Raw genomic sequence first — 56,448 nt, forward strand, 5'->3', positions numbered from 1 at the left:
GATCTTTAGATTTCTTTTCTAACTCTTCCATGATTTCTGTAACAGAATGTTTTCTGTCCGACCATGATTTCAAGTTAATCAAACACGTTCCAGCATTAGAACCACGGCCTTCCGTCATGATTTCGTAACCCGCCAAAGAAGAAACCGATTCAACACCTTCAACCTTTTCACAGATTTTCTGCAGTTTCTGCGCTACCTGATTGGTTCTTTCTAAAGTTGCACCCGGTGGTGTTTGAATGATTCCGTAAATAGTTCCCTGATCCTCACTCGGAATAAATCCAGAAGGTAAAACTTGATTTTCTATAAAAATGAAAGCACAGAACGCAATTAAAATTCCGAAAGTTAGAACTCTTCGGCTCACAATTGTTTTTAGAACGACAACATAACGGCCTGTAAGTCTTTCAAACCATCTGTTAAAAGCATCAAGAGACTTCGTCAAGATATTTCCTTTTTTCTCTTTTCCGTGATTGTTTTTCAAAAGAATCGCACAAAGAACAGGAGTAAGGGTTAAAGCCACGATTGCTGAAATAATAATCGAGCTTGACATGGTAACCGAAAATTGTCTATAAAAAGTTCCAACCGGACCCGACATAAACGAAACGGGGATAAAAACCGAAACCATAACGGCTGTAATGGCGATAATCGCACCTCCAATTTCACCCAAAACTAATTTTACAGCATGGTAAGGCGTAATATGCGGAAATTCTTCAAACTTGGCATGGACGGCCTCGACAACGACAATCGCGTTATCAACTACAATTCCTATCGCTAATACCAATGAAAATAGGGTTACCAAGTTGATTGACATTCCAAACATCTGGATCACAAAGAAAGCTCCAACCAAAGAAACTGGAACGGCAATAATTGGAATTAAAGTGGAGCGCCAATCTCCTAAAAATATAAATACAACTAAGGCAACCAAAATAAAGGCATCTCTCAAAGTATGAACCACCTGATCGATAGAAGCATCTAAGAATTGCGAAACGTCATAACTGATTTTATAATCCATTCCTGGAGGAAAACTTGCTTTCATTTCTTCCAGTTTCGCTTTAACGTCATTGATTACGTCGCTTGCATTACTTCCGTAGTTTTGTTTTAATACAATTGCGGCAGAAGGATGACCATCTAGATTGGAGTAAATATCAAAGAATTCACTTCCTAATTCTACTTTTGCAATGTCTTTTAAGCGAATGCTTTCACCTTCAGAATTCGCACGGACAATTACATTTTCGTATTGTTTTGGCTCGTCGTATCTTCCTTTATAAGTCAATACATATTCTAAAGATTGTGCTGCAATACCAGAACTTTGTCCTAATCGTCCCGGACGGCCAATAATACTTTGTTCTTGTAAAGCTTCCATCACTTCTTCAACAGAAATTTTGTAAGCTCGCATTCGGTCAGGATTCAACCAAACACGCATGGCATATTTACGGCTTCCTAAAATTTGAGTTCTCGCAACACCTTTAACACGGCTGATTTCCGGAATCATTTTTACATCAGCGTAGTTGTAAAGGAATTTTTCATCCATGCTTTTGCTTTTCGAATAAAGATTCACATACATCAGCATGCTGGGCTGAATAGGGGTAATAACAACTCCTTCACGCTGAACCAGTTCAGGTAATAATGGCATTACCTGATCGACCCTTGTTTTGACTCTGATTACAGCTTCATTAGGATCGGTTCCTGGTTCAAAAATGATTCTAAGTGTTGCTTCTCCAGCACTTGTGGCATCTGTCGCCATATAACGCACACCTTGTGTACCGTTAAGCGAATTCTCTAAGGTGATTAAAGTAGATTTTACCAATACATCGGCACTTGCTCCCGGATAAGCAATAAAGATATTTACAGTTGTGGGCGCAATTTGAGGGAATTGCGAAATAGGTAGCTGTTTGATCGACAGCGTGCCTATAAATACAATTATAATCGAAATTATAATTGCAAAAACGGGTCTATGTATAAATTTATTAAACATTTCTTTTTCTTTTAGATTCGGTTATTCCGCATACAGTTCTAAGTTGGACATAACCGATTCGGGTTTTAAAACTTCGTAGTCTATTTTTTGATTTTCTTTTACAAGACGAAGTCCCTCTAAAAGTATTTTATCATGAATCGACAAACCTTCTTTTATTACAAATAGGTGAGGCATTTCGGCAGCAATAACAACCTCTCTCGATTTTACTGCATTGTTTTTATCAATTACATATACATATTTTTTGTCTAAAACCTCAAAAGTTGCTTTCTGAGGTATCAGCATAGCATTTTTCAGTTCTATCGGCATCTGGATGCTTCCGGTTTCCCCGTGTCGTAACAATCTTTTTGGATTTGGAAAAACAGCTCTAAAAGGAATATTTCCTGTTTCATTATCAAAATCGGCTTCAATGGTTTCTACAACTCCGGGATATTGGAATTTTTTATTGTTGGCCATCAATAAATAAACTTTCATTTTACCATTTTTTCCTGCTTTTTCCTGATAATCTAAATATTCAGATTCCGGTACATTATAATATACCCACATTGAACTGTTGTCTGCCAATTCTGTAAGCAGTTCTCCTTCATCAACTAAACTTCCCTGACGGACATGAAATTTATCGATGATTCCGTCAAAAGGCGCTCTGATTTCTGTAAACTGAAGATGAACTTTGCTTAAGGCCATTTCAGCATTTGCTTTTTCCAGTTTGGCTTTTGCCATTGCCAGTTCATTTGGAGAAACCACTTTTTCGTCAGCTAATTTTTTAGCATTTTGGTATTCTATTGAGCTGAAACTTACTTCTGCTTTAGATTTTTTTAATTCGGCTTCATAAAGCGCAGGCATAATTTTAAACAACAGCTGGCCTTTTTTAACCATTTGTCCTTCATCTACATAAATTTTTTCAAGGTAACCGCGCTCTTGCGCTCTTATTTCGATATGTTGAATAGAGTGTATCTGCGATACATAATCTTTTGTAATGGTAGTATCTTTTTCAATTGGATTCGTAACCAGAAATTTGGTTTTTTGCTCTTTTTCTCCTTCTTTTTTAGAGTTGCAGCCTGCAAAAACTAATGCACATAAAGACATGAGCATGAAAATTCTTTTCATAATAATTTCAGAATTAAAACGTAATGATTTTGATTTTTTTAACAGCCTTAAATAAGGCTGAAGTATTCCGCATCCGTTTGCCGGCTTAGAGAAATCATCTGCCGGCAAAGGATAAAACGGTAAATTGGAAATAGTTTGTGACTACTTAGGATAAAAAATCAAATTCTGAAAACTTGAAATCGAAGGTATACTTTATTAGAAAGTAAGGCGAAAATTTTAAAGTTATTAGCCTTTTTGTTAAAGGCAGGACACACTGCAAATTTATTGCGGCGCAGGAAATGTAAAAAGCAGCTGCTTTTTACAAGCTGTTTTTGAATGGTGGAAAAATTTTCTTCATTTTCTTCATTATCTAAAAGACAGCATTTTCTTTTGAAGGTTTCAACAGAATGTCTTTTAGCCAGATAAGCTCCCATATCGGACTTTATTTCCCGAAGTGCTGCAGGGTGCGGTTTTTTCTCTGAGAATTGGCTGCTGCTTGTATATACACTGCCATATCCCATTAACAGGACAACAAGTGACAGGGTAAAACTAGCAAACCATTTTTTCATAGGAAATACAAATTTAGATAAAGAATTTTATAAAAACAATCACTGTAATTTACTAATTTATGGCAAATGGTAATTTGGGATTTTTTAGGCAATTTATTAAAAAAAATCATTTATTTTTAGCCCTCATATTATGAATTGGCAAATAAATAGAGATTATGCCTTGTCTTTTTTTATCAAAAGCCGGCCGTTTTAAAGAAAATGAAAAGCTGGGCACCAATTGCTAATATGAAGTATGGTTCCAATCCAGGTCTTATCAATGCCTTTTGCATATCAGCTCTTAAAAGCAGGCTTTTTTATATAAGGGCTGATGATGAAAAGACCGGATAAAATGAACGGGATACCCAGCCGGTGCCCGTTGACAGCAGAGGGGCTAATTAGTGTGCCTTTGCAAAATAATCTTACTTACGTGATTGGTCCTAACTGGCATTATTCATAATACCGGGTGCTGGTTCATTTTTATGCATGGATCTTCTTTGGCATTTTAAGCCCTAATGCCTATTTTTGTCCAATGGCAAAACTTATAAATCTCAAAATTTTCGCGCATTTTTTCCAATCTTCCGCAGCAGGAGGGATTCTGCTTTTAATTTGTGTGCTGGTTTCTCTTATAATGGCCAATACTGGGCTCGGAGTACATTTTAATGATTTGCTGGGGTATCCTTTGGGATTTGAAGCAGCGGGCCTGCAGCTGCGGTATCCGATCCTGCTGTGGATCAACGATGGTTTGATGGCTGTTTTTTTTCTGCTGGTAGGCCTTGAAATCAAGAGGGAAGTGATAGAAGGTGAGCTTTCATCTCTTCGCCATGCGGCCCTGCCGGTGCTGGCAGCTGTTGGAGGGGTCATGGTTCCCGCATTGATTTACTTTCTTTTTAACGGACAAAGTCCTGATACTGCCAAAGGATGGGGAATCCCTATGGCAACCGATATTGCTTTTGCTCTTGGAATACTTTCCCTTTTAGGAGATAAGGTTCCATCAGGGCTTAAGATATTTCTTGCCGCACTGGCCATTGTGGATGATCTGATTGCTATTTTGGTTATCGCGGTTTTTTATTCCTCGGAACTTCATTTTCTGTATCTGGGTTATGCAGGGGGTATATTTGTACTGCTTATGATTTTTAACCGTTTGGGGGTAAAGAATTTGTTTTTTTATCTCCTGCCCGGTGCGGTGATGTGGTATTTTATACACCATTCAGGCGTTCATGCCACGATAGCCGGAGTGCTTACGGCCTTAACGCTTCCCACTAACGAAGAAGAAACGGATTCCCCTTTGGAAAAGCTGGAACATGCTTTGGCTCGTCCGGTAAATTTTATCATCATGCCTGTTTTTGCACTGGCCAATACTAACATTGCTTTTGAATCCGAAATGCTGCAGGGACTAACGGGGAATCTCGGACTTGGAATTATTCTGGGGCTTTTCCTGGGCAAACCCATCGGCATCTTTGTAATGTCTTGGTTCTCGGTAAAAATCAGGGCAGCTGATCTGCCTGCTCAGACGACATGGACTCATGTGCTGGGACTGGGGCTTTTAGGCGGAATCGGCTTTACGATGTCCATCTTTATAGCGCTGTTATCTTTTCAGGAGCAGGCCTATCAGAATGAGGCGAAATTTGCGATACTTACTGCTTCTATACTGGCTGGGGTATCAGGTTTTGTATTGCTGAGCTGGTATAATAAAAAGAAACAGCAGCAGTAGTTTTTTGTTGATTCTTCTTAAGGGCTTACTGTCTTTTAAACAATGCGGCATCTTTCACTAAAAGACGTTCATTGAGCCATTTGGTCAGTTTTTCACTGTCTTCTGCTGTTAGGTTTTTTGAGGCATCGTAAATTACAGCGGTGATCGTTGAGGTGCTGTCTTTATAATTCACTAAAGTGTTTTTGGCAATGGAAAGCGAATGGACATCAGGAAATAAGGTTCTTATTTCTTTTAAAAGCTGTTTGTTGTCAAATTTGTTTTTTGCCAGCTCTTTTTCCAGCTGGATTATTTTAACATCCTTTACATTCATTTCATTCTCGCTGCTCTTGATCTGATTTAAGATATCGCCTTTTATGTCGTTAAAGCGGTCGGTGCTGTCCTGTCTGATGCGAAGGCTGGTGCCGGCAAGGTACTTATTGCTGTTGAGTCTGCTTTTAAGGCTCTGAATCTCCTTATCGGAAAATCGTTTCGATAAGAAAGCAAGTTCGAGTTTTTTCTGCTTCGCGTTAAAATCCGTCTTTTTATAAACCACCGTATAACCCTTGCTGCTGAACTCACTGTCAACAAAAAGCTCTGCATTTTTTTTAAACTGCTGTTCCCTGTATAGGGAGTAGGCGAGATAACTGCTGGGAACGAGCATGGCAGTAATGAGAAAAGCAATAATATACTTCACCCTTTGCTGGTGTTTTTCATCCACCTGTTTAACAGCAGCATAATTCAGGTATTTAATAATTAGAAAAGTAGCGATACCGATAAAAACGCAGTTGATGCAATACAGGTAGAAAGCTCCTAGAAAAAAGCTCCACTGGGCAGTTGCAATCCCATATCCTGCGGTGCATAAAGGCGGCATCAATGCCGTTGCAATAGCTACTCCGGGAATAGGATTTCCTTTCTCTGACCGCGTAACGGCAATGACCCCGACAACACCTCCAAAAAAAGCGATAAGAATATCGTAAATGTTCGGGGAGGTTCTCGCCAGAAGCTCCGACTGCACATCCTTGAAAGGACTCAGATAAAAATAAAGCGTGGAGACCACCAGACTCACAACCGTTGCATTGAGCAGGTTTTTGAGTGATTTTTTAAGCAGTGAAAAGTCATAAATGCCCAGGGCAAAACCAGCCCCTACAATAGGCCCCATCAGAGGGGAGATGAGCATCGCTCCGATGATAACAGCTGTTGAGTTTACATTAAGCCCCACCGAGGCCACAATTATGGCGCAGGCCAGTATCCAAAGATTGGCTCCTTTAAAGGAAATGTTTTTTTTAACGGTCTGCAGTGTTTTTTCTCTGTCGTCTTCTCCTTCTCTAAGATTCAGAATATCAGTAATTTTTCTCATGAGCTGTCTAAGTTAGTGTGAGCGCTGTGATATTGCATTGCTGTATTTAAATATAGGATTTATTTTAATAACAGGGATGGAGTTCAAACAGATTAATTAGTGCAGCGGCTTATTATCCATTAATTTTATCCTTGTGGTATTCTTTGAGCCATTTTTCCATTTTTTGCAAAAGCTGTATTTCTTCTGGATCACCTGCTGGATCTAAAAGGCCGATGATTGTTCTGTCGTAATTGAATTTCTTATCTTCAAAAATACAGCTGAATTTGGGAACTTCGTTGTGAGATACAAGCCATTTTCCGTGCTCTGTTTTTTTAATTTGAAATTTTTTCATAGGAGTTTAAATTTGTCTGGGTGCCTTAATTATAGTGCTGTTATGATAGACAGGCACCGAACTATTGTAAACGGCTGACAGCAGTCAGTATTGTTCACGCAGATTAATTCTTTTCAAAGCGGCAGGATCTTGGAGCTTTCGGTATTGATATAAAATTAATCCACAGCCTTATAGCCGATACAGAATAATGTTTCGCCTTGGTTTACCGGCAGTCTTCCTGCTTTGTAGAGAATTGTGCCGCTTTGGGGCGCTGTGATTATTTTCACATTACGTCCGAAAACATCTGTGATATAGCCAATTTCCTCTTCTTTTATCACTCTGCTTCCAGCTTTAAAACTGCTGTAAAATAATCCCTGGCCGGGTCCTGAAACATAGGCCTGCCTGTTGTATTTGTTTTTTGCAGGAGCAGCCGGTATCACTTTTTTGCTTTCATACATTTGCAGCTCTTTGAGCATGCGGTAAACTGCATTTTTAGTAAAGGAAACATCTGACTTCTCGCAGCTGCCAAGCTTTCCAATTTCAATGCTCAGCGCCGGGATGCCCAGCCTTACGGCCTGCTTAAAGGCATACATCGCCGGCTGGCCTTCGGCAATTACATAGGGATAACTCACAATGGTGGAAAAACCGCTGTTTTCACTAAGACGGGAAACCAGCCGGGTCTGCTCTTTGAATTCCTTGTTATCATAATAACAGATAAAGGGTATGAGATCTTCATTGACATCCCCGCCATGCAGATCCAGAAACACGTCCGTGGCGTCAAAAACCTGAGTGGTTATAAAATCAGCAATTACCTCGGTGATACTTCCTGTTCTGCTGCCTGGAAAAACACGGTTTAAGTTCAGGTTGTCCGAGGGGTTTACAAAAGGAGTTCTTTGGTAGAAGGACTGCAGGTTCATGATGGGAATAATGATTAAATTTCCTTTAAGCTTTTGAGGATTTATTTCCCTGCGAAGCTGCAGCAGAGAGGCTATGGCGGGATATTCCATTCCGTGAATACCTGCCGTTATGGTAAAAGTGGGACCGCTCTGGCTTCCTTTGATTAGAGTTGCGGGAAGATCTGCCGTAATGGAATCCAAGGTGCTTAAATGAAATATGGTGTCTTTAACACCAGGCTGGAGCTGGGATAAGATCTTTTTTAAAGAATTTTTTTGAGACTGTGCTGTTTGAACTATTAGTAAGGAAAATAAAAAAAGGAGTAAATTTTTCATGCGTATTTTAAAGCGGCTGAAGCGCTTAATATATTATTGTTTAGTTGATTTAAATTAAAAATAATAGCTCGGGATTCAATTTGCTGCAGGGAGAAAAACAAAAGCTGAACGAACGGCTCTTTACCTTTTTTTAAAATTTGATGCAGTCTGCATTTTTTTTATTAGCTGGAACAAAAATGTTCCATTGTAATAATCCCTAAAAGTTATTATTCAAATGTCATGGATTTAAGCCTGTTTCGGTAGGATTCCAAAATATCTGATTTAGCCATAAAACCATAATACCTGCCGTTTTTTTCTACAGGAAGAAATATTTTACTGCTTTTCTCAAATTTATTCATGACGGTTTCCATGCTGTCAAAGAGATAGATAGTTTGAACCGGCTTTAACATTATATCTTTTACCATTGTATTTTTAACTTGAGAAGTATCAAAAATGATTTCTCTGATGTCATCAAAATAAACCAGTCCCTCGAGCTCATTCTCCGGGCTCACTACTCCAAAAACGACCTGATCGCAGTGTGCCAGCAGATCGGAAATCTTTTCCATATCCTGATCTGCTGTAAGGGTCAAATAATCTTTTTTTACAAGATCCTCAATATTGAGCGTGCATAAAATATTGCTGTCTTTATTGCTGGTGAAGGCATTTCCTTTTCGGGCAAGGTTTTTTACATCGAGAGAATGTTTTTCAAAACGTTTTGAAACAGCAAAGCTTACTGAAGCCACTATCATAAGGGGTATCATCAGATCGTAGCCTCCGGTTATTTCTGCAATAAGAAAGATCGCTGTCAGCGGGGCATGAAACAGCCCGCTGAGAATTCCTGCCATCCCTACAAGGGTAAAGTTGCTAATCGGAAGATCCGTTAAACCAGCCAGATTTAACAGCTTTGAAAAGAAGTATCCAGCATAGGATCCCAGAAATAAGGAAGGGGCAAAGTTCCCGCCGTTCCCGCCGCTTCCAAGGGTTATCCCGGAAGCAAAAGCTTTTAGGAACATTGAAAATCCAACGAAAGCCAGCAGTATCCAGCTGCTGGTGCTGTATTGCTCAAAGAGTGTGTTTTTTAAAAGTGCTCCCGGGTTCTTATCGGCCAGGATTTTGATGCTTTCATAACCTTCACCAAATAAGGTAGGGAAAACAAAAATCAGAATTCCCAATACCGCTCCTCCAATTAAAGCTTTTTTATAGGGGCCAAATTTTAAGTGCGCAAAAAAATGTTCTGTTTTTAAAAATTTCCTGGCGTAGAAAACCGCTGTAAGACCAGTAAAAAGTCCCAGCAGCACGTAAAATGGAATATTATGATAGTCGAATGTCTGCTTTTCTCTAAAAACCAGCAGTATATTTTCATTTAAGACCACCGCTGAAACAAGCGCGCCTGTTGCCGCGGCAATCATAATAGGGGTAAAAGCCGCGATTGTAACATCTACCAGCAGCACCTCGACAGCAAAAAGCACACCGGCTATAGGAGCGTTAAAAGCGGCCGCTATACCGGCTGCAACCCCGCATCCAATGAGCAGCGTCCGTTCCTGGTAGCTTAATTTGAACTGCTGGGCAAAATTGGAACCAAAGGCGGCACCGGTAATTACAATTGGACTCTCCAGCCCGGCCGAACCCCCAAGCCCCACAGTAAGGGAACTGGTCATGATCTGGGCGTACATTTGTTTTTTAGGGATAATGCTGGCTTTTCGCGCGACGATGTACAAGATCTGAGAAGTCCCTTTTTCGAGGCTGCCTCCTAAAATCCTGTTTACCACAAGTACAGTCAGCAGTATCCCAATCAAAGGAAGTATGCTGTTTATAAAACTTAATTTTACTATTGCGTTGATATAAGCTGCAAAGGAAAAGACCCAATGGGCAAAGGCCTTTAAAAATATTACAGCAAAGGCAGCAGTAAATCCAATTAGTACGCTGGCGAGAAAAATGAACTGTTTGCGGGTTAATTTTTTCTGTCCTTCAATCAGGATGTATTTTACTTTTAAGAGCTGTGTTACGACTATTTTCATTGATTAGTAATCAGGTGCGGGCAGCCAGCGGGCAGTATTAAAATATTCAGCCTGGGTCTTGCCTTGTTAGTTATCTCTATCGTTTTTGTCTGCAGTGCAGAGCTGGATTTATTATTTTACTTAGCCGCAGCGGTTCTCTGCAGGCTGAAATTTTTATTTTAGCAGTAAACAGGCAGAAGATTTCTTCTTGTTCTGGTCTTTCCGCTGCGAATGCCGGCTTGTAATTGCTGTAATCCTTTTTTATTGGTGCTTATCAGTGAAGAAATTTCTGCAGTATAAATTGAACAGCACCTGCGAATATAGTTTTTAAAAAGCATCGCCGGGAACAAGTGCCCAGACAGTACTGAGCCTTATTTATGGATCCAGAGCTGACAGCAGTGTCTTTGACTCCCTTCACTAAACTATGCTTATTACTGTATTGTGTTTTGCTGTCACTGCTGTTAAGCGGCAAATAAGGAACTGCCGAACAGTTCTGCCTCAATAATGAAAGCCCGCTTTAGAAAAGCTGGTAGAGATGCAGATAATTATGACGCTGAATTTGGTAAATAACTTCAATACCGTAAATTAAGCTGTTTTTAAAGATTGTAAAAAGTGCTGATTTAGTGCTGTAAGGAATATTTAAAGCATCGCTTTCCGAAGCAGTTGCACGGTATTTTACTTTACTTTTAAATTTAAAATGAACATCCAGCTCTTTATATTTTATTACAAATGCAGAAGTGATTAAAGTATTGTCAAAAGAGATAAAGCCAGTTTTTAAGTGCCCGCCGCAAGATGGCTCAGGTGATCTGTCTGATGCGCTTCTGGCTGTGAAGGCAAGCAGCGATATTAGAAAAACGTATAGTAACTTTAAATGCTTCATTAGGGAACCTGCAGGGATTGTATTTCTCCGGAAAGAAAGTGTAACAATATAAGTGATGCAAATATACTGATTTTGAAAAAGAAGAATTATTAAATGACCTAAAAGCTTTATTTTTTTTTGTACGGGTCCTTTGTGCTGAATTTTAATTTTTTCATGGTTAATTTTCCTGTGCCGGATCAGCAGGTTTTTGGCCTTTACGAATTGTTTTTTGAATTTTTTGCTAAGTTGTATACTAGAAATACAAAGCTGCCTCTTCAAAGGGGTTAATGTGAAAAATCAAACGTTAATGTAATGCTGATTTTAAAGGCGGGGTTTACGGCGCGAGATATTTTGACTGCCCTTACTGCTGTTTAGAATTTTAGCAGATACGGCAAGCTCTGTATAAACAAGCAGGCAGATAATTGCTGTTTCAAGTGAAAAGTACATCAGATCAAAAGCTGTAAGCTTGCTGTAATGAATAAATAAAAAGGCAGTGGTCAGCGCGCAGTACAGTAAATTGGCAGAACTTATTATTCTGATGTAAAGCGTCCATTTTGTTTTTAAAAATAAAAAGCATACAGCGGAGTAAAAGCATAAACAAGCCGCTATTGAGAAGAGTAGAGTTAATGTTGTCTTGGGCATCCCAAAATAGGGGCTTAGATTTGAAAGCACTCCACAAAGCAGCACAGCAGTAAGCAGAGCTCCCACAGAGTCAATTAAGAATAGTCTTCTGGGATTTTTTGCCAGATGACGGGTTACTTTTTCAAAAATTTTATTCATCCTCTACTGCTGTTCTCTGATTTAAAGGTAATGGTTTTTTATCAGAGATTCTTATCTGTTCTTTTTACGCCGGGACAATTTATCCAGATGCTGTGATGTTATTCAAAGATAAAGCCCAATTGGATTGGGCTTTGTGTTTTTACATAATTAATTCTATTTGTATCTGATCAAGCTATTTGTCTGCATTGTGGAAGAAAACAGGAATGTTCTTTCAATTTGGTTGTAGGCAGCATCGTCAATTGTGTATGATGCTTTTTTTTTGGGAGCTCTTCCCGCTATCCGCTGCAATCTTTTGTACCGAACCCCGGCACAAAAGGATTTCCACTTCTATCTGGGCTGGGGCTGCTGAGGAGCCCTGTTTTGATAAACCCGCCAGATACAATTAAGTACAAGGCGGGCTGTCCATAAACATAATCTTCCATTTTATGTCTACTTAAAAACGTGTCAGTGTATGCTGTAATATCTGCAAATTGAAATATACAATTTACCAGAACACTATAGAGATAAGAATCTCCCTGTTTATTTATTTGTTTACAAGGGGCTAAAGATAAGAATCGGACTGTTTTAAAGGAAGGGTCACTGTAAATTCAGCGCCGTTGTCTTTCTCCCCCAAGGCAGTAATAGAGCCATTGTGCCTTTGGGCTATTTTTCTGCACAGGGCAAGTCCGAGCCCGTTTCCTTCGTATTTGTCTTTAGAGTGAAGCCTTTCAAAGGCATCAAATATTTTCTCTGCAAAAACAGGATCCAGTCCAATGCCGTTGTCCTTTATTTTTATTTCCAGCATCCCGATGCCTTCTTGATTGTTTATAATAGTAGAAGTGATTATCACTCTGGGCGGTTCCTCTGCTTTTGAGAACTTAAGGGCATTGTGCACCAGGTTATAAAAAAGCTGGTGGATCAGTATCGGCGCCCCTTCTATATGGGGAAGCTCACTTATGACCAGAATAGCTCCTTTTTCATTTATGATCAGTTCCAGATCGGTTTTGATATTTTCAATGACCAGGTCAAGGTTTATTTTTTCAACAGGCTGCGATCTTTTATCCAGGGTCGAGTAGGCAAGGATGCCTTCAATGATATTCTGCATCCTTTGTGCGGACTGGTCTACCTTTTGCAGGAATTTTTTAGCGTTCTCACTAAAATCGGCTTTGTACTCATTTTTTAAAATACTATTGAACGTTTTAATTTTTCGAATAGGCTCTTTCAGGTCATGGCTCACAACACCTGCGAAATGCATAAGGTCATCATTGGACCTGCGCAGCTCCTGTGTTCTCTCGGCGACCTGTTTTTTGAGTTCCTCTTCAAAGGCTTTCTGCTCGTGGATATCCTGTATGATCCCGATAAGGGTGCCGGGGGTGAGCACCTCCAGGTAGTTTTTTCCAATTATCTTGTCCCCTTTGCCCCAGGCCTGCATAATAGCGGGGTTGGCGAGTTGTATCTTTAATTCGTCCCCTGTATAAACAGCGGTGGGCAGCGGGGTATTATCCACAATGTCCTTCAAAAGCAATATATTGTCATACATCGTTGGGTGGTTTAGATTCTAACGAAAGTAGATTTAATTAATTTTAGTGTGTTACGTAAATATAAAAGAATGTTTCATAATTCCAATAGAATATTTTAACTGACTGCCAGATAATCAAAGTGTAGTGCAGTGATTTATTTAAATAATTAGTACTGGCTGGAAAATAAAGCTGTTTTGGGAGCTTCTCCCGCTATGCGTTTCACCCGAGCGCAAGCGAACTGGCGAAGCAGTCTTTTGGGCTGAAACCCGGCACAAAAGGATTTCCGCTGCACACGAGCGAAGCGAACTGGCGAAGCAGTCGGGGCTGGGGCTGCTGCTGAGACAGCAGAAGCTTCAGGCAAATCTGTATCAACTGCAAATCACGATTACTAAACACTGATAAAAGCAGCTCAAATACAGCGGCTGTCAAAGTCTATAACAAGCGCTCGTTCTCAAGGATTAAAATCCGGCAGTGTAAATATATTAACAATATTGCAGAACAGGATCATCGTTTTATCAAGTGGCGCATACAGAACGGATTAGGTTTTAAAAGTTTTGAATCTGCAGAGAGAACTCTAAGCGGAATTGAAGTTGTGAATATGCTTCAAAAGAATCAGATGATTGAACCGGGGATATCTATGTTTAAATCATTCTGTAAATTGGCGGGCTGATTTTTAAATCACTTAAATTCTTATATTTTATTCTGACAGATGGGGCAGAACCTAAATTTTCCTATTTAAAAAAAACTGGTAAATTAAAAAAGCATGCACCCATATGGGCGCATGCTTTTAGATTATAATCTTTTGGTTCTAAATTAAATTTTAGTCTGATAAACAGATTTTCCGTCTAATGAAACTTCAATTAGACCAGTCTTTTCGGTAAATGTTGTTCTTAAGACACTTCCTTTAAAAAGAGAAACATCACCGTAAACTTTTCCCGTTTCATCGGTAACATATTCGAACAATAATTTTTTGTTGTCCGGTTCGATTCCCAGCTTATAACTTGAAAACTTTGTTCCTTTTAAAGCGAATGACTGCTGGGAATCGATTATTTTATCATCCGCATAGAAATTTGTAACTGCCTTGTTCAGCGTAATGTCCGGATAATATTTATTTACTTTTTCAAGCAGGGAGTACTGAGCGGTGTTAGCATCTTCGAGTTTAGATGTAATGGTCTGCGCAGATGAGGCTGCTGTAAAAATAAGAGCTAAAAGTAATGTGATTCTTTTCATAATTTAAATTTTAATTGTTAGAGTTTTAAAATAATCTCTAAAACTTCATAATATCCATTTTTTTTGCATGATATATGATATTATTTCCATCAAGGTACTAAATATTTAGCCCTGTCCGAAATAAAAAGCAAATTTTTAATAAAATTACTATAAGAAAATGTATGCTTGCATCAGCTGCAGATTCGAACCTAACTGTTGGATCCGCTAGCATAACTCATTTTCTACTTTTACAATATTGGTGTGCCACGATTGTGCCACGAAACTTCAATTGGTAAAATGTTTTTAGAAAACAGCCTTAACATTTTGTGGCAAAAAAGGTATCCATTCCAAATGCAATGTGCCACGATTCTGCCACAAAACTTAATTTAAGGTTTTACACCTAAATAAAAGTGCAATTAAGTCGGGAAAAGGACTCGAACCAATGTTCTTCGAAAATGATCTTGGAGTGCTGCTGTAAAACTTAGTTAATTGGTTATTTTTCTTTTTCTGTTATTTCTTTTAGATTTTTTATTTAGATTTTGGTCGATGATAGGGGTGATGGATGGAAAGCAAGAATAAAATAGTATCAAATTTTTCAATATTGTCGCTTGATTGCAGGTTTTTAAGACATTTGAACAATAAACTATAAGTGTAAATAATTTATACTAAAAGTGTAATTTATTATCTTTGTAAGGATGAATAAAAATCTCTATATAATTGCAGGCTGTAATGGTGCTGGCAAGACTACTGCTTCATTTACAATACTTCCGGAAATACTAAATTGTAAGGAGTTTGTAAATGCGGACGAAATTGCTAAAGGACTTTCGCCTTTCCAGCCTGAAAAGGCTGCCTTTGAATCGGGAAGAATAATGCTCCACAGAATCAATGAATTATTGGCAAATGATGAAGTTTTCGCCTTTGAAACGACTTTGGCCACAAAAAGCTATAAAGCGAAAGTGATTGCGGCTCAGGAAAAAGGATATAAAGTGGTTCTTTTATTTTTTTGGCTCGATAGTGTTGACCTGGCAATTGAAAGGGTCAAGACCAGGGTTCTGGAAGGAGGACACCATATTGAAACCGATGTTATTAAACGCAGATATAAAAACGGAATAACTAATTTGTTTGCTATATATTTGCCTATAGTTAATGAGGCATTGATTTTTGACAATACAGCTGTAAAAGCTGAATTGATAGCACAAAAAACTTTGGGCAATGATATTGAAGTTATAAATGAAATGAAGTTCGATAAACTCACAAAGAACAAGTCATGAGAGAATACAAATCAACAACGACACCGACTCAGAAGAAGATTATAGAGGCAATGGATAAAGTTTCTGAAAAATTAATTGAGTTTAAAAAGAAAAATAACAGCGATCTGGTTGTTATGCAGGATGGCAAGATTGTAAGGATAAAAGCCAGTTCTTTATAAAAAGTATAGCTCTAAGCATCGAGAGCTCTCAGAAATGAGGGCTGTTTTATCTTTCTGTCTTTAGTAACTTAGTGTTTTTTCTTTTTCGTATCTAAAGTTTCGAACCTAAATTTGTCAGGCTTTGATACAGCTGATTTTTCATTTTTCCAAATTCCGATGTGCCGCGATTCTGCCGCAAAACTTAAAGCGGTGAAATATCTTTAAAAAACACCTAAACTTTTTGCGGCAAAAAAAATAGCTGCCCGTGAGATAAAGAACCCAGGTTTTTCATAAAAACAGCTCTGCTGTCTTTTGCCGGGAATTTCAGCAAACTCTTAAAGGGTGAAATAAATGATGCTCTTCTGATTCTGTTTCTCTTTGCAAGATAATTGATATAGCCGTAATCATTTAGGTCTCCGGTACATCTATGACAGGTGACAGGGCCGCTTATTTCAGCAGTCTTCATAATTTCATGCCTGCAGGCTTTAATAGGATTGATATAACCTGCAAACTGCCGGGGAATCTGATTTAGGAGTGATTATGGCTGATTGTGTATACTATTATTTTTTAGGAGCTTTTTCCCGCTGTACGCTGCAGTCTTTTGTGCCGAACACCGGCACAAAAGGATTTCCACTGCCATCGGGGCTGGGGCTGCTGATCAGCCCTAGTTTATTTGGAGAACTGCATATTTGAGCCTAATTGTTGTCCTTGTAATCAATACTCAATTTTTGTTTTTAAAATACCATAAGCCGCAATTCTCTCACAAAGCTGTTATTGCTTCCAGTCAAAAAAACAAATAAGGTGTTCACAAATATACTCAAAGATAGACTTTTACGCCTTGGTTTTGCTGGATTTCTAGCTTTCAAAAACAGCATGTGCCACGATGTTGCCATAAAACTTATCTAGATGAAAAAATCTTCAAAATTCGCCTTAATTATTTTCGGCAGAATTAGTATCAATTTTCTCATGATGTTAGGGAAAACAACAAAATTGAATCCAGTTTCCATTCAGCAATAGACGCATGTCTTTTTTTTTAACCTAGGCCTAAAGAAACTATTTTAGAAAGCCATTTCTAATTTTCAAATTTACAGCTGTTGTTCATAACAAACAACAGCTGTAAAGATAGAGAGAATTGAACTGATAATTTATTACCAGAACTTCACGTAAAGCGCAACAATAATCAATAACGTAATTACCATTAATACTGTTGTCTGTGGCTGTACTTTGAACATTCCAGGTTCTGTCTCGAATGCTTTAGGGTTTACTTTTGGTCCAGCAAAACTGATCAGAATCATTGCAATCATTGTAAATAAGAATGATAATCCCATACAGATGTGGAAAGGAATTTCGAAAGCTCCTTTTCCGTTAGGGTAAGCTGTGTATAAAAGTGTATCGTTTCCAAATAAAGCAGGAGCGTATTCGTTGAATAACACAGATAATAAGAATCCTAAAATAACACCAACGATTGCTGCTGTTCCCGTTGTTCTTTTCCAGAACATACCTAAGAAGAACATAGCAAAAACTCCAGGGCTGATGAATCCTGTGTATTTTTGGATGTATGTAAATCCTCCGACACCGCCGATTCCTAATACATCATTCCATGTAAATAAAACCGCTAAAAGCATTGCAGCAAAAACAGCAAGACGCCCGATATTTACCTGTTGTTTTTCACCAGCTTCTTTTTGAATGTATTTTTTATGAACGTCTAATGTATAGATTGTAGAGATACTGTTTACTTTACCAGCTAAAGACGCTACAATTGCAGCAGTCAAAGCAGCAACAGAAAGTCCTTTTAATCCAGTTGGAAGGAATGTTAAAACAGCAGAATAAGCTCCATCTTTTCCTCCAGCCAATTGAGGTAAATGTCCGTTTGTATATAAAACGTAAGCAGCAATACCAGGAAGCATTACGATAAGCGGCATTAATAATTTTAACATACCAGCAAATAAAATACCTGTACGAGCCGTTTGCAAATCTGCTCCAAGTGCTCTCTGCGTAATGTATTGGTTACATCCCCAGTAGTTTAAGTTGATGATCCAGATACCAGCAGCGTAAGATAACAATCCAGGGAAAGTCAAATATTTATCAATTTCAAGCTGGGAAGAAGTTGCAGTTGGTTTTGGAATAATCATTTTAAAATGCTCAGGAGCTTCTTTCATTAAAACTTTGAAACCTGCAATTGCATTTTCACCAACACCAAAGTATTGTCCAACAGTTGTAAGAGCGATATAAGAAGTTACTAAACCGCCAATGATTAATACAGCAACCTGAATAACGTCTGTATAAGCTACAACTTTCATACCTCCAAGAGAAATAAACAGAGCAAAAACAGCCAATCCAACCATAATTACATGAAGATATTCTCCGCCAGCAAGACCATTAATAGCAACTGCTCCTAAATATAAAATAGAAGTTAAGTTTACAAAAACATATAAAAACAGCCAGAAAACGGCCATAATAAGCGCAGTAGACTCGTTATAACGTGTTTTTAAGAATTGCGGCATTGTGTAAATTTTGTTTTTAAGATAAACAGGAATAAACCATAATGCTACGATAATCAAAGCAACAGTAGCAAGCCATTCGTAAGCAGCAACAGCGATTCCTAAGAAGAAACCTTCACCACTCATTCCGATGAATTGTTCTGCAGAGATATTAGAAGCAATAAGAGAAGCTCCAATTGCCCACCAAGTTAAATTTCCTTCAGCCAAAAAGTAAGCTTTAGCATCATGTTCGTCTTGTTTACGTTTGCGGTAAACGCTGTAACCGTAGAACGAGACTACGATAAAATAAATAATAAAAACTGCATAGTCTGCGAAAGCGAGGTTTTGGTTCATTGCATTTAATAAAAGTGGTTAATAGCGAGTTTTTTAATTTCTAAATCTATTTTTCTAATGTTATAGTTTTACCTGTAAAGTTGATTCTTCCGCGTTGAATATCATTAGAACCATCTGGCTGTTTTCCTCCAACAAAAATGGTAAACCAGCCTGGTTCTACAACACGTTCCTTTTTCTTGTTGATCATAGAAAGCTGTCTTGGAGTAATAGTAAATGTTACTGTTTTTGTTTCTCCTTTTTTAAGATGAATGCGCTCAAAACCTTCTAATTTGCAAATTGGACGAGGAGTAGAAGCTTTTTCATCTTTTATGTATAGTTCAGCAACTTCATCTCCATCACGCTCTCCTGTATTGGTTAGGTCAACAGAAATTTTAAAATCTGCGTCAGAGTTGAAATCTTTTGGAAGCTGTAAATTAGAGTATTTAAATTTGGTATAACTTAATCCATATCCAAAAGGGTACAAAGGCGTTTTACGGAAATAGCGGTAGGTTCTGCCTTCCATATCATAATTTTCAAATTTAGGAAGCTGATCTACTGATTTATAGTAGGTAACAGGAAGCCTTCCTGCCGGATTATAATCTCCAAAAAGAACATCTGCAATCGCATTTCCGCCTTGCTGGCCAGGATATCCTGCTGTTAGAATTGCTGGTACGTTATCATTTGCCCAATTGATAGAAAGAGCACTTCCATTAATTAAAACCAATATTAAAGGCTTTCCGGTAGCTTTAACGGCTTTCATAAGCTCTTCTTGATTGGCCGGCAGATCAAGACTTGTTCGGTCACCGCCATTAAAACCTTCTGCTTCCACTTTCATTTCTTCACCTTCCAAGCGTTCATTTAGTCCTAAAACAAGAACTACAGCATCGGCGCGATTGGCAGTTTGCACCGCTTCTTGAACTAGGTTTTCCTGAGGTTCTGCCCAAAATAATTGTGCAATCGAGTCTCCATAGAAATTCTGGTATTTAACTTCTATTTTGTATTTTTTTCCTGCTTCTAAATCTATTTTCTGAGGGCGAAAACGCGGATGATGTTTGTTTTTGCCTCCACTAGGTTTCCCGCCATTAATTTCAACAGTCATAAAAGGTTTTGACCATTCTGAAATGTTATAAGTTCCCGATTTAGGAACCGTAAGATAACCAGTCCATTTTACACTGTAATTCCCCATTTTCAAACGGGGATCTGGGGTATTGATGTCCCATTCGAAATCAATATTATCATCAATACGAGTAAAAAGAGGTTTTCCGTTCCATTCTTTATTGTCAAAATATTCACCAATTAAACCTTGCGTGCCGTTTTCATTCTGAAAATATATTGATGGTATAATATTCATTTCAGGAACTCCTTTTGCCAAATCTGTTCCTTTGGCATATAAGACTTTTGAATTGGGTTCCAATTTGTTTTGAATACCTTTTAAAACCGTAATCGGATTGCTGGGAACTCCGCTATAATTTCCCCATAAAGATTGTATATCATCTGCATTTGGCCCGATTACAGCAACCGTTTTGATGTTTTTAGAAAGTGGCAGCGTATTATTTTGGTTTTTTAAAAGAACGATACTTTTTTGAGAAGCTATTCTAGCAAGATAATCGTTTGCCGCATTATTGTTTGTAGAAAACGGAATTTGCGCATACGGAACAATCTCATCTGGATCAAACATTCCTAATTTAAACCTTGCAGTAAATAAACGTTTTACAGCAACATCAATATCGGCTTCTGAAATTATTTTGCGATCAACAGCTTCTTTTAGAGACTCAAAACTACTTCCGCATTCCAAATCCAAACCATTTTTAACTGCTAATGCAGAAGCGCTTGCCGCATCATTCGTGATTTTATGGTATTTCCAAATATCCGTTACAGCACCACAATCGGATACGATGTAGCCATTAAATCCCCAAACATTTCGAAGAATATTAAAAAGAAACGGACTCGCACTTGCTGACTCGCCTCTAAAACGGTTGTATGCGCCCATTACAGAATAAACATGTCCCTCTTTTACCAAGGTTCTAAAAGCAGGAAGATAAGTTTCGTATAGATCGATATCGCTTATATTGGCATCAAAAAAATGGCGAGAAGGCTCTGGTCCAGAATGCACGGCATAATGTTTGGCTGTTGCAATAACTTTCAAATATTTGTCATTTGCGCCTTGAAGTCCGTTTACATAATTAAGACCCAATTGGCTTGTTAAAAAAGGATCTTCTCCATAGGTTTCATGTCCGCGTCCCCAGCGTGGATCACGAAAGATGTTTACGTTTGGCGACCAAAAGGTCAATCCTTGGTACATCCCGTGTTGATGTCTTCTTAAATATTCGTGATGTTTGGCGCGAGCTTCATCAGAAATGGCAGTGGCAACATCCAGTATCAATTGGCGATCCCAAGAAGAAGCAATTGAAATAGACTGCGGAAAAACGGTTGCATATCCCGCACGTGCAACACCATGTAATGATTCGTTCCACCAATTGTATTCTGGAATTCCCAAGCGGTCAATTGCCGGAGCAGAATCCATTAATTGATTTATCTTTTCGTCCAATGACATTCTCGATACCAAGTCATTGACACGCTGTTCGGTTGGCAGATTGGGATTTTTGTACGGAAAATTTTCTTGCGCAAAGGTGGTTAAAGCAAAAAAATGTAACGCAATAACTATGGATTTTCTTTTCATAGGTTTTGGATAGTGTGTTAGATTTATTATTTTTTGATTATTGCTTTAATAAAAAAGCAATATGAATTTATAAAGATTTAAATAGGACAGACTTCTAAACTTCTGACTCGCAAAATTAGATTTTTATACTTCTAAAGACAGGATAAAATGCTATTTAGAGTATGCTATAAAGCTTAATGCTGTAGTTTTATGATTTTTATTTAAATGCAAAAGGTAGACAAATTGCTATTTTTATGGTGGTATTCTGCTGAAATAACGACTTCTTTTAGGTCAGGAAAGGAATTTTGATATTTTTGTGATTAGCTTAATTTTATAAAGTTTGAAATGAAAAGAAATCTAATCGTATTTTTTCTTTACTGGATAGGGATTTTGTGCCATGCGCAACCTTCCGGTACGCTAACTCATTTTGCAAACGATTTAAAGTTAAGACAATCCCGCATTCTGGATATTCAGCAGGATAAAAAAGGATTTATCTGGCTTTCTACTTTTAACGGATTGATCCGTTACGATGGAAGCAATTTTCAAAAATTTAGGGTAAAACAAAATGGATCTCTAAATTTAATTTCTAACCGTGTTTTTAAATTTAAGTTTGATAAAAGCGACCGAATCTGGATTCAATCAGAGAAAAATGATATTTATTATTTTGATACTCGACAGCTAAGTTTTCATTATCCAATTGAAGCGGGGGCTTTAAAGGCATCCAATATCGCTTTTGTCGATTTTAAAGTGATGCCATCTGGAAGAGTTTGGCTTTTTCCCGAAGAGAAAAATTATCTAATAGCTTTTCAAACCAATAAAAAAGTTAGAAAAATAACTTTTGATCCTACAAAACGCTGCGGGAAAATCCGTGATATTTTTGAAGACAAACAGGGATCGACTTGGTTTTTTACTGAAGCAGGTACTTGCAGACTGGATAAATCTGGTGGAGAACCTCAATATTTCTTTTTTAATGGAAAGTCTTGCGTGTATAATACCTTTTTAGAAACTAAAGAAGATATATTTTTTGGAGGAAGTAACGGAGAATTGGCACGTTACAACAAAAAGGCAAGTACCTTTTTTGACTTCCTGCTTGATATTAAAGAAGATATCATTTATACCGAACTCGTTGCCAATACTAAAATGCTTATAGTAACCGCAGGTCAGGTATTTTATTTTTGTGATCTAAAATCAGGCAAACAAGAATCGTATAGCGGTAAGACTTTAGCTGGATTTCCGAATAAAAAAATCAATTTTTTAGGATCAACGCGTTCTAGACAATTTTGGTTTGAAGCTCGGGGTGAAGGCGTGTTTCAGTTTGATCTTCTTACCAAAAAGATAAAGAAAATGTCGGTTGATAATAGTGATTCTGCAACTGCGGGAGGAGAAAGAAAAAGTTTTCTGATTACTTCGCAAAATGGAACAGTATGGATTCAATCAAGTAATGCGCCATTTTCTTATTGGGACGAAAAAAAAAACAAATTGTCTTCTATAATAAGCTGCATTAATGAATCGAAAGAGTCGATTTCAGATTTGATGCACACGGCAATGTTTGACAGATTGGGAAATCTTTGGTTTTGTTCTTTCAAGCAAGGTTTAGATTTAGTTACTTTTAGCAATAGTTACTTCTCTACTTTAAATCTAGATTCTGCAAACGATCATCATAAGCATAATGTGCGAAGTTTGATGAAAGACAATAATGGTAATCTTTGGGTAGCTAGCCGCAAAGAGAAAATTGCTTTATTTGATGTCCAGAAAAAGAAGATCGGATTTTTGGCTTCTGATGGAACATTGTCGGCATCTGGCCCTGGCTGGGGAGCAGATATTTACAGTATGCTCCAGGATAATAAAGGCAGAATTTGGGTAGGAACAAGAGGAAATGGATTATTTTGCTTAGTTCCAACCGATCAGCCTTTTCGATATAAAGTCACGCATTATAAGAATGATGAAAAGAGCATTTACGGTATCAACTCCGACGATATTTTTAAAATTTATCAAGCAACAAACGGACAAATTTATATTGCAACTTGGGGTGGTGGAGTAAATATTGTTCGTGAAGGAAACAGGGGAATTCAATTTGTCAATTTTAAAAATGAATTAAAAAATTATCCGATAAAAACGGCAGATAAAGTCCGTTCGATTGCAGAAAATAAAGACCGCAAAATATTTTTTATTTCGTCCTATAAATTATTTTCTTTTTCAGAAGAAACTAAAGTGGCAAACAAAATAAAATTTAATGAGTATTCACAGGTGTCGGGAAATGATATTCTGGATATTTTAATAACGCACGATAATCAGATGGCGCTGGCAACCAATGGCATGGGGTTGATTTTGGCCGATTTAGACAAGAAGGGCCAGCTGAACGTGAAATCAATCTGGAACGAAATGGTTTCTTTTCCAGTCGAGGGAGTTGTTTCCATTGCAGAGGATAAGGCAGGAAAAATTTGGCTGATGAGCGATAATCAGATTGTGCGTTTTGATACAAAGAATAATAGCGCGGAGACTTTTCCAGAATTAAAATCAATTATTGGAACAGAGATTTTTTCTGAGGCAACAAAATGCGAACTGACCAATGACGAAATTGCCGTAGGATATTCTAATGGCGTCATTTATTTCAAACCCGGAAACATCAAGCCTTTTCATTTTAAACCATATTTAGCAATTTCTGGATTTTTGGTTAATAATAAAGAATTGAACGAAATAAATCCGGAAACTCCCAAAAATCCTGATTTGTTGCACGAAGTCACACTAGAACACAATCAGAATTTCTTTAGAGTTCAAATTTCGGCTTTGGATTATTTAAAAAGCGAAAATATCGTGTATCGATATAAACTAGAAGGAATTGATAAACAGTGGAATTACATTAAAGGAGGACAATCTATCAATTATACCAATTTAGGACGCGGAAACTATACCCTTCTAATTTCTTCAACAAACGGACATAATTTATGGATGAATAATGAAAGAAGCATTAAAATTACGATCAGTCCTTCGATCTGGCTAACTAATTTTGCTTATTTCTGCTACTTAGTATTGGCTTGCGGCTTGTTTTTCGTTGTCAATAGAGCCATTCTTACCATTCTAAAGCTGCGTGGCGATGTAAAATTGGAGAAACAGATGAGCGAATTAAAGCTGAAATTCTTTACCGATATTTCGCATGAAATTCGTACGCCGCTCACCATGATTTCAGCTCCTTTGGAAGTGATGCTTGCCGATGATAATCTAAAAGAGGCTGCAAAAGGCCAGCTTCGAATAATTGAAAAAAGCAGCAATAAATTATTGAATTTGGTCAATCAGATTTTAGATTTGAGACGAGTTCAAGATAAAAAACTCGCAATTCGCGAAATCAATCTGGGTGAGTTTGTCTCTCAAATGTGTGAAGATTTTGAAGAAATGAGTAATCAGAGCAATATAAATCTGAAAGTTAGCATCAATTCATCAAATCCTAAAGTTTGGGCAGATCCAGACAGTTTGGATAAAATTTTGATCAATCTGCTTTCTAATGCTTTTAAATACTGCAATAAGGGTGACTCCATCGAGGTAAAAGTGGAAGAGTCCGAGAAACATGTGTTTTTAACAGTAAATGATAATGGGCCAGGAATTAGTCCGACGCTTCAAAAAAGATTATTTGTACGTTTTTCAAATTACAATGAAAACCTGTCGAATCCGAGTACCGGTCTTGGGCTGTCAATTATAAAAGATATTGCAGTTAAACACGGAGCAGAAGTTTTGGTGGACAGCACGCAAGGGAAAGGAAGCAGTTTTCAAATTGTGTTTTTAAAAGGATATCAGCACTTTAAAAACGATGTTGATATTTTATTGGAAGAAACAGAAGAGCATTTTTCTGACGATATGATTTTGGAGAATGAACCAGAACACGAAATAACAATAGAAGAACCAAGAAGGGAAAGCCCAATCGGACTTGTGGTAGAAGATGATCCTGAATTGCGCGCTTTTATGGTCTTTATTTTAGAAAGTGATTACACAATTTATACCGCAGAAAATGGCGATGAAGGTTATACAAAAGCAGAAGAAATTTTGCCAGATTTCGTCATCAGCGATATTATGATGCCAGAGAGAAATGGAATCGAAATGCTAAAATCGATTCGAGATAATCTGTCAACCAGTCATATTCCGGTTATTTTGCTTAGCGCAAAATCATCGATAGAAAGTAAATTGGAAGGATTAGAATACGGAGCTGACGATTACGTTACAAAACCTTTTAATGTCAGTTTGTTAAAAGCAAGAGTAAAAAATGTTTTGGAACAACGAGCCCGTTTGCAGCAATTGTTTTCCAGCGGAAGCACAATTGACATTTGCAAAGAAGAACCGCTGCAAATTTCAAACAAAGACCAGAAATTTATGTTTCAGGTTATTGGATTTGTAAAAGAAAATATGTCTAATTCTGATTTTACGGTTGACGAACTAGGAAAACTAATGGGTATGTCTCGCGCTAGTTTTTTCAACAAACTTAAAAGTACTACCGGGGCTTCTCCTGTTGTTTTTATTCGTGATATGCGATTAAGCGAAGCAGCGCGACTTTTAAAACAGGATGATTTATTAATAAAAGAAATCTGTTTTGAAGTAGGATTTAATGATCTGAAATACTTCGGAAAATGTTTCAGATCAAAATACGATCATACGCCGGCTGAATATAGAAGACAATTTCGCTAATAGCAATTAAAATATAAACAGCATTGTTATTGAATACAAGGTTTCGGCCTTAAGCTATGTTTTATTCTCAAAGTTTAAAAGCATAATCTTATCAAACAGCACCAAAGGTTTAAATCTTGGGTGATGCAGCGCATTTGTCCCAATGTTTAATAATCATGGGCTATATTTCTCTCCAGCGAATTTCTCCGCAATCCTTTAAGCATAGTCCTACGTTTGAACCCTGGAGGACGAAAGTAATATAATCAAAGATTGATTATGATATCCGTTTTAATTTATTATATTTTTTTTGCTTTAAATAAAAAAAGTAAGAAAAATTTAACGAATTAATGACTATAGATGCTGAAATAGCGATTTGTACCGTCCCGAAAAGCAAAAATTACCCCAATTTGAGATAGGCTATTTCTAGTTTTGCTTCATAATCCTACTTGATTTTTTAACTAACTAACTTTAAAACCAAAATTATGAACCAAACCAACTTTAACATTCAATTTCCAATTTTGGACCTTTGTCCTAAAATCGACCAAGAGAGTTTTTTTTGTCATTTTTAAATTTAACAGATATGAAAATGATTAAAAACCTGATTCTAGGAGCGGGGCTATTTTTTCTTCTAAATTCGTGCTCTAATGATGATTTAAAATATGAAAGTCATACAGTTAAGAAACTAGATTTTCAGTTAAATGGTGTCGCTTGGAATTTAAATGTAGGGATCTCAACAAGACCTCTTTTTGTGTACAAAGAAAATGGAGAATATGTTGCAAATTACAGTTCGCTTTATCCTTTTTCTTTAAACGACGGAAAATTCAAATTAGTAGCATCAGACTTTCCAGAGCAAATGATTCCGTCTCCAACGAATCTTAACGAACTAATTGTTCCGCAACCGGCATTGGCAAACCAGCCAGTAAATCTTTCAGATGCAATGCCGTACGCTTCGCCTTTTGAAGATCCTTTGACGCTGAACATTGTCACGCGAACGGGAATTCTGCGTTTGAAGACTCTAGACATTACTGCCGACAAAAGTTACACCACAATTAAAACTACGGTTTTGGTAAAAAGAAGCGGTTACAAAGTGGTTGACGGAACGTACATTAAAGAAGACATGTTTGTAACAAGGAGCAAAGTAACCGCAAGCGGCGGAATAAACTACACAGACGATTTTGTTTTATTTCAAACAGGTGAAGAAGCCAATAACGTTCACGTTAAAATAGAATGCCTGAATCAGAACATGGAAGTGGTAAAGACCAAAGAATTGCAAACAACTTTTGCCATTGAAGCCAATCAGGTTACGAATGTCGATTTTCTTATAAACGAACCTTAATAAACTTCTTTTCGAAACAAACCAATACGAAATAAGATTAGCCATTATTTGGATTTAAAAAGTGATGTGATAGCCATAAAAGGTTAATGTGTTGACTTTTAATAATTTCTTTTATAGAATCCGAAGAGAGGCTTTTAATCCAATAAAAAATATTCTAGTTATGATTATAAAAAAATATATCTGGAGCATTTTAGCCGTCCTGTTTTTAACAGGGGGGATTTATGCTCAGAAGCGTACAACCGTGAGCGGTTCGGTTAAGGATAACATGGCGGGTATTCCGGGCGCAACAATTATGGTAAAGAATGAAAACACAAATACCGTTACCGATTTTGATGGTAAATTCAGCGTAGCGGTAGCAGATCCAGAAACTGCAGTTCTAATCATCAAATTTGTGGGAATGAATGATGAAATTGTGCCCTTAAAAGGACGCACATCAGGCATTACGGTAACCATGAAAGAATCGAACAGCGAATTGAACGAAGTTGTTGTAATTGGTTATGGTACGCAAAAACGTAAAAACTTAACTGGGGCGGTCGCCAGTATAAAAGGAACCGAATTGGCAAAAGTGCCGACATCCAATGTGGCGGAAGCCTTGACGGGAAGACTTCCTGGGGTTCAGGTTACAACTGTTGACGGTTCGCCTGGAGCAGATGTGAAAATTAGAATTCGTGGAGGAGGATCTATTACTGAAGACAACTCGCCATTAATTTTGGTTGATGGCTTTGAGGTGGCTAACTTAAATGATATTCCACCGACAGATATCGAATCTGTAGAGGTTCTGAAAGATGCAGCCTCTACAGCCGTATATGGAGCAAGAGGTGCAAATGGAGTTATTATTGTGACGACTAAAGTTCCTAAAGCAGGAAAAGTAGCGGTAAACATTCATAACTATACGCAAATTAAAACGCTTGCCAATCATTTGGACGTTATGGATCCGTATGAGTTTGTTATGATGCAATATGAATTTGCACGTAAAAGCACTTCTAACCCAACTGGATTTTATAATATGTATGGCAGACCAAGCGAATTTTACATATATAAAGGAAATAAGGGAACAGATTGGCAAAAAGAAATTTTTGGAAGCAATCCGATTGCAAGATACACTGATATCAATGTAAGTGGCGGGAGCGAAAAAACAAAATTCAAATTTACGTTTGTAAACCAAGACCAGCCGGGTGTTTTGCTTGGAACGGGAATGCGCCAGAATTATATCTATTTGATTTTAAATTCAAAATTAACAGACAATCTAACGTTCGAATACCAAACACGTTTAACCAATCAAACCATTGAAGGTTCAGGAACAGATGGAGTGAGCCTGCTTAGGGCTTTGCGCGAAGCGCCAACGGCAGGACTAGAAGAGTATATGACCTTACCGGAAGACAATACTTATTTCGATCCGGATGATTACGAAATTAAGCCTCGTTTTAATCCATTCGAGGAAGCAGAGAAAAACTACCGTCAGCGTACGACGAGAACATTTAATACTACAGGAGCTTTGACTTGGACCATCAAAAAAGGATTGACTCTTCGTTCTTCATTCGGTTATGAATATAAATATTCTGAAGACGGACGTTTTTGGGGTACAGACACCAAAACGGCATTAGAAAATAATAATCTGCCTCTAACGTATTGGGCGATGACCCAGTCGCCTCGCTGGCAGTTGAATAACGTATTGAACTACGGATTTAAATTAAAAGAGCGCCACGATTTCCAATTAATGATAGGGCAAGAAATAAAAGATCAGGAAAGCTCAATTAAGTTTTTCCGCACGCGTTATTTTCCGGAAGACATTACTGGAGAAAAGGCGCTAGACAACCTGGCTTTGGGAACCCCTTTTGAAAATGGTTCGAATGCAGAATCTCCAAATAGAATTTCTTCATTTTTTGGAAGGGTCAATTATGGTTATGATGACCGTTATTTATTTACGTTTACTGTCCGTGCCGACGGTTCTACAAAATTTGGTCCAGACAACAGATGGGGAGTTTTTCCTGCTGGCGCGTTTGCATGGAGAGTTTCAAATGAAAGTTTCTTAAAAGAGAGCCGGACGGTTTCCAATTTAAAACTTCGTTTAAGTTATGGAGCTTCTGGAAATGATAAAATCAAAGGCGATTTATATGCAAAATATTACGGCGTATCTAGAGACCGTTCTGTAGGATGGGGAGAAGAAAACCATTATTACTATAATTTTTATAACGACAAATATCTGAACAATCCAAATGTAAAATGGGAAACGACTTATACGGCGAACGTTGGTCTTGATTTTGGCTTTTTTAAAGAAAGGCTTACGGGAACTTTAGATTTTTATCATAACACAGTAAAAGATTTATTGGTGCCATCAGATATTGCATCGGTTTCTGGTTTTACAAAAATGATGACCAACGTTGGACAGACTTCTAATAAAGGTGTCGAATTTGCAATCAACGGAAGTGTGATTAAGAAAAAGGATTTTCAAGTTGATTTGACTTTTAATATTGGTTACAACAAAAACAAAATCGACAAATTGGCGAGCGGAGAGCAGGAATGGATTTTAAGTTCGGGCTGGGCAGGAACGCAATTGTTGAATGATGATGACTACCGTGCCTATGTAGGCGGGACAAAAGGATTGATTTATGGATTTGTAAACGATGGCTTTTATACAATGGATGATTTTGAATCTTTTGATGCTGTAACCAAAACGTGGAAATTAAAAGAAGGTGTTGCCAATTCAAAGAATCTTTCTGGTGATCCGGTTCCAGGTAATGCGAAGTTTAAGAAACTGACTCCTGTAGATCCTTCAGATCCAAATAGCTATGTAATTGGAGATAAAGACAGGAAAGTGATTGGAGATACAAATCCTGATTTTTCTGGAGGTTTTGGTGTAAATGCCATTTGGAAAAACTTTGATTTAACAGCATTCTTTAATTTTATGTATGGGTTTGATGTTTATAATGCCAATAAGATTATGACAACTTCTTTCTATCAGAACAATCAGAATAATTTTGGTATGGATGTGGGACTAAACAGCCGTTGGAGAAATTATGATGACATGGGCAACGATCTTCGCTATTTGCCAGAACAGCTGGCTAAACAGAACGAAAACGCTACAATGTGGAATCCAGTATCTATTGGCCGTCCTATTGCAATGTCTTACGCTGTTGAAGATGGCTCTTTCTTACGATTAAACACGCTGAGCATTGGTTATACTATTCCAAAACAAAACAGTTCAAAAGTAGGATTCAGCAGAATCAGATTGTATGCTACAGGAAGCAACTTGTTTGTTTGGACAAACTATTCCGGATATGATCCAGATATCAATCTGGAAACTGGATTAACACCAAATATTGATTACAACGCTTATCCAAGAACACGTAACTATGCTTTTGGATTACAGTTGTCATTTTAATTTAACAATATTAAATCTCATGATGATGAATAAAAAGATAATATTTAGTTTTCTGATAGTTGTTGCGCTGTCCTTTACAGCCTGCGATGAATATCTCGATGTACAGCCTGGATCGGGCTTTACCCAAGCAGAAATTTTTAAATCAGAAAAAGACATTCAATCTGCTGTTGCGGGTGTTTATACGCTCATGCTGACCGATGATGCTTATGCCAATCGTCTTGCTTTTGTTTTTAATACGAATACAGATGTAGAAATGTCGGGTGTTTCAACCAATACAGTAAACGGAAACGGTTCTGATATTGCCTGTTACGATCCAAAGCCCTATTGGACAACTTTAAATGGTACATGGAGTGCAATGTATAAAATTATCAATGCGGCAAATGATGTAATTGAAGGAATTGAAAGCTCTGATTTGTATAAAGGAGATCCTAAAAATGCCCCTTCTAACATTATGCAGATGTATGGAGAAGTGAAGACGATTCGTGCAATGGTTTACTTAGACATGATCCGAATTTGGGGAGATATTGTTTTTCGCACTAAATCTTCGACAGGAGATGAAAATTTTGCTGTCGGAACCACAGACCGAAATGTAATTCTTGAATTTTTAATTGACGATTTGAAGTCGGTTGAGCCTTTAATGAAAAATGCTAATGAATTGGATTATGGAGTGGAACGTGCTTCAAGAAGCTTCAATCAGGGACTAATAGGGCTATTGGCTCTTACAAGAGGGGGATGGACACTTCGCCCAGACGAAAACAATCCTGCAAGCATTGGACACATGGAAAGAGGAAAAAATCACGAGCAGTATTATGATATCGCAATCCAATATCTGGATAAAGTAATTCAAGGCAGACAGCATGATTTAAAATTAAGTTTTAGAGATTTCTGGATGAAGCAGAACAATTGGGAAACGCCGGTAAATGACGATGTTATTTTCTCAATTCCAATGCTGAAAAACTCCACGGGCGAGTACGGCTATTTTGCCGGAATTCCGATTGCTGAAGGGAATCATCCTTACGGAAGTGCTTCTGGGACTCTTAGTTTATGCGGAGAATACCTTTATTCATTCGACAATAAGGATTTAAGAAGAGATGTTACCTGCGCACCGCTGTCATACGATCAAAATCTAAATCAGATAATTCGTCTGGACCTGGCTCGTTTGGCTGTTGGCAAATGGTCTAAACTATGGATGAATGATCCGTTAGGAAGCACAAGCCAGAAAGGAACCGGAATCAATTATTCTTGGATGCGTTTTGCAGATGTGCTATTAATGTACGCAGAAGCGGTAAACGAAAGATTTGGTGCTCGTGAAGATGCTAAGGAATGTTTAAGACGTGTGCGTAGAAGGGCTTTTGCACAAGCAGATTGGGGAACCAAAGTTGACGATTATGTAATGTCTAAATCATCGCCAGATTTATTCTTTAAGGCTATAATGGATGAGCGCAAATGGGAATTTGGGGGAGAAAGCAAACGTAAATTTGATCTGGCGCGTTGGAATAAATTCAGTGAAGTGGTTTATAATCAGTATTATAAATTATACAATTGGGGACGCGTAGCCAACGGTGCTTATGTTCCGGGCATCGAACAAGTTCCTGGAAGTATTTATTATAAAAACATTCCAGATCCGGTTAATTCAGGCAGAACCATTTTGGATATAAAAGGAATTGATGAAATTCTTCAGGCTCGTCCTGCTGGATATACCGAACTTCCCTTTGCTGTAAGCTGGTATTCATTGAATAACGATACGGCAAGTTACGAACCAAGAAACGATATCAAGTGGAGTTTCAGAGGATTCATCAACTACAATAATGCTTCATCGGTATCGCCAACAGATCCGCTGCGTTATTTATGTCCTTATCCTTCTAAGGTAATTACAGATCATAGAGGAGCAATTCAAAATTATTATGGATTTAATTTTTAAATCGTACCAAGCATGAAAAACTTTAGAAAAATACTTTGCATACTATCTCTTATAGGGTTAATTGCCTGTGGAGAACTGCTGATATCTTGTGAGAACGATGAGTTTAAATATCCGCAGGAACTAGATTTATTTCAACCGAAATTTGTCCTTACCGCTCCTTTAGTAAAGGGAAATTCAATCGCTGTTGTATGGTATAAAGTCAATGATGCAGCTTCTTATACAGTTGAGCTGCATTTAGACAATTATTATAAAAGTTTGTACAAATCGTATACTACGACAGACACGCAAATTTTAATGGATGATATTCCCTATAAAACACAGTTTTATATTAGAGTAAGATCCAATCATGCGATCGATGGACATAATTCGCAATGGTCGTACACGAATGCTTTAACAGAAGAGCGTCCGCCGTTTCAGCCTATTTTGCATGAAGTGGAAAAGGTAAACATTACTGAAACGGAAGTTACTGTAAATTGGGATATTTCCACAGAGAATCCAGTTGACAGTATTTCTGTAGCGCCTGCACAATCGGCAGAGATTCCTGCAATAGGCCGCAAACTTACTTCGGCAGAAATAGCAAAAGGAGAAGCTACTGTTGCTGGCTTGGAAAAAAATACATTGTACAACGTAAATATTTTCGACAACAATAAGCCGAGACGTTACGATAAGCCGTACAATCAGGTTTCTTTCCGTTCGGCAGGACCATCAGCTGCAACCATCATTGTTACAAAAGGTATAGATTTAGATGCTTTATTGAGAACAAACAATGATGATCCTACCATTCCAGAAGGAACAGAATATTTCCTTGAAGCAGGTTCGCTGTTTAAAATTACGCCTTTCACAATCTCAAAAGGGTTTAAATTGATTGGAGGAACCCAGGGAGAGCGCCCTCAGATCGAAATGAACGGAAACTGGAATATTGCAGAAGGTTCTTATTTGACGGAATTGGCTTTTGAAAACATACGTTTCTACCAAACTATCGATGCCGGCTATTTCTTTAATAGCGGTACAGCGTGGAAAATAGATAAAATTACGTTCTATAACTGTGTTTTCAACTATTTCAAACGCGGATTCTGGAGACATCAAGGAAACGGAAAATACAAAGAAATTGGTGAATTAGATATGAGCTATTGTACATTCGATCAAGTGGGAGGACATACAGGCCCTTACGGAACATTTGTTTTTGGTTCTGCCGGAGCAGATAACGTGAAGAAAGCCAAATTCTCAAATAGTACTTTCATGAGAGATTATTATCAGACTACAGATAAGAACAGAAACTTTAAAAACTTGTTTGATTATGGTACATCAGCTTATCCGATTCAGTTGGAATATCAGAATATTACGCTTTATGATTACGCATACAACAGATCATTAATCAATATTCCGAATGCCGTGGGATCTACTTTGATCTTTAAAAATGTATTAATTGCATCTGCATGCGGTAAAGTAATCCAAGCAATTGCAGCCAATACGCCAACAACGTACGGAAATAATTATACAACTACCGATTATCTGTTAGGCGCCGCTGCAATTCAGGGAACCGAATTAGGTATCAGTGCACAAAATTTATTTGTTGATCCTGCAAATGGCAATTTGATGATTAAAGATTCAAATTCTCCAATTGTAACCAATAGAGTAGGAGATACAAGGTGGTTGCCATAAGTTTAAGTTTTGTTAATTAAGTGGTTTCAGTACTTACATGAAGTATCCTTGTGGTTGAGGATACTTCAATGTACTGTCTTTCACAATAGATGAAAATTAGCTTAAAAAAAATAGCTCCGAATTATATTATAAAATCAATAAAATGAAATTCAAACAATTACTACTCGCTCCAGCATTATTTTGGTGTTTAGCAGCAGGTGCACAAGGCTGGAACGCTGATTTAGGAAACGGAAAATACAAAAACCCAATTTTGCATGTAGACTACTCTGATCCAGATGTCTGTGCAGGAGAAGACGGTTATTACATGACAGCATCTAGTTTTAATAGCACGCCAGGGCTTCCTATACTTCATTCTAAAGATCTTGTAAACTGGGAATTGGTTGGATATGCATTGCAAAATCTTTTTCCTATAGAACATTATCGCACCGTTCGTCACGGTGATGGGGTTTGGGCTCCATCAATTCGTTACCACAATGGCGAATACTTTATTTATTGGGGAGATCCTGATTTTGGAATATTTATGGTTAAAACTAAAAATCCGGCAAGTGTATGGGAAGAACCCGTTTTGGTTAAAGAAGCAAAAGGAATTATTGATACTTGTCCGTTTTGGGATGAAGACGGAAAGGCCTATTTATCTTATGCTTTTGCAGGAAGCCGTGCCAACGTAAAAACAGTTTTAATGCTTTCTGAAATGGCAGTCGACGGAACGAAACTAATAGGAAATCCAGCTTTAATTTTTGATGGACATAATGGCCATACCACAGTTGAAGGTTCAAAAATGTATAAACGAGAAGGATTTTACTGGGTTATGGCTCCAGCAGGAGGCGTAAAACCAGGATGGCAATTGGCAATGCGTTCTAAAAATGTTTGGGGACCGTATGAATACAAAGTGGTTTTAAACCAAGGGAATTCACCTGTTAATGGGCCTCATCAAGGCGGATATGCTGAAACGCCAAACGGAGAAGGATGGTTTTTGCATTTTCAAGATCGTTGGTCTTATGGGCGAGTTGTACATCTGCAGCCTGTGACTTGGAAAGACGGCTGGCCAATTATGGGGAAAGATTCTAATAAAGACGGAATTGGAGAGCCTGTTATGGAATGGACCAAACCAAATGTAGGGAAAAATTATCCAGCTACACCCTTAATTTCTTCAGACGAATTTAATAGCCACCAGTATGGTTTGCAATGGCAATGGCAGGCCAATCAGAATCCTGCTGAACATTGGGGCTGGTCTTCTGCAAATCTTGGTTTTCTGCGTCTGAATTGCATTCCGAGAAAAGAAGGAAACAAAACCATGTGGATGATGCCGAATCTTTTATTGCAAAAATTTCCAGGTGCGAATTTTACAGCAACAGCAAAATTGACTTTTGAAAATAACCCAGACGCAGGAGTGAGCGGCTCAGGTTTGATTGTCTTTGGAGAAGATTACGCTTATATCGCAATCGAACAGGATAAAATGGGCAATCTGATTTTGGTGCAACGCTCATTGAAAAGTGCTAGAACTTCTAAAGAATTAGAAAAAGAAGTGACTTCTGTTCCTTTAAATAAAAAAGAAGTTAGTTTACGCGCCAAAGTAGAAATGATTCAGAATAAAGAACCTTTTGATGCGAAAGTTACTTTTTATTACAGTGTGGATGGAAAGAATTTCAAAAAACTGGGAGAATCATTCAAACCAAGCGCAGGAAGATGGGTTGGTGCCAAAATCGGACTTTTTGCAACTGGATCTAAAACTATTAATGACAGCAGTTATGCCGATTACGATTGGTTTAGAGTCGAAGAAAATTAAGAGATTATGAGACATAAAGCGACCTATTATTTTCTTGCTTTGTTTGTTTGTGTAACTTCCTACGGGCAGTCAAAACCAACAGATAAAGAGGGAGTAGCGCCAATTGATTGGGCGATAAAAATGGCCGATTCAGATCAGAAACGCGTACCAAATCCAGTTTTTCTAGATGGCGTAAAATATCCGAAATGGAATTATACCAATGGTTTGGTAGCATTGGCTAATCAGAAATTGTATGATTATACCAAGAATCAAAAATATTGGGATTACGGACTTTCTTACGCCGAACAATTGATTGATAAAGAGGGTAATATTCAAGGCGGATATGAAATCGAGAAATACAGTCTGGATCTAGTCAATTCTGGTAAAATACTTTTTGAGATTTATCAAAAGACTAATGAGCCGCGCTATAAAAAAGCAATGGATGTGCTGCATAAACAATTAGAAGGACATCCAAGAAATTCTGACGGTGGCTATTGGCATAAAAAAAGTTATCCGTGGCAGATGTGGCTGGACGGCGTTTATATGGCAGATCCTTTTTCTGCGCAATACGGACAAGTATTTAATGATCCAAAGGCAATTGACGATGCAATTCTGCAAGCAGAACTGATTCAGAAACATACTTTTGATGCAAAAACAGGTTTGAATTTTCATGGTTATGATGAAAAACGTGCTCAATTCTGGGCAGACAAAACTACTGGGACTTCATCGCATATTTGGGGACGCGCACAAGGCTGGTATTGTATGGCCTTGGTTGATATTCTAGACTTTGTTCCAGAAAATCATCCTAAACGAAAGGTGGTAATCCAAATCATTCAAAAGGTTTTTGAAGCTGTCTTAAAAGCGCAAGATTCTAAAACAGGAGTTTGGTGGCAAGTAATGGATCAGCCGGGAAGAAAAGGCAATTATCTGGAGTCAACTTGTTCGACGATGTTTGTGTATTCATTTACAAAAGCGTACAACAAAGGTTTTGTTGGCAAACAGTTTCTTAAATCGGCACAAAAAGGTTTTAATGGCATTCAGAAAGAATTTATACAAGAAAATCCAGATGGAACCATTTCGATTACAAAATGCTGTGCCGTTGCCGGATTGGGCGGTAAAAATCGTCAAGACCGAAACGGCTCATTCGAATATTATATTTCAGAGCCTATAAGAGAAAACGATTCAAAAGCAGTTGGCCCTTATATTCTGGCTGGTATCGAATTGCAAAAAGTTCTAGACAAAAAATAATGTTTCAAAATTATAATAGATTATGATAAAAATTAAAAGAACACTTCTTCTAACGGCATTTCTTCTAACGGCATTATCTGGTTTTAGCCAAAAGAAAGGGACTTCAATTGTGGCAGAAAAAAAAGCCATTTCAAGTTTGAAAATTCCTTTTAAAATGCCAGAAGTGCAAATTCCGAAGTTTAAAAACGATACGCTAAATATTATTGATTTTGGAGCGGTTCCTAATACCGAACAGCTTTGTACAAATGCAATTAATACAGCGATTGAAAAGTGCTCTCAATCGGGTGGCGGAGTGGTCTTAATTCCTGCGGGCCTTTGGACAACAGGGCCAATAAAACTGAAAAACAATGTAAATCTTCATACTGAAAATGGTGCTTTTGTTTCTTTCACAAGCGATTTAAAACAGTACAAACTGATCGAATCCTATTTTGAAGGAAGTAAAGTGATCCGCTGCGAATCACCTATCATGGGAATTGATTTAGAAAACATCGCCATTACAGGTCAAGGAATTTTTGATGGAAATGGCGCCGTATGGAGACCAGTTAAAATTGGAAAAATGACAGCTGGACAATGGAGCGATTTAGTGAATTCTGGCGGTGTTTTGTCTAAAGACGGAAAAATCTGGTATCCTTCAAAAGGCGCTTATGAGGGGAATGAAGAAAGAAGCAAATTGCCTAAAAAGGAAACCGTAGAAAATATGGAACCTTATAAAGAAGCCCTTCGTCCGGTTATGGTAAGTTTGGTCAATTGCAAAAAACTGCTTCTAGACGGTGTTACGTTTCAAAATTCTCCTGCATGGAATGTAAATCCGTTACTATGCGAACATCTTACTTTACGCAACTTAACGATTCGTAATCCGTGGTATTCTCAAAATGGAGACGGCTTAGATTTGGAATCTTGCAGAATTGGAACGGTAACCAACTGCCGTTTTGATGTTGGAGACGATGCCATTTGCATTAAATCAGGAAAAGATAAAGAAGGAAGAGACCGGGCAAAACCAACCGAATTATTCGTGATTACAGATTGCATAGTGTATCACGCACATGGAGGTTTTACTATTGGAAGCGAAATGTCTGGCGGCGTTAAAAATATATATGCTAAAAATCTAACATTTAACGGAACAGATTGCGGACTTCGCTTTAAATCGGTTCGCGGCCGTGGCGGTGTAGTGGAGAATATTTGGATGGAAGACATCCGTATGAATAATATTCCAACAGACGCCATCAATTTCAACTTGTATTATTTCGGAAAATCATTATCTGGAGATAAAGAAACAGGAGAAGTAACCGTTGCCAAAGAGCCTATTACAGAGGAAACGCCTGCCTTTAAAAATATGTATTTCAAAAACATTTATGTAAACGGCGCGTCTCAGGCTTTAAAAATTATGGGAATTCCAGAAATGCCAGTTGCCAATATCGAATTTGAAAATATGATAATCCGTTCACATGTTGGCGTTCAGTTAAATTATGCAAGCAAAATTGCATTTAAAAATTTGGATTTAAGATTAGAGAAACCTGGAATTGCAGTAAGTTTTTCAAACAGCAAAAATGTGAGTTTGGACGGACTTAAATCGACGGGAGAAAATCAGATGTTTTGGGTTGGAGGCTTAGAAACAAAAAATATTTCATTAAAAACCAATGGAAAGAAAATAGTTCTGAATAAAGACCTAAAAGTTTTAGAATCCATAAAAGATGAGGTAAAAGTGGTAAACTAAAGAAATACAACATGATATTTATCAAATTTATAGCTGCTTCGATTTTCTTTCTGAATTTTTCATTTAGAAATGAATCTATAGATCAAATTAAGGAAAATTCAAAGGAAGTCAAGTCCAGTGATTTCACAGTGGATGCTAGTGGAAAAGGAGATTTTAAAACTGTGCAAGAAGCTTTTAATGCTGTGCCCTTATTTAAAACCTCACAAACTAAAATTTTTGTAAAAAACGGTATTTATAAAGAAAAACTAGAATTGGCTTTAAATAAAAACAATGTAACGCTGATTGGAGAAAGTAAAGGAAATGTAATTCTAACTTATGATGATTATGCTTCAAAGTCGAATGGTGAAGGAGGAACAATCGGAACTTCCGGATCAGCGAGTTTTATTGTCAGCGGAAATAGTTTTACAGCTCAGAATATTACGTTTGAGAATTCATCTGGTCCAGTTGGGCAAGCTGTTGCTGTAAGAATCGATGGAGATAAAATCATCTTCGAAAATTGTAAATTTTTAGGTTTTCAAGATACCTTATATCCGAGAGAAAGCAAAAGCAGACAATATTATAAAAATTGTTATATAGAAGGAACAACTGATTTCATTTTTGGAGGTTCAACCGCAGTTTTTGAGGATTGTGAAATCTTCTCTAAAAAAGGAGGTTCATATATTACTGCTGCCAATACGCCAGAATCGAATACGTACGGATTTGTATTCCTAAACTGTAAACTGACTGCAAATTCTGGAGATAGCTCTTATTACTTGGGAAGACCTTGGAGAAATTATGCTAGAACTGTATTTCTGAAATGCGATATGGGTTCGCACATAAAACCGCAAGGCTGGCACAATTGGGGAAAACCAGAAGCAGAAAAAACAGTCTTATATGCCGAATACCAATCGATAGGAAAAGGAGCAAATGTTGGATTTCGTGCCAATTGGTCACATCAGCTTTCTGTAGAACAGTTTAAAAGGGAATATTCGATGAAAGCAATTTTCAATGATTGGAAACCGAATTAAGGTTTTTAGAATTCATCTTTTGGAATTGACAATCAATTTAATAAATAAGGAATGAAGTTTCAAATTAGAAAATTTAAAGCAGTATTTATTGGGTTTTGCATCTTATTTCTTCAAAAGATAAATGCGCAATATTTGGAAGGACTGACTCAAGTTAGTGATACTTCCTTCACTAATAACAGCGCTTTCAAGAAAGCAGTAAAATATTTCCCAAATATTGCTTTGGTGCCAGAAATGCATTTTGATGACGTTGCAATGAAGAACGACATAGTGTATTGTAATCATGGAAAACGTAAAATGAAATTGGATGTGTTTTTCAATAAGAATAAAAAAGAAAAACAAACTGCAATTATAATTATTCATGGTGGAGGCTGGCGATCTGGAAGCCGGAGCCAGCACCATCAAATGGCACAGAAATTGGCAAGTCTGGGTTATGTTTGTTTTACACCAGAATACCGGCTCTCTACAGAAGCGCTTTTTCCTGCAGCAATTTATGATCTCAAAGCTTCAATTCGCTGGGTAAGAGAAAATGCAGAAAAGTATAATGTAAATCCGAATCAAATTGTTTCTCTCGGATTTTCTGCTGGAGGACAATTAGCTGCTTTTATGGGCGTAACGGGAAACATGCCTCTGTTTGAAGGAGAAATTACCAAATCAAAATCTCAAATAAATGCCATAGTTGATATTGACGGAACTTTATCGTTTGTTCATCCAGAAAGCAGTGAAACAAAAGAAACTAAAAATTTTGGAGCAAGCACGCAGTGGATTGGGTATAGAATGAAACACAATAAACAACTTTGGGAAACTGCTTCTCCTTTGTCTTATGCAAACGCTTCAACTCCGCCGACATTATTTATCAACAGTTCGATTCCAAAAATGCACGCCGGCAGAGATGATTTCAGAAAGATTTTAAGTGAGAACGAAATCTATTCTGAGGTTCACGAATTTGAGAATTCACCGCATGCTTTTTGTCTTTTCAGCCCTTGGTTTGAACCGACAATCCATTACATAGATCAATTTCTGGGTAAAGTTTTTAACTAAAGCAAAATTATTAAACCGAGAATGCATTGGCTAAACCGCAACTGTTAAATCAGCGTCCACAATTTTTTTAACGGAGAATTAAAATTTATAAACTATCAATAGGATTTGAAAAATAGGAAAAAAACCTTTTGAAATTATTACTAACTAAAACCATATCTAAACCAAAATGAAAAAACAATTTATTTATCTATTCCTCATGTTGTTTACAGTCATGGGGTTTTCTCAGACCATAGAGAAAATTGAAGCTGAAACTTTTAATCAGGCTTCAGGAGCACGAGCTGAAACCAATGCCGCCCGTTCGGGAGGCGGAAACGTTGGTTACATAAAGAACAATACCTGGATTAAATTTAACTCCGTTAACTTTACCGAATTTGTTACCCGTTTTGATATCGCGGCAGCAGGAGCGACCGGAGGAACAATCGAATTTAGATTGGGTTCTGCAACGGGAACTTTAGTGGGTTCTGCCACAGTATCAGGAAGTGCCAGTTTTACCGATTACAAGAAATTTTCGGCTGCCATTACGCCAACAACAGGTTCATATGATTTATATCTGGTGTTTTTGGGGACTGGTACAGGATATTTGTTTAATGTAGATTATTTCGAGAAAGTAACCGAGAATCCAAATGCCATAACGCACAAACTAACTGTAGATGTAAATCCGGCTTCATCTGGAACCGTTACGCTTAATCCTGCAGGAACCACATTTGCTAAAGGAACCGAAATAAAACTGACCGCCAATAAAAATTTTGGCTATAATTTTAAACAATGGATAGATGATAAAGGAGCTGTGGTATCAACAGCCAATCCGTTCACTTATACTCTCAATGCAGATGCAGCGCTTATCGCCCAATATGATGCTGCAGCAACTTATACTTTGAATGTAAATGCAAACGGAGCTTTTGGTTTAGGAGATTATACGATTTCTCCAGCAGGAAAAGACGGTGCATTTTCGGTTTATGAAAGCGGAACAAATGTTATGATTACCGCGGTTGAAAATGATATTATAAAATTCAGCAACTGGTCTGATGGCTCAACGTCGTTAAGCACTTCTGTAGTGATGAACGAGAATAAAACTGTTACAGGAACGTACGCCAATCAGACTTTCATTGCAGGATGGACATTCAAAAATGATCAATATGCAAATCCCAGGGTTGCTGAATTTTATTCTAAAGTAGAAAATAGACCTCAGTTATTTGCTTATAATGTTGCAGATAATGTTTTTGCGCCCAACGTAAGACTTCAAAACAGAGGCGGAAAAAGCGGATTTTGCGTTTGGAATACCGAAAGAGGAAATTTTTATTATTTTATGACGACACTTTCTACAGTGGGTTATAGAAATATTAATGTTGCTTCGGGATTATTAGGCTATTATTACGGTTGTGATGAATGGACGTTTCAATATTCATTAGACGGAGTAAATTTTGCAAATGTTTCGGCACTTACTACAATCAATACCAATGCCATTACCAATATCGGTGGCATTCTTCCTGCTGAAGCAGAAGGGAAAGAGAAAATCTATTTGAGATGGTTTCCTAACATTAGCGGACCAAAACATGGATCTGCAAGTGATGTTACGGCTACAATTTTATCAAATTTAATGATCAAAGCCGATGAAGTTTTGGTAACCGATACTGTTGCGCCAGTTTTGGAATCTTCATTTCCATCTGAAGCAGCGAGTTCTGTTGCGGCCAACGGAAGCATTATTTTAAACTATAACGAACAGGTTCAATTCGGAGCAGGAAATGCTGTTTTAAACGGCAAAAACTTAAGCGCCGAATTTGTAAACAAAACATTGAAATTCAGCTATTTCGGGTTAGAATATAACAAGCAATATACTTTTACGCTTCCCGCAGGATTTGTAAAAGATCTTTCAGGAAATGATGGGCCAGCGCTTACGTTGTCTTTTAAAACAATGGAAAAGCCAATCCCAACAAAACGTAAATTTGATTTGATTGTTGATGCAGATGCAACTGACGATCAAATTGCTTCAGGGAAATATGTAAAAACAATAGCAGAAGCTTTTAGTGCTGCGCCTAATAATTCGGCATCAAGATTTTTAGTATTAATTACAAACGGAACTTATAATTTGGGTGGAGACGGAACAAATCCGCAAGATGTGGTTTTAAGGCTTCCATCAGGAAAAAATAATGTTTCGCTAATTGCACAATCCAAAGACAAAGTAATTCTGCAGGGAAATCCAGGATGGGGAATTAAAAACGCTGTTCTTTCTATTGAAGCCAATGATTTGTACATGGAAAATGTCACGATCGAGCATAAAGACGGAATCACAACTTCTGGACAAAGACCAGCATTGAATCCTGCGGGAGACCGAAATGTTTATAATGGAGTTCGTCTTAGAAGTAAACAAGACACACAGGTTACAGGAGGAAAAAGAAGTTTTTACTACAAATCTACAATCGAAGGAGATGTTGATTTTATCTGTGGCGGAGGAACACACTGGTTTGAAGAATGTAAATTGGTTTCTGTTGCTTCAGGTTATATCGTAGCGCCAAATCATGATACGGCTACTCAATACGGTTATATTTTTAATAACAATACGATTACTGCTTCGACTAGTTATTATTTAGGACGTCCTTGGCAAAATGCACCAAGAGCGGTTTATCTCAACACCAAAATGATGACTGAACCGAATACGGCTGGTTGGGCAAGTATGGGAACAGTACCAGCGCTTTTTGCAGAGTACAATAGTGTTGATGGAAACGGCATAGCAGTAAATACCGATAACAGAACCAATATATTTACGGTAAGCGGCGTTGCTCAAACAGGAAACTATAATCCAGTTTTAACCAAAGCACAAGCAGACCAATTCACGATAGAAAATGTTTTAAGTGGTACAGACAAATGGGATCCGCGTGTCATTGTAGAACAAGTTGCAAAACCAGCAAATCTTGTAGTTTCAGACAAAAACACTTTAAAATGGGATGAGAATAAATACGCGATATGTTATATTATCAGCAAAGATGGTAAAATAGTATTGATTACTACAGAAACAACTTTTATAGATGCTTCTACTGTGGCAGGAACATATAATTATACCATTCAAGCGGCAAACGAATATGGCGGATTTAGTGATTTGAGCAGTATTATTATGGCTATTAATGGTGGAGTAACAAAATCTTCCGTTAGCTATTTGAATTCTATTGATGGTGCAGTTTTGTCAGGCTTGAGTCCGATAGAATATACTGAGGGCACCGTTCTAAAACTTCCGATTCCAACTTTAACAGGATACACTTTTTACGGATGGTCAGCCTCTGCAACAACAGCAAATGCGTTAACTGAAATTGCTGCAACGGCAACAGGAAATCAGACATTATATGCTTATTGGGGAGTTGGAGGAAACAACAAACCAGATGAAGTAACGCCACCGTCTAATTTTGATTATGAATTTACAGCAGCTGTAAACAAAAGCTGGGACAATGCAGGCAACTTTAACCCAGCTGCAATGCCTATCGCCGGCAAAACGGTTTCGGTTGCTAAAGAAATAGAAACAACGGCAAATGTTTTTCCTGCCGATATGATTTTGTCTGGCGCGGGAACACTTCGTTTAAGAGGCGCACACAAAGCGACGGGAACATTAACTTTTAAGGAAGGAACAAGAGTGTATTACAATACAAGCGGAGCGGGTATGGCTTTAGAAGCGCCCATGGTCATTTCTGGTAATGTAAGATTTGAAATGATTTCTGGAATAGCCAATCAAACTATAATGACTTTAAGCGGGCCTATTTCTGGAAATGGAACAATCTCGCCATTAAATACTGGCCAAGGGGTTAACGCCAATATAGGAACATTGCTTCTAAAAGGAGATAACAGCGAATTTATTGGCATTTGGGATTTGACGCAGAAAAGCACCAAATTTCCAGCATTAAATTATCGAACAGTTATTGAGGGGGCTTCTGCAAATGCGTTTGGCTTTGGAACAATTAATATCAGTAAAGAAAATTCTGTTATTTTCAGCCATGAACGTGCTGCAGGATCTAATTTAAATTTGAATATTTCAGAAAATGGCAAAGCTTCATTAAATACGGTTTTAAATGTGCAAAAACTTACTATTAATGGAGTAGAATTTAAAGAAGGAACTTACGATAAAACAACAAACCCAGAATTCTTTGTCGGAGAAGGAAAAATCGAAGTCAAAAAAGAAGCAACGGGAGGAGGAAATGAATCGGTTCCTGCATTTCCAGGAGCTGAAGGTTATGGAAAATATGTTACGGGTGGCCGTGGCGGAAAAGTAATTTACGTGACCAATTTAAATGATTCTGGTGCAGGTTCGCTTCGTGATGCTACTGGTCAGGCCGGACCTAGAATTGTTGTTTTTAAAGTGTCAGGAAATATTGAATTGAAAAGCGAACTGAATATTACCGACAATATCACAATTGCTGGACAAACAGCACCTGGAGGCGGAATCACTTTAAAAGACTATAATGTGAAAGTAAGAGGAAATAATGTTATTCTGCGTTATTTGAGATTCAGAATGGGAGATACTCATGATGTCGAAAATGATGCACTTGGAGGACGTTTTCAAAAAAATATTATCGTAGACCACTGTTCTATGAGCTGGTCAACTGACGAATGTGTTTCTTTTTATCAGAATGAAAATTTCACTTTGCAATGGTGCATTATTTCTGAGAGTCTTCGAAATTCTGTCCACGCCAAAGGAGCACACGGATATGGCGGTGTTTGGGGAGGCAAAAACGCTTCTTTCCATCATAATTTGTTAGCGCATCATGACAGCCGAAATCCAAGGTTGGGAGAATATGCCAATGATATTTTTGCTAAAACAGATTTGGTGGATATTCGTAATAACGTAATTTACAATTGGGGCGGAAACAGCTGTTATGGCGGAGATGCGATGAATGTAAACTTGGTAAACAATTATTGGAAACCAGGTCCTGGAACTTCAAACTCGACCAAAGAGCGCATTTTATCAACAGGAAGAAGTCTAGACGCTACTTCGCCATTATATGGAATTTGGGGTAAATATTTTGTAGACGGAAATTATGTGGTGGGATCGGAAAGAGCAACGCAGGATAACTGGACATATGGCGTTTACAGCCAATTTCATGGCAGCCAGCTTCCGGTAAGCGATGCAGATAAAGCAGCATTGAAAATCAGCGCACCACATGCTTTTGGAGAAATTACGACTCATAGCGCTACAAAGGCCTATGAATTAGTTTTAGAAAATGCAGGGGCAAATCTATACAGAGATGCTGTCGATAAGAGAGCTGTAGACGACACACGTTCTGGCAAGGCTGGTATTATGAATGGAGGTAACGGAAGCACTAACGGCTATATCGACACGCCTTCAGCAACAGGCGGATGGCCGGTATTGCCTTCTGGAGAAGCTCCTACTGATACAGACGGTGATGGTATGCCTGATAAATGGGAAACAGAAAAAGGATTAAATCCTGCAAGTTCTGCTGACGGTAATTTAAAGACAATTGACGGAAAATATACTAATGTTGAAGTTTACATCAACAGTATTGTTAATCACATTACAGAAAACCAAAACGGAAGTTTAGAGCTATATGTAAATCCGCAGAATTTTGTGGAAAAATACAATGCGGCAGAAAACGGCTCTAAATTTATCATGGCGAGCGGTACATATACGACGGCAACAGATCTAGCGGTTAAAAACCATAAATATACTTTTATGCCAGATGCTGACGCTAAACCTGTTTTTGCAGGATCTTTTGCTTCGGAGAATCCAGAAATTATTTCAGGAAGCTTCAGTTTTGATGGTGTTGATTTTGATTTGACAAATGCTGGAGCGAATGTGCTTCAGTTGAAAAAAGGTGCAAGCGTATCAAGTTTCGAAATTAAAAATGCCACTATAAAAGGAATCAAACAAAGTTTACTGATAGGTGATGGAGCTAGTGAAAGCCCTATTTCAAAAATTGTTTTAGAAAATTGTGTTATTGATGGAAGCGCAGCAGCAGGTGGAAGTTTTATTCAGCCAGATTCGCATATTGTAAATTCGATTTCGGTTAAAAATTCGACTATTTTCAATTACGAAAAAGGGAACAGTTTTTTGATCCTTCAAAACAAAAATGCCGCAGCTCAAACGGTAAATATAACTTTTGAAAGCAACACGATTTATAATTCAGGAAATGCAGATGGAAACGGATTTGTGTTTGTAGACAATCAGTACAGTGCTGCATCGGCTTACTCTTTCAAAAATAATATTATGCAGGACGAAAGAGAAAATTCAAAACCTATTTATCTCTTCAATTCTAATAATGCGGCAGGAGCAGGAAAACTATTGATAGACAACAACCTTCTTGTTGGTGTTTTTTCGCAAACAGTTAAAGGATCGGTTACGGTTAGCGAAACCAATGGTAAGACTTTAATTGGTTTAGGATTAACAGCACTTGCGTATCCAAATCCAGGGCAGGGAAACTTTAGCTTTTCTAAAAATTCACCTTTAGCGAAAGCTTCTTTGGAAGGAGGAGTACTGGGAGATCCAAGATGGTTAAAAGCAGAAGCAAAGTTTTCACAGATAAACTATCTAAATTCTATTGATGGAAAAACCATAACACTTGATCCAATCGAATACATGGAAGGTGCTATTACGAACTTAAAAACACCAAAATTGGAAGGTTATACTTTCTTTGGATGGTCAGCTACAGCGACAGCACCTGGACTATTAAAAACAATTCCAGCGACTGCAACAGGAAATCAAACTTTTTATGCATTTTGGGGCGAAGGAGGAAACAATAAACCAGATCCAAAACCAATTGTAAAATCGGGTGTTTCATACCTCAATTCACTTGACGGTAAAGCTATTTCTGATTTAACTCCGATAGAATATACGGAAGGTACAGCGTTGGCATTGCCAGTTCCTAGCTTAAAGGATTATACGTTTTACGGATGGTCAGTTTCGGCTACGACACCAAATACAATTAAAGAAATTGCAGTTACGGCGACAGGAAATCAGACTTTCTATGCTTTTTGGGGATCTGGCGGAAACAACAAACAGGATGAACCGCCTACTTTTTACAATATTTCCTATTTGAATCTGCCGGCTGGAGCAGCTAATCCAAATAAAACAAGCGCACAAACGGGAATTGCTTTTACGCTGGAAGAGGCGCAATGTTCGGGATATCGATTTTTAGGATGGTACGCAGATGCTTTGTACGCAAAAGAAATAACTGGTTTTGGCACTTCTCAGAAAGATAATTTCACGCTTTACGGGCGCTGGAAAAAGCTGGGAGAGTTTTTAGTTTTCCCAACAGTGGCTACAGGAAAAGTAACCTTGAAATCAAGTGCAGAATTTGACCAGTTGGCAATCTTTAGTATGAATGGGCTTTTAGTTAAACAAGTTGATGTCATTGGTTCCGAATCGGAGATTCCGGTCTCAGATTTACCCTCTGGATCTTATTTCATTAAAAGCCTTAAAACAGGCCAGACGGCTAGAATTATCGTGAAATAAATTTAAGATTCGGGATGAAATTTAATGTTCATCCCGAACTACCAAAAACTAGTTTTAATAATTAAATCATCGTAGACATGAATAATAATATAAAAATATTAGTCTTGGCTTTCATTGCATTACTGTCTTCTTGTTCAAGTGATAGTGATAGTAATCAAGATATTAATACAAACAATACAAACAAAGGATTTTTAAAAATTGGCAGCCAAACGATAGAACTATCGCAAGGCTATTTGGAAAATTATGGCATTCGAGGAAATGCTTACAATATTGATTTTTCGCTGCGATCTAAATCTATTTCTGCAACTGAAAATGGAGCAGTAGTATATTTCGAATTGTTTTCTTCGCTTCAAAATAATTTGGCAAGGGGAGATTATAGTTATGGAGGTTTTTCTGAAGCTACAGCTTATACTTTTACAAAGTGGGGACAATCTCTTTTAGGTACAAATATCAATAACGCAAAAGGAACTTTGTCGGTTACAAACGGAGTTAGTATTCGTCCAACAGGCGGCATTTTTAAAGTTATCGAAAATGGAGCCAAGTATAAAGTGAGTTTTACGGGAAAAGGCACGGCGACAGTGTTTAAAGACGGCGTTATTGCTTCAACTCAAAATGATGTTAGTTTCACTATCCAGTACTTTGGAGATGTGAAGAAATCCGAAGGGAAAACATTTGTTTCTACTGCCAAAAATGCATCGGCAATTGAAAAAGATCACGCTGTTATTTTTAAGTAATTCAAAAATGGAATATAAAAAATAATCTAAAAGATTAGATAGATTTATGCGATGCTTTTTGTGTAACGCTATCTAAGGACAAGTCAAAAAAGAGCAGCAAAAACAGGCTGTCTCACAACACGTGGAATAGCCTGTTTTTTGTTTTTTACTCGGAAAGAATACTATGGCCGCCAGTATATTATTTACAGCTTTTCACGAAAGTGAGCAGACTCTTCAACTATATGAAAATTTAAGTTCTTCAGATTGTGATTCAGAACTACATTTATACAAAAGCAGCAGTATTTATGCAGATACCAGCCACACAGAGCGGAAAGATCGACTTGAAGTCTGGCTGCGAAAGTTGTATGATTAAACTCATACTGGGAGTTTCAAAAATACGGAATACTGCTTATTTTGCTTTGAGGAAATTAATTCATATCCAGAATTGGTAAACAATAATTCCAATCTTCTTTTAATGTTGACCAGCCCTGCTCCGCTGGAATTTTTTATCTTTAATTTTGTGATAGCTGGTACCGAATTAACAGCAGTGAAATGAAAATGATTATCTTTAATTTTTAATCCGATGTTCACGAAAGATGTGTTGGAAGAATCTGCACTATGTTTAATGGCATTTTCGACAAGTATAATTAAAATATTGGGTGGAACTTTAAAACCTTTTATTTCCTTTTCATCGTATTCTAGTAGAAAATTAAAGTTATCCCTTCGAATCTTCTCAAGCTCAAGATAGTCAGTAATAAATTTTATTTCCGATGAAAGATAGATTTGATTACGGTCGGTTTCGTAAATAAGATGCCTCAGAAAACTGCTCAGTTTTACAATTATGTATGAAGCTTTTTCTGGTTCGGTAGCTGTTAAAACATTGATATTGTTCAGCATATTAAATAAAAAATGTGGATGTATCTGATTACGAAGTGCAGTAAGTTCACTGTCAATTGCACGTTCTTCCAATTCTTTTATCCTTTTTATGTCTTTTATCCATCTCTGTAAAAGTTTAAGAGCCGTTGACAGTAATAAAAAAGGAGTTAAAATAATAGTGAAAATTATTGATGCACCTACTAGGTTAAAATCTGATATAGGAGCTAAAAGGCGATTTGGCTCTAAAATAAAAATGTGAAAAGCAGCTAAAAGAAATGCTTCAAACAAATTCACCATTCCAAAAGAAATAATATAAAGTAAAGCCTTTCCTCTATAGATAAAATAGGGTGTAAGCTTGTACATATTTATGTAGAAAAGGGAAATTAGAAAAAAAAGACTAAATATCCAGTCCAAATGATCGAAAACGCCTTCGAATTCACCCCATCTTTTATCCTTTAAAAGCAGAAATCCAAGAAAAACAATGCCAAGGATATGTCTAATTATCCTATATTTTTCATTTGTTAGCCCATTAAATAGTTTATCTACCGTAATATCTTGCAAATTTATTTTTAGCTCAGTTTCACTTTTTGATTTGTCCATATTTTAGTTTGACTTTATACTTCTAGAGTGGATATTTATCAACCCAAAAAATGTTTGTGTATTTCATTTTGATAAGTTCTTCCTATAGGGATTTCAAGATCGTCAATGAAGATAGTTGTTCTGTCAAAGGAGTCAATAACGTTCATGTTCACCACATAAGATTTACTCACTCGCAAAAAAACTTCTGCTGGTAGTTTTATATGCAGTGTCTTAATATTCATTGCAGTTACGAATTTATCTTTTTTTGTATGAATTACCACATAATCTTTTAGCCCTTCAAGATAAATAATATCCTTAAAAAGTATTCTATGATATTTTCGTTCAGCTTTAATTATTATAAAAATTTCATTGCTCGTCTCGAAAGTACTTTTATGCGTCTGAAGTAATTTCATCTGAATAGCAGCCTTCTCAACAGCTTTATCAAATCTGGTTTGATTTATGGGTTTTAAAAGATAATCTAAGGCTTCTACCTCATAACTGTCAATAGCATATTGGGGATAGGCTGTAGTAAATATTAAAAGAATCTTTTTATTAATATTTTTTGCAAATTCTAAACCACTATCATCAGGCATTTCTATATCAAGAAAGATAACATCAACATCGTTTTCCTGAAGGAAAGCTTCCGCTGGAGCGACACTGTTAAACGAATTTAAAAGCTCCAGATTTCCATTTTTCATAATTAAATGTCTAAGACCTTCTCTTGCCAGCGGTTCATCATCTACAATAATACATTTCATGTTCTTTATTTGGGTTAATTATCCTGCTTTTTAAAATATTATTTGATTGTCAAATAAGGATAAATTAAAAATATTCTGTAAAGTTATGACTTTATTTATTGCATCACTAACAATCTGCTGGTAACTCTAGAAGAGCCTAAGTGCCAGGCCAACTTGAATCTGCTGGCTGTTTGATCTGCCTCCAAAATCGCTTATATCAGAAAAACCCCAAGAATATCGGCCGTAAATAATTAACGGATGAAGGTTTATTTCGGCACCTGCAACAGCGGCAAAGTCTGTGTTGTTAAATATTTTTTTTCCATTTTCCTTTAGACTTTTTTCGGAATCAGCAAGAAAACTGAACTGCGGTCCAGCCGTAAATGTGATAAAGCCTTCATTATTAATTCTTAATAATATTGGAACGCTGATGTAATTTAAACTTTTTTTACCTTTAAATGCATTGTTTACAACATCTGAATAGCTGTCTTCGATGGTTGTATTGGTTTGATTAAAAAGGACTTCGCCCTGAAGACCGATAGCGCTGGAAATGTCAACATAGATAAAACCTCCTGCCTGATATCCAAGTTCAAATTTATCATCAAAACTATTTCCATTAATTTTATTAAGATTTGCGCCGGCTTTGGCTCCAATATGTAATTGGGCATTTGTTACTGTCATTATAAAAAGAGAGATAAGGGTAATAATCTTTTTCATTTAAAAAATGTTTTTATTGTATGAATAATTTAATTGTTTAAAATCTGCATAAAATATATGCTCCAGGAGCCATTTTTTTTTTGCAGGATGATGTTATAAAGTTTTGTATATTTTGCCTGCATTCCCCTAAAAGCAGCTTGAAAGAGAGTTTCATTACATGTAAGCATAAGCAGGGATGAACTTAATCTAATTTCTTGCAGAACTTGTAAATCAGAGTATGCTCTTTTATTGAGCTGAAGCATTCTATACTCTTCAATTTGTGATCTTTGGAAAATTTTTAGACCTTCAGGTTCAATATGGATTATTGCATTTTTAAGAAGTTTTGCGTATGACAATGGATCATTGTGATAACTTTCAAGATCTAAAATAAGGGTTTCAATATTTTTACGTTCCCTATCTGTAAAAAGATACTGAGTGCTGCCAAGGTTTTTCATTATTGATTAAATGTAAGGGTTAGAAAATATATTTGTGACATCAATTACTGGCAATTTTGTTTGTTTTTAAAAGGCTGCTTCACATTTTTACATGATCCACAGCCCCTTATAATAGTTTTTTTATGCTGTCACAATTTCTGCAGTTCCACTGTACTAGGCCGATTCATGATATTAATAGAATATCTTGGTGATTTTTTGAATTATGTTTTTTCTACTGAGTATACTTTTATATTAGTAGAATAAATTTCTTTAAAAATGACTTAACTTGACCGTGATATTAAAGCAGTTGGGCAATAGCTTCAATATGGTCTGCTTCAACTGTATCATAAAACCAAACAGGATAGTCATAATTGGTCTTTTATCTTCCAGTCTTTAAAGAAGTTATCTCAGAGTAACTTTCCAATTTATCTTTCGCCCAAATTTCCGATCTAACCACTCCAATTTCAGGGTTATACCATTCTGTGACTTTTGCCTTTACTGGTATCCCAATAAAACCAACTTTTATTTTCAGTTCAAAATCATATGTTATCTTAATGCATTTCCAAGTACCTGCTTTTGTAGAAATACTCTCATTTCCTGTTACTTTACGGTTATTCACCTTCACAGATAGCTTCACATTTTTTCCTTCTGGGCTGGTTTGCTGATATTCAAAAACCATATTTGTTTTTAAATCCTGCCCCTTAATCATATTGTTCGGGTAGTTGAATGCGGCCTCCTTTTTTGTTTTTGTATCGACAGCTCCTACTCCCCAAAGTACCTGATTGACATTACATGAGTAATGAAGTGTTTTGTCTTCGGTTACTTTTCCATCCTGTGTTTTTACCGAATGGAGATCGGAAGTAACTTCGCCATTTTTGAGGCTTGCTCCTGTAACAGTCAAAGTTGTAACGCTTTTTATTTCTTTTCCGGCACCGTATTCTGTAGTCTGAATACTTGAGCCTTTTTTGCTGTAGTATGATTTTTCGCAAACCTGTGCCAAGGAATTAAAACATGTAACGGAAAAAAATATAAGACAAATGTTAAAAATTTTCATCTGTATGTTGATTGAATTGATTGCAAACTTATGGAGTAAAGAGGAGGGAATTTTTTAAATTATACAAATGCATATTATTATTATACTACTGGCTGTTTTTTGGATACATATGTAGAGAACTGCTTATCGGCATATTGATTAAAATCATATATGTAAAAATTTAGATTGTATTTATGTATTTTATATAAGAAATATTGCTCTTTGTATAAATTACGATAATCTCTCACCTTTTTGCTTTTTATTTGTCCACTGTAAAAAATAATAGAAAAGAAGACTTCTCTTTATAACAATACAAATCTTTATGAGCGAAAATTTAAAAAACAAATTAGGGTTGGTTTTATTTTTCATGGCCGCAGTGATTTCATTAACATCGTGTGATGACAATCAGATTGATATTTTTGGTTATGCTAAAATAAAAATTGTAAATGCCGCGCCGCATTCTAAAACACAGCATTTTTTTTTCATCAGCGGCATAATTGCCAGAGATCTTGATTATTCTGAAAGTACCAATTCTTATCTCTCAGTGAAATCGGGTGATAAGCTGGCAGCACAATTCAGAGATCAGAGTGATGGAAATACCATTGCCTCTGGCAGTATTTATCTGCAGAATAAAGACCGCTACACAATTTATCTTGCAGAAGATAATAGTGGGAGGGAAAGAATTTATTCATTTAAGGATGATCTGTCTTCACCACAGAAAGGAAAAGTAAAAGTTAAATTTATTCATTTGTCAGGTACAGGTCCTTCTGAAGTTTCATTCAGCTCTAATACTGCGGGAGTTTCTGCTGAAGTAAGCCGAAATAACCAAACCAGATATTACGAGCTAAATCCCGGCCCTATAAGCATCTCGGTAAAAAAAGCAGGACAGGATGAGAATGAGGAGCTTTCTTCTACAAGTACTCCTCAGTTAATCGAAGGCAAAATTTACACTATTGTATTTACTTCGTCATACAATAATTCGTATGATCTGCTGCTTTTCAGGCAAATATAAAATGGGTCATCTCGGGAATTATTTTCTTATCAAAATCCAGCATTATAGAGCTGTGGATTTGCACTGCACTGGCGGCCACTATCATTAATAAAGATGTTTTACCTCTGAATTATTTTTGCTGGAAATCTGTTTCAAATTTATAGTTGCAAGTACACTTGAAAAAATAATCGTTTTTTTTTTTAACATCTCTTTTCCAGCTGTACTAGTGTTAAAGTTTTAAAAGAAGTATTCCCTCCAGAATTTGATCTGCGCACAGAACATATATATTATTGTCTGTTATTTTTGAGTTAATATCTCAATCGAGATTTTTTCTTGACAGCTAAATCTATATTTTTAAAATCTTAAAACGATACCCCAAAAAAATGACTAAGAAGTTCCTAAAGAAAGCTGCAATTAGTATTACGACGTTATTTCTACTTTTAATAATTGTACTAACAATTGTTCCGTATGTTTTTAAAGACGAAATAACGGCTAAATTAGAAAGTATAGCCAATGAGAAACTAGATGCTGAAGTGCGTTTTGATCAGATTGGGCTTTCCGTTTTTAAACATTTTCCGGCATTGACCATTTATGCTAAAAATGTTAGTGTAATGAGCAAAAAGAAACAGTTTCAAGCAGCAAGCATTGTAAAGGCAGGAAGGGTGTCTGCAGGTCTGAATTTTTACAGTTTATTGAAGGGAAAGATTGTTTTAGATGCCGTATATCTCGATGAAGCAGATTTAAATCTTGAAATAGATTCTAAAGGAAACGCCAATTTTAATATTGTCAAACCTTCTAAATCGGTAGATACGGCAAAGACAGAATTCAATATTAAAAAGGTTGTTATAAAGCAAACCAATATATCATACAATGACAGAAGCTCACTTTTAAAATTTAAGGTTCAGGATTTGAACTATAAAGGCAAAGGCGATTTAAGTGCCGATTTATTTGATCTTGATTCTAATGTAAAAATTAAATCATTCGATTTTAGCTTAAACGGTGTTGATTATGTGCGAAATAAACCTATCAATGCTGAAATAATCACTTACATAGACGCTAAAGCACTTAAGTTTAAATTTGAGCGTAATGTTATCCGCATTAAAAATTTTCCGTTCTCATTTAATGGCCATTTTGCGTTTATAAAAGGAGGATATGACTTTGATCTGCGTATGCAGTCTAAAAATTCTACCTTAGAAGAAATGCTCTCCCTTGTGCCTCCAGCTTACGATAAGTGGCGTGAAGAAATGACCATTAGCGGTAATATTGATTTTAGGATTTTTGCGCGCGGAAGGTATATGCAGGACCTTTCAGAAAAGCCAATTGTTTCTGCTGATTTGCAAATTAACAACGGTACAATTGCTTATAAAAGAATAAAAGATCCAGTAAAAGATATCAATATATCAGCCAAAGCAGAGGTTAAAGAGTTAGACATTAATAAATTAAAGTTTGATTTGGATAATTTGTCATTTAATCTGGATAAAAAGAAAACGACAGTTAATTTCCATTCTGAAGGTTTTAAAAAGCTAAAAATTAAAACGGCTGTAAAAGCCGATTTAGATTTGGCAAAATTAAAAGAAGCCTTAAATCTTAATCAGAATGATATTCGTGGAGATATTGCTTTGGATTTAAAAGCCGACGGTATTTTTTTAAGAGATTTAGGTTTTAGTCCGCGTTTAAATAAAGTAGATACGATCATTAAAAGCATTCCTAAATTTCAGCTAAATCTTAGCCTAAAAAATGGATATCTTCAAAACATAAAGAAAAAAGATGCAGTAAAAAATATTCACCTAAATCTAACGGTGACAGCAAAAGACAGTATTTTAAGAA

Annotated in this window: 36 protein-coding genes (1 of these 36 running past the window's edge); 18 read left to right on the forward strand and 18 right to left on the reverse strand. The window is 37.0% G+C overall.

The window, feature by feature from the left end; genetic code table 11:
- The 3 genes from SOM12_RS04360 to SOM12_RS04370 all read right to left on the reverse strand — a co-directional run.
- Positions 1–1,972: the 5' portion of an efflux RND transporter permease subunit gene (locus tag SOM12_RS04360; protein WP_320492521.1), read on the reverse strand. The gene continues 1,235 nt to the left of window position 1, outside the view; 1,972 of the gene's 3,207 nt are visible here — the first part of the coding sequence; the start codon lies at positions 1,970–1,972; its stop codon lies beyond the left edge, outside the window.
- 21 nt (positions 1,973–1,993) lie between these two features.
- Positions 1,994–3,076: an efflux RND transporter periplasmic adaptor subunit gene (locus tag SOM12_RS04365; RefSeq protein ID WP_095927849.1), complete on the reverse strand. Its 1,083-nt coding sequence runs from the start codon at positions 3,074–3,076 to the stop codon at positions 1,994–1,996.
- Between the two features lie 158 nt (positions 3,077–3,234).
- On the reverse strand, positions 3,235–3,624 hold the full coding sequence (locus tag SOM12_RS04370) for a hypothetical protein (protein WP_320492522.1): 390 nt from the start codon (positions 3,622–3,624) through the stop codon (positions 3,235–3,237).
- 508 nt (positions 3,625–4,132) lie between these two features.
- On the opposite strand from SOM12_RS04370, the gene nhaA reads away from it, so the two are divergent.
- Positions 4,133–5,314, forward strand: a complete 1,182-nt coding sequence (gene nhaA, locus SOM12_RS04375) for a Na+/H+ antiporter NhaA (RefSeq protein WP_320492523.1) — start codon at positions 4,133–4,135, stop codon at positions 5,312–5,314.
- Between the two features lie 25 nt (positions 5,315–5,339).
- On the opposite strand, the gene SOM12_RS04380 is transcribed toward nhaA, so the two are convergent.
- The 7 genes from SOM12_RS04380 to SOM12_RS04410 all read right to left on the reverse strand — a co-directional run bounded on the left by SOM12_RS04380 (position 5,340) and on the right by SOM12_RS04410 (position 13,323).
- The gene (locus SOM12_RS04380) at positions 5,340–6,650 is read right to left on the reverse strand and encodes a TIGR00341 family protein (protein WP_320492524.1); all 1,311 of its coding nucleotides are present in this window, start codon (positions 6,648–6,650) and stop codon (positions 5,340–5,342) included.
- Positions 6,651–6,762: 112 nt separating this feature from the next.
- Positions 6,763–6,981, reverse strand: coding sequence for a hypothetical protein (locus SOM12_RS04385; protein ID WP_095927766.1), 219 nt, complete (start codon positions 6,979–6,981; stop codon positions 6,763–6,765).
- Positions 6,982–7,136: 155 nt separating this feature from the next.
- A complete protein-coding gene (locus SOM12_RS04390) occupies positions 7,137–8,189 on the reverse strand; it encodes a succinylglutamate desuccinylase/aspartoacylase family protein (RefSeq protein WP_320492525.1) in 1,053 nt (350 codons plus the stop codon).
- 206 nt (positions 8,190–8,395) lie between these two features.
- Positions 8,396–10,186, reverse strand: coding sequence for a chloride channel protein (locus tag SOM12_RS04395; RefSeq protein ID WP_320492526.1), 1,791 nt, complete (start codon positions 10,184–10,186; stop codon positions 8,396–8,398).
- A gap of 496 nt (positions 10,187–10,682) precedes the next feature.
- Positions 10,683–11,045, reverse strand: a complete 363-nt coding sequence (locus SOM12_RS04400) for a hypothetical protein (RefSeq protein ID WP_320492527.1) — start codon at positions 11,043–11,045, stop codon at positions 10,683–10,685.
- Positions 11,046–11,345: 300 nt separating this feature from the next.
- Positions 11,346–11,804 carry a hypothetical protein gene (locus SOM12_RS04405; protein ID WP_320492528.1) on the reverse strand — a complete coding sequence of 153 codons (459 nt, stop codon included), beginning with the start codon at positions 11,802–11,804 and terminating at the stop codon, positions 11,346–11,348.
- Between the two features lie 541 nt (positions 11,805–12,345).
- Positions 12,346–13,323, reverse strand: coding sequence for a sensor histidine kinase (locus tag SOM12_RS04410; protein ID WP_320492529.1), 978 nt, complete (start codon positions 13,321–13,323; stop codon positions 12,346–12,348).
- A 347-nt stretch (positions 13,324–13,670) separates the two neighbouring features.
- Between SOM12_RS04410 and SOM12_RS04415 the strand changes: the two genes are divergently transcribed.
- On the forward strand, positions 13,671–13,973 hold the full coding sequence (locus SOM12_RS04415; RefSeq protein WP_320492718.1) for a DDE-type integrase/transposase/recombinase: 303 nt from the start codon (positions 13,671–13,673) through the stop codon (positions 13,971–13,973).
- A gap of 143 nt (positions 13,974–14,116) precedes the next feature.
- Here SOM12_RS04415 and SOM12_RS04420 read toward each other — a convergent pair whose 3' ends face one another.
- Complete coding sequence (locus SOM12_RS04420) at positions 14,117–14,533, reverse strand: hypothetical protein (RefSeq protein ID WP_320492530.1); 417 nt, start codon at positions 14,531–14,533, stop codon at positions 14,117–14,119.
- A gap of 674 nt (positions 14,534–15,207) precedes the next feature.
- On the opposite strand from SOM12_RS04420, the gene SOM12_RS04425 reads away from it, so the two are divergent.
- The gene (locus SOM12_RS04425) at positions 15,208–15,783 is read left to right on the forward strand and encodes a zeta toxin family protein (RefSeq protein WP_320492531.1); all 576 of its coding nucleotides are present in this window, start codon (positions 15,208–15,210) and stop codon (positions 15,781–15,783) included.
- On the forward strand, positions 15,780–15,941 hold the full coding sequence (locus tag SOM12_RS04430) for a hypothetical protein (protein WP_165571362.1): 162 nt from the start codon (positions 15,780–15,782) through the stop codon (positions 15,939–15,941). Before SOM12_RS04425 ends, SOM12_RS04430 begins: the two co-directional genes overlap by 4 nt.
- Positions 15,942–17,068: 1,127 nt before the next feature.
- On the opposite strand, the gene SOM12_RS04435 is transcribed toward SOM12_RS04430, so the two are convergent.
- Both SOM12_RS04435 and SOM12_RS04440 read right to left on the reverse strand, forming a co-directional pair.
- Positions 17,069–18,754 (reverse strand): sodium/sugar symporter, encoded by a 1,686-nt coding sequence (locus tag SOM12_RS04435; RefSeq protein WP_320492532.1) that lies wholly within the window; start codon positions 18,752–18,754, stop codon positions 17,069–17,071.
- 46 nt (positions 18,755–18,800) lie between these two features.
- Positions 18,801–21,413 carry a beta-glucosidase gene (locus tag SOM12_RS04440; protein ID WP_320492533.1) on the reverse strand — a complete coding sequence of 871 codons (2,613 nt, stop codon included), beginning with the start codon at positions 21,411–21,413 and terminating at the stop codon, positions 18,801–18,803.
- Positions 21,414–21,737: 324 nt separating this feature from the next.
- On the opposite strand from SOM12_RS04440, the gene SOM12_RS04445 reads away from it, so the two are divergent.
- From SOM12_RS04445 to SOM12_RS04500, 12 genes are all read left to right on the forward strand, one after another.
- Positions 21,738–26,063: a hybrid sensor histidine kinase/response regulator transcription factor gene (locus SOM12_RS04445; RefSeq protein WP_320492534.1), complete on the forward strand. Its 4,326-nt coding sequence runs from the start codon at positions 21,738–21,740 to the stop codon at positions 26,061–26,063.
- A 559-nt stretch (positions 26,064–26,622) separates the two neighbouring features.
- A complete protein-coding gene (locus tag SOM12_RS04450; protein WP_320492535.1) occupies positions 26,623–27,378 on the forward strand; it encodes a hypothetical protein in 756 nt (251 codons plus the stop codon).
- Positions 27,379–27,538: 160 nt separating this feature from the next.
- On the forward strand, positions 27,539–30,760 hold the full coding sequence (locus SOM12_RS04455; protein ID WP_320492536.1) for a TonB-dependent receptor: 3,222 nt from the start codon (positions 27,539–27,541) through the stop codon (positions 30,758–30,760).
- Positions 30,761–30,785: 25 nt separating this feature from the next.
- The gene (locus tag SOM12_RS04460) at positions 30,786–32,681 is read left to right on the forward strand and encodes a RagB/SusD family nutrient uptake outer membrane protein (RefSeq protein ID WP_320492537.1); all 1,896 of its coding nucleotides are present in this window, start codon (positions 30,786–30,788) and stop codon (positions 32,679–32,681) included.
- 12 nt (positions 32,682–32,693) lie between these two features.
- On the forward strand, positions 32,694–34,343 hold the full coding sequence (locus tag SOM12_RS04465) for a DUF5123 domain-containing protein (protein WP_320492538.1): 1,650 nt from the start codon (positions 32,694–32,696) through the stop codon (positions 34,341–34,343).
- A gap of 142 nt (positions 34,344–34,485) precedes the next feature.
- Positions 34,486–36,129: a glycoside hydrolase 43 family protein gene (locus SOM12_RS04470; protein ID WP_320492539.1), complete on the forward strand. Its 1,644-nt coding sequence runs from the start codon at positions 34,486–34,488 to the stop codon at positions 36,127–36,129.
- 6 nt (positions 36,130–36,135) lie between these two features.
- Positions 36,136–37,356, forward strand: a complete 1,221-nt coding sequence (locus SOM12_RS04475) for a glycoside hydrolase family 88 protein (RefSeq protein ID WP_320492540.1) — start codon at positions 36,136–36,138, stop codon at positions 37,354–37,356.
- A gap of 22 nt (positions 37,357–37,378) precedes the next feature.
- Positions 37,379–39,070, forward strand: coding sequence for a glycoside hydrolase family 28 protein (locus SOM12_RS04480; protein WP_320492541.1), 1,692 nt, complete (start codon positions 37,379–37,381; stop codon positions 39,068–39,070).
- An 11-nt stretch (positions 39,071–39,081) separates the two neighbouring features.
- Positions 39,082–40,077 (forward strand): pectinesterase family protein, encoded by a 996-nt coding sequence (locus SOM12_RS04485; protein WP_320492542.1) that lies wholly within the window; start codon positions 39,082–39,084, stop codon positions 40,075–40,077.
- A gap of 51 nt (positions 40,078–40,128) precedes the next feature.
- Positions 40,129–41,115, forward strand: a complete 987-nt coding sequence (locus SOM12_RS04490) for an alpha/beta hydrolase (RefSeq protein ID WP_320492543.1) — start codon at positions 40,129–40,131, stop codon at positions 41,113–41,115.
- A gap of 166 nt (positions 41,116–41,281) precedes the next feature.
- Complete coding sequence (locus tag SOM12_RS04495) at positions 41,282–48,565, forward strand: pectinesterase family protein (RefSeq protein ID WP_320492544.1); 7,284 nt, start codon at positions 41,282–41,284, stop codon at positions 48,563–48,565.
- Positions 48,566–48,642: 77 nt separating this feature from the next.
- Positions 48,643–49,299, forward strand: coding sequence for a hypothetical protein (locus tag SOM12_RS04500; protein WP_320492545.1), 657 nt, complete (start codon positions 48,643–48,645; stop codon positions 49,297–49,299).
- A 354-nt stretch (positions 49,300–49,653) separates the two neighbouring features.
- Here SOM12_RS04500 and SOM12_RS04505 read toward each other — a convergent pair whose 3' ends face one another.
- From SOM12_RS04505 to SOM12_RS04525, 5 genes are all read right to left on the reverse strand, one after another.
- Positions 49,654–50,754, reverse strand: coding sequence for a sensor histidine kinase (locus SOM12_RS04505; protein ID WP_320492546.1), 1,101 nt, complete (start codon positions 50,752–50,754; stop codon positions 49,654–49,656).
- A gap of 38 nt (positions 50,755–50,792) precedes the next feature.
- Entirely contained in the window at positions 50,793–51,491 is a 699-nt protein-coding gene (locus SOM12_RS04510; protein WP_320492547.1) for a LytTR family DNA-binding domain-containing protein, read from the reverse strand.
- Positions 51,492–51,617: 126 nt separating this feature from the next.
- Positions 51,618–52,184 (reverse strand): porin family protein, encoded by a 567-nt coding sequence (locus SOM12_RS04515; RefSeq protein WP_320492548.1) that lies wholly within the window; start codon positions 52,182–52,184, stop codon positions 51,618–51,620.
- 29 nt (positions 52,185–52,213) lie between these two features.
- The gene (locus tag SOM12_RS04520; RefSeq protein WP_320492549.1) at positions 52,214–52,618 is read right to left on the reverse strand and encodes a hypothetical protein; all 405 of its coding nucleotides are present in this window, start codon (positions 52,616–52,618) and stop codon (positions 52,214–52,216) included.
- A 358-nt stretch (positions 52,619–52,976) separates the two neighbouring features.
- The gene (locus SOM12_RS04525) at positions 52,977–53,597 is read right to left on the reverse strand and encodes a hypothetical protein (RefSeq protein WP_320492550.1); all 621 of its coding nucleotides are present in this window, start codon (positions 53,595–53,597) and stop codon (positions 52,977–52,979) included.
- Between the two features lie 355 nt (positions 53,598–53,952).
- Between SOM12_RS04525 and SOM12_RS04530 the strand changes: the two genes are divergently transcribed.
- Together SOM12_RS04530 and SOM12_RS04535 are read left to right on the forward strand one after the other, a co-directional pair.
- Positions 53,953–54,642 carry a DUF4397 domain-containing protein gene (locus SOM12_RS04530; protein WP_320492551.1) on the forward strand — a complete coding sequence of 230 codons (690 nt, stop codon included), beginning with the start codon at positions 53,953–53,955 and terminating at the stop codon, positions 54,640–54,642.
- 362 nt (positions 54,643–55,004) lie between these two features.
- Positions 55,005–56,448 (forward strand): AsmA family protein (locus tag SOM12_RS04535; RefSeq protein WP_320492552.1); only part of this gene is annotated, 1,444 nt, incomplete at its 3' end.

This window comes from Flavobacterium sp. CFBP9031 (assembly GCF_034044945.1).
Taxonomy (GTDB): Bacteria; Bacteroidota; Bacteroidia; order Flavobacteriales; family Flavobacteriaceae; genus Flavobacterium.

What these genes read in the sequence shown, in the direction of transcription:
- SOM12_RS04365 (WP_095927849.1), bottom strand. Translation starts at nt 3,076, where the DNA reads ATGAAAAGAATTTTCATGCTCATGTCTTTATGTGCATTAGTTTTTGCA.
- SOM12_RS04370 (WP_320492522.1), bottom strand. Translation starts at nt 3,624, where the DNA reads ATGAAAAAATGGTTTGCTAGTTTTACCCTGTCACTTGTTGTCCTGTTA.
- nhaA (WP_320492523.1), top strand. Translation starts at nt 4,133, where the DNA reads ATGGCAAAACTTATAAATCTCAAAATTTTCGCGCATTTTTTCCAATCT.
- SOM12_RS04380 (WP_320492524.1), bottom strand. Translation starts at nt 6,650, where the DNA reads ATGAGAAAAATTACTGATATTCTGAATCTTAGAGAAGGAGAAGACGAC.
- SOM12_RS04385 (WP_095927766.1), bottom strand. Translation starts at nt 6,981, where the DNA reads ATGAAAAAATTTCAAATTAAAAAAACAGAGCACGGAAAATGGCTTGTA.
- SOM12_RS04390 (WP_320492525.1), bottom strand. Translation starts at nt 8,189, where the DNA reads ATGAAAAATTTACTCCTTTTTTTATTTTCCTTACTAATAGTTCAAACA.
- SOM12_RS04395 (WP_320492526.1), bottom strand. Translation starts at nt 10,186, where the DNA reads ATGAAAATAGTCGTAACACAGCTCTTAAAAGTAAAATACATCCTGATT.
- SOM12_RS04400 (WP_320492527.1), bottom strand. Translation starts at nt 11,045, where the DNA reads ATGAAGCATTTAAAGTTACTATACGTTTTTCTAATATCGCTGCTTGCC.
- SOM12_RS04405 (WP_320492528.1), bottom strand. Translation starts at nt 11,804, where the DNA reads ATGAATAAAATTTTTGAAAAAGTAACCCGTCATCTGGCAAAAAATCCC.
- SOM12_RS04410 (WP_320492529.1), bottom strand. Translation starts at nt 13,323, where the DNA reads ATGTATGACAATATATTGCTTTTGAAGGACATTGTGGATAATACCCCG.
- SOM12_RS04420 (WP_320492530.1), bottom strand. Translation starts at nt 14,533, where the DNA reads ATGAAAAGAATCACATTACTTTTAGCTCTTATTTTTACAGCAGCCTCA.
- SOM12_RS04425 (WP_320492531.1), top strand. Translation starts at nt 15,208, where the DNA reads ATGAATAAAAATCTCTATATAATTGCAGGCTGTAATGGTGCTGGCAAG.
- SOM12_RS04430 (WP_165571362.1), top strand. Translation starts at nt 15,780, where the DNA reads ATGAGAGAATACAAATCAACAACGACACCGACTCAGAAGAAGATTATA.
- SOM12_RS04435 (WP_320492532.1), bottom strand. Translation starts at nt 18,754, where the DNA reads ATGAACCAAAACCTCGCTTTCGCAGACTATGCAGTTTTTATTATTTAT.
- SOM12_RS04440 (WP_320492533.1), bottom strand. Translation starts at nt 21,413, where the DNA reads ATGAAAAGAAAATCCATAGTTATTGCGTTACATTTTTTTGCTTTAACC.
- SOM12_RS04445 (WP_320492534.1), top strand. Translation starts at nt 21,738, where the DNA reads ATGAAAAGAAATCTAATCGTATTTTTTCTTTACTGGATAGGGATTTTG.
- SOM12_RS04450 (WP_320492535.1), top strand. Translation starts at nt 26,623, where the DNA reads ATGAAAATGATTAAAAACCTGATTCTAGGAGCGGGGCTATTTTTTCTT.
- SOM12_RS04455 (WP_320492536.1), top strand. Translation starts at nt 27,539, where the DNA reads ATGATTATAAAAAAATATATCTGGAGCATTTTAGCCGTCCTGTTTTTA.
- SOM12_RS04460 (WP_320492537.1), top strand. Translation starts at nt 30,786, where the DNA reads ATGAATAAAAAGATAATATTTAGTTTTCTGATAGTTGTTGCGCTGTCC.
- SOM12_RS04465 (WP_320492538.1), top strand. Translation starts at nt 32,694, where the DNA reads ATGAAAAACTTTAGAAAAATACTTTGCATACTATCTCTTATAGGGTTA.
- SOM12_RS04470 (WP_320492539.1), top strand. Translation starts at nt 34,486, where the DNA reads ATGAAATTCAAACAATTACTACTCGCTCCAGCATTATTTTGGTGTTTA.
- SOM12_RS04475 (WP_320492540.1), top strand. Translation starts at nt 36,136, where the DNA reads ATGAGACATAAAGCGACCTATTATTTTCTTGCTTTGTTTGTTTGTGTA.
- SOM12_RS04480 (WP_320492541.1), top strand. Translation starts at nt 37,379, where the DNA reads ATGATAAAAATTAAAAGAACACTTCTTCTAACGGCATTTCTTCTAACG.
- SOM12_RS04485 (WP_320492542.1), top strand. Translation starts at nt 39,082, where the DNA reads ATGATATTTATCAAATTTATAGCTGCTTCGATTTTCTTTCTGAATTTT.
- SOM12_RS04490 (WP_320492543.1), top strand. Translation starts at nt 40,129, where the DNA reads ATGAAGTTTCAAATTAGAAAATTTAAAGCAGTATTTATTGGGTTTTGC.
- SOM12_RS04495 (WP_320492544.1), top strand. Translation starts at nt 41,282, where the DNA reads ATGAAAAAACAATTTATTTATCTATTCCTCATGTTGTTTACAGTCATG.
- SOM12_RS04500 (WP_320492545.1), top strand. Translation starts at nt 48,643, where the DNA reads ATGAATAATAATATAAAAATATTAGTCTTGGCTTTCATTGCATTACTG.
- SOM12_RS04505 (WP_320492546.1), bottom strand. Translation starts at nt 50,754, where the DNA reads ATGGACAAATCAAAAAGTGAAACTGAGCTAAAAATAAATTTGCAAGAT.
- SOM12_RS04510 (WP_320492547.1), bottom strand. Translation starts at nt 51,491, where the DNA reads ATGAAATGTATTATTGTAGATGATGAACCGCTGGCAAGAGAAGGTCTT.
- SOM12_RS04515 (WP_320492548.1), bottom strand. Translation starts at nt 52,184, where the DNA reads ATGAAAAAGATTATTACCCTTATCTCTCTTTTTATAATGACAGTAACA.
- SOM12_RS04520 (WP_320492549.1), bottom strand. Translation starts at nt 52,618, where the DNA reads ATGAAAAACCTTGGCAGCACTCAGTATCTTTTTACAGATAGGGAACGT.
- SOM12_RS04530 (WP_320492551.1), top strand. Translation starts at nt 53,953, where the DNA reads ATGAGCGAAAATTTAAAAAACAAATTAGGGTTGGTTTTATTTTTCATG.